The 56560-nt window shown below is 57.7% G+C and carries 55 protein-coding genes and 1 other RNA gene (2 of these 56 only partly in view); 17 read left to right on the top strand and 39 right to left on the bottom strand.

Annotated elements, in window-relative coordinates; translation table 11 throughout:
• Positions 1 to 731 carry the 5' portion of a site-specific tyrosine recombinase XerD gene (gene xerD, locus O1722_RS04395; protein ID WP_003863442.1) on the bottom strand. Its footprint begins 166 nt before the window's first position, so the window shows 731 of its 897 coding nt (coding positions 1-731); it begins with the start codon at positions 729 to 731; the stop codon falls past the left edge of the window.
• Between the two features lie 101 nt (positions 732 to 832).
• On the opposite strand from xerD, the gene fldB reads away from it, so the two are divergent.
• Positions 833 to 1354, top strand: a complete 522-nt coding sequence (gene fldB / locus O1722_RS04390; protein ID WP_015571793.1) for a flavodoxin FldB — start codon at positions 833 to 835, stop codon at positions 1352 to 1354.
• 1 nt (position 1355) lies between these two features.
• Here fldB and O1722_RS04385 read toward each other — a convergent pair whose 3' ends face one another.
• Both O1722_RS04385 and sdhE read right to left on the bottom strand, forming a co-directional pair.
• Positions 1356 to 1766 (bottom strand): protein YgfX, encoded by a 411-nt coding sequence (locus O1722_RS04385; protein WP_017382887.1) that lies wholly within the window; start codon positions 1764 to 1766, stop codon positions 1356 to 1358.
• Positions 1747 to 2013, bottom strand: coding sequence for an FAD assembly factor SdhE (sdhE, locus tag O1722_RS04380; protein WP_003863437.1), 267 nt, complete (start codon positions 2011 to 2013; stop codon positions 1747 to 1749). The genes O1722_RS04385 and sdhE overlap by 20 nt, the downstream gene beginning before the upstream one ends.
• Positions 2014 to 2307: 294 nt before the next feature.
• On the opposite strand from sdhE, the gene ygfZ reads away from it, so the two are divergent.
• Positions 2308 to 3288 (top strand): tRNA-modifying protein YgfZ, encoded by a 981-nt coding sequence (gene ygfZ / locus O1722_RS04375; RefSeq protein WP_017692714.1) that lies wholly within the window; start codon positions 2308 to 2310, stop codon positions 3286 to 3288.
• Positions 3289 to 3399: 111 nt separating this feature from the next.
• On the opposite strand, the gene trhA is transcribed toward ygfZ, so the two are convergent.
• A complete protein-coding gene (gene trhA / locus O1722_RS04370) occupies positions 3400 to 4059 on the bottom strand; it encodes a PAQR family membrane homeostasis protein TrhA (protein ID WP_003863433.1) in 660 nt (219 codons plus the stop codon).
• Between the two features lie 266 nt (positions 4060 to 4325).
• Here trhA and O1722_RS04365 point away from each other — a divergent pair, with 266 nt between their 5' ends.
• From O1722_RS04365 to O1722_RS04340, 6 genes are all read left to right on the top strand, one after another.
• Entirely contained in the window at positions 4326 to 5057 is a 732-nt protein-coding gene (locus O1722_RS04365) for a MurR/RpiR family transcriptional regulator (RefSeq protein ID WP_015571796.1), read from the top strand.
• Between the two features lie 116 nt (positions 5058 to 5173).
• Complete coding sequence (gene bglA / locus O1722_RS04360; RefSeq protein ID WP_017382891.1) at positions 5174 to 6607, top strand: 6-phospho-beta-glucosidase BglA; 1434 nt, start codon at positions 5174 to 5176, stop codon at positions 6605 to 6607.
• Between the two features lie 124 nt (positions 6608 to 6731).
• Complete coding sequence (locus tag O1722_RS04355; protein ID WP_003863427.1) at positions 6732 to 7091, top strand: hypothetical protein; 360 nt, start codon at positions 6732 to 6734, stop codon at positions 7089 to 7091.
• Between the two features lie 48 nt (positions 7092 to 7139).
• On the top strand, positions 7140 to 9149 hold the full coding sequence (locus tag O1722_RS04350; RefSeq protein WP_033487629.1) for a protein-disulfide reductase DsbD family protein: 2010 nt from the start codon (positions 7140 to 7142) through the stop codon (positions 9147 to 9149).
• Position 9150: 1 nt separating this feature from the next.
• Positions 9151 to 9753 carry a DsbA family protein gene (locus O1722_RS04345; RefSeq protein WP_032669266.1) on the top strand — a complete coding sequence of 201 codons (603 nt, stop codon included), beginning with the start codon at positions 9151 to 9153 and terminating at the stop codon, positions 9751 to 9753.
• Positions 9743 to 10243: a protein disulfide oxidoreductase gene (locus O1722_RS04340; RefSeq protein WP_017382895.1), complete on the top strand. Its 501-nt coding sequence runs from the start codon at positions 9743 to 9745 to the stop codon at positions 10241 to 10243. The genes O1722_RS04345 and O1722_RS04340 overlap by 11 nt, the downstream gene beginning before the upstream one ends.
• Positions 10244 to 10245: 2 nt before the next feature.
• Here O1722_RS04340 and O1722_RS04335 read toward each other — a convergent pair whose 3' ends face one another.
• The 8 genes from O1722_RS04335 to O1722_RS04300 form a co-directional block, all read right to left on the bottom strand.
• Positions 10246 to 10989 carry an SDR family oxidoreductase gene (locus O1722_RS04335; protein WP_015571798.1) on the bottom strand — a complete coding sequence of 248 codons (744 nt, stop codon included), beginning with the start codon at positions 10987 to 10989 and terminating at the stop codon, positions 10246 to 10248.
• 70 nt (positions 10990 to 11059) lie between these two features.
• Entirely contained in the window at positions 11060 to 13933 is a 2874-nt protein-coding gene (gene gcvP / locus O1722_RS04330; protein WP_033487630.1) for an aminomethyl-transferring glycine dehydrogenase, read from the bottom strand.
• Between the two features lie 124 nt (positions 13934 to 14057).
• Complete coding sequence (gcvH, locus tag O1722_RS04325; protein WP_006811885.1) at positions 14058 to 14447, bottom strand: glycine cleavage system protein GcvH; 390 nt, start codon at positions 14445 to 14447, stop codon at positions 14058 to 14060.
• 23 nt (positions 14448 to 14470) lie between these two features.
• Positions 14471 to 15565, bottom strand: coding sequence for a glycine cleavage system aminomethyltransferase GcvT (gcvT, locus tag O1722_RS04320; protein WP_003860107.1), 1095 nt, complete (start codon positions 15563 to 15565; stop codon positions 14471 to 14473).
• Between the two features lie 397 nt (positions 15566 to 15962).
• On the bottom strand, positions 15963 to 17165 hold the full coding sequence (gene ubiI / locus O1722_RS04315) for an FAD-dependent 2-octaprenylphenol hydroxylase (protein ID WP_033487631.1): 1203 nt from the start codon (positions 17163 to 17165) through the stop codon (positions 15963 to 15965).
• Between the two features lie 12 nt (positions 17166 to 17177).
• Positions 17178 to 18356, bottom strand: a complete 1179-nt coding sequence (gene ubiH / locus O1722_RS04310) for a 2-octaprenyl-6-methoxyphenyl hydroxylase (protein ID WP_033487632.1) — start codon at positions 18354 to 18356, stop codon at positions 17178 to 17180.
• Positions 18353 to 19666, bottom strand: coding sequence for a Xaa-Pro aminopeptidase (pepP, locus tag O1722_RS04305; protein WP_094058375.1), 1314 nt, complete (start codon positions 19664 to 19666; stop codon positions 18353 to 18355). The genes ubiH and pepP overlap by 4 nt, the downstream gene beginning before the upstream one ends.
• Before the next feature lie 31 nt (positions 19667 to 19697).
• Positions 19698 to 20276, bottom strand: coding sequence for a YecA/YgfB family protein (locus tag O1722_RS04300; protein WP_003860099.1), 579 nt, complete (start codon positions 20274 to 20276; stop codon positions 19698 to 19700).
• Positions 20277 to 20443: 167 nt separating this feature from the next.
• On the opposite strand from O1722_RS04300, the gene zapA reads away from it, so the two are divergent.
• From zapA to O1722_RS04285, 3 genes are all read left to right on the top strand, one after another.
• Positions 20444 to 20773 (top strand): cell division protein ZapA, encoded by a 330-nt coding sequence (zapA, locus tag O1722_RS04295; RefSeq protein WP_003860096.1) that lies wholly within the window; start codon positions 20444 to 20446, stop codon positions 20771 to 20773.
• Between the two features lie 41 nt (positions 20774 to 20814).
• Positions 20815 to 20998: non-coding RNA, 6S RNA (gene ssrS / locus O1722_RS04290), on the top strand.
• A 24-nt stretch (positions 20999 to 21022) separates the two neighbouring features.
• The gene (locus O1722_RS04285; RefSeq protein ID WP_033487635.1) at positions 21023 to 21619 is read left to right on the top strand and encodes a 5-formyltetrahydrofolate cyclo-ligase; all 597 of its coding nucleotides are present in this window, start codon (positions 21023 to 21025) and stop codon (positions 21617 to 21619) included.
• Between the two features lie 154 nt (positions 21620 to 21773).
• Here O1722_RS04285 and serA read toward each other — a convergent pair whose 3' ends face one another.
• Positions 21774 to 23006: a phosphoglycerate dehydrogenase gene (gene serA / locus O1722_RS04280; RefSeq protein ID WP_017382902.1), complete on the bottom strand. Its 1233-nt coding sequence runs from the start codon at positions 23004 to 23006 to the stop codon at positions 21774 to 21776.
• Between the two features lie 266 nt (positions 23007 to 23272).
• The gene (gene rpiA, locus O1722_RS04275; RefSeq protein WP_003860091.1) at positions 23273 to 23932 is read right to left on the bottom strand and encodes a ribose-5-phosphate isomerase RpiA; all 660 of its coding nucleotides are present in this window, start codon (positions 23930 to 23932) and stop codon (positions 23273 to 23275) included.
• Positions 23933 to 24059: 127 nt separating this feature from the next.
• Here rpiA and argP point away from each other — a divergent pair, with 127 nt between their 5' ends.
• Positions 24060 to 24953 (top strand): DNA-binding transcriptional regulator ArgP, encoded by an 894-nt coding sequence (argP, locus tag O1722_RS04270; protein ID WP_003860089.1) that lies wholly within the window; start codon positions 24060 to 24062, stop codon positions 24951 to 24953.
• A gap of 42 nt (positions 24954 to 24995) precedes the next feature.
• Here the strand turns inward: argP and O1722_RS04265 are convergent, their stop codons facing one another.
• From O1722_RS04265 to tkt, 7 genes are all read right to left on the bottom strand, one after another.
• Complete coding sequence (locus O1722_RS04265; protein ID WP_017382904.1) at positions 24996 to 25718, bottom strand: oxidative stress defense protein; 723 nt, start codon at positions 25716 to 25718, stop codon at positions 24996 to 24998.
• A gap of 92 nt (positions 25719 to 25810) precedes the next feature.
• Positions 25811 to 26446, bottom strand: a complete 636-nt coding sequence (argO, locus tag O1722_RS04260) for an arginine exporter ArgO (RefSeq protein WP_003860085.1) — start codon at positions 26444 to 26446, stop codon at positions 25811 to 25813.
• A 145-nt stretch (positions 26447 to 26591) separates the two neighbouring features.
• Positions 26592 to 27446, bottom strand: a complete 855-nt coding sequence (gene mscS, locus O1722_RS04255; RefSeq protein ID WP_032102946.1) for a small-conductance mechanosensitive channel MscS — start codon at positions 27444 to 27446, stop codon at positions 26592 to 26594.
• Between the two features lie 187 nt (positions 27447 to 27633).
• The gene (fbaA, locus tag O1722_RS04250) at positions 27634 to 28713 is read right to left on the bottom strand and encodes a class II fructose-bisphosphate aldolase (RefSeq protein ID WP_017692704.1); all 1080 of its coding nucleotides are present in this window, start codon (positions 28711 to 28713) and stop codon (positions 27634 to 27636) included.
• 92 nt (positions 28714 to 28805) lie between these two features.
• Positions 28806 to 29969, bottom strand: coding sequence for a phosphoglycerate kinase (gene pgk, locus O1722_RS04245; RefSeq protein WP_033487636.1), 1164 nt, complete (start codon positions 29967 to 29969; stop codon positions 28806 to 28808).
• Between the two features lie 49 nt (positions 29970 to 30018).
• On the bottom strand, positions 30019 to 31038 hold the full coding sequence (gene epd / locus O1722_RS04240) for an erythrose-4-phosphate dehydrogenase (protein ID WP_015571810.1): 1020 nt from the start codon (positions 31036 to 31038) through the stop codon (positions 30019 to 30021).
• Positions 31039 to 31394: 356 nt separating this feature from the next.
• Positions 31395 to 33386, bottom strand: coding sequence for a transketolase (gene tkt / locus O1722_RS04235; protein WP_017382908.1), 1992 nt, complete (start codon positions 33384 to 33386; stop codon positions 31395 to 31397).
• Between the two features lie 272 nt (positions 33387 to 33658).
• Here tkt and loiP point away from each other — a divergent pair, with 272 nt between their 5' ends.
• A complete protein-coding gene (loiP, locus tag O1722_RS04230; RefSeq protein WP_017382909.1) occupies positions 33659 to 34417 on the top strand; it encodes a metalloprotease LoiP in 759 nt (252 codons plus the stop codon).
• A 210-nt stretch (positions 34418 to 34627) separates the two neighbouring features.
• Positions 34628 to 35896, top strand: a complete 1269-nt coding sequence (locus O1722_RS04225) for an OprD family outer membrane porin (protein ID WP_017382910.1) — start codon at positions 34628 to 34630, stop codon at positions 35894 to 35896.
• A gap of 102 nt (positions 35897 to 35998) precedes the next feature.
• On the opposite strand, the gene O1722_RS04220 is transcribed toward O1722_RS04225, so the two are convergent.
• The 14 genes from O1722_RS04220 to O1722_RS04155 form a co-directional block, all read right to left on the bottom strand.
• Positions 35999 to 37639 carry a thiamine pyrophosphate-binding protein gene (locus O1722_RS04220; RefSeq protein ID WP_033487637.1) on the bottom strand — a complete coding sequence of 547 codons (1641 nt, stop codon included), beginning with the start codon at positions 37637 to 37639 and terminating at the stop codon, positions 35999 to 36001.
• 13 nt (positions 37640 to 37652) lie between these two features.
• Positions 37653 to 39122 carry an aldehyde dehydrogenase gene (locus O1722_RS04215; RefSeq protein WP_033487638.1) on the bottom strand — a complete coding sequence of 490 codons (1470 nt, stop codon included), beginning with the start codon at positions 39120 to 39122 and terminating at the stop codon, positions 37653 to 37655.
• A gap of 9 nt (positions 39123 to 39131) precedes the next feature.
• Positions 39132 to 39902 (bottom strand): aspartate dehydrogenase, encoded by a 771-nt coding sequence (locus O1722_RS04210; RefSeq protein WP_033487640.1) that lies wholly within the window; start codon positions 39900 to 39902, stop codon positions 39132 to 39134.
• Between the two features lie 9 nt (positions 39903 to 39911).
• Positions 39912 to 40706 (bottom strand): SDR family oxidoreductase, encoded by a 795-nt coding sequence (locus tag O1722_RS04205; protein ID WP_033487641.1) that lies wholly within the window; start codon positions 40704 to 40706, stop codon positions 39912 to 39914.
• Positions 40690 to 41460 carry an alpha/beta fold hydrolase gene (locus tag O1722_RS04200; protein WP_033487642.1) on the bottom strand — a complete coding sequence of 257 codons (771 nt, stop codon included), beginning with the start codon at positions 41458 to 41460 and terminating at the stop codon, positions 40690 to 40692. Before O1722_RS04200 ends, O1722_RS04205 begins: the two co-directional genes overlap by 17 nt.
• A 9-nt stretch (positions 41461 to 41469) precedes the next feature.
• On the bottom strand, positions 41470 to 42000 hold the full coding sequence (locus O1722_RS04195; protein WP_015571824.1) for a cupin domain-containing protein: 531 nt from the start codon (positions 41998 to 42000) through the stop codon (positions 41470 to 41472).
• Between the two features lie 10 nt (positions 42001 to 42010).
• Entirely contained in the window at positions 42011 to 43267 is a 1257-nt protein-coding gene (locus tag O1722_RS04190; protein ID WP_015571825.1) for an MFS transporter, read from the bottom strand.
• Positions 43268 to 43292: 25 nt separating this feature from the next.
• The gene (locus O1722_RS04185) at positions 43293 to 44480 is read right to left on the bottom strand and encodes an NAD(P)/FAD-dependent oxidoreductase (protein ID WP_033487643.1); all 1188 of its coding nucleotides are present in this window, start codon (positions 44478 to 44480) and stop codon (positions 43293 to 43295) included.
• Positions 44477 to 45403: a VOC family protein gene (locus O1722_RS04180; RefSeq protein WP_015571827.1), complete on the bottom strand. Its 927-nt coding sequence runs from the start codon at positions 45401 to 45403 to the stop codon at positions 44477 to 44479. The genes O1722_RS04185 and O1722_RS04180 overlap by 4 nt, the downstream gene beginning before the upstream one ends.
• Positions 45404 to 45481: 78 nt before the next feature.
• A complete protein-coding gene (locus tag O1722_RS04175) occupies positions 45482 to 46270 on the bottom strand; it encodes an IclR family transcriptional regulator (RefSeq protein ID WP_033487669.1) in 789 nt (262 codons plus the stop codon).
• 12 nt (positions 46271 to 46282) lie between these two features.
• Entirely contained in the window at positions 46283 to 47032 is a 750-nt protein-coding gene (locus O1722_RS04170) for an SDR family oxidoreductase (RefSeq protein WP_017382918.1), read from the bottom strand.
• On the bottom strand, positions 47032 to 48054 hold the full coding sequence (locus tag O1722_RS04165; protein ID WP_017692695.1) for an aromatic ring-hydroxylating oxygenase subunit alpha: 1023 nt from the start codon (positions 48052 to 48054) through the stop codon (positions 47032 to 47034). Before O1722_RS04165 ends, O1722_RS04170 begins: the two co-directional genes overlap by 1 nt.
• 10 nt (positions 48055 to 48064) lie before the next feature.
• Positions 48065 to 48373 (bottom strand): recombinase-like helix-turn-helix domain-containing protein, encoded by a 309-nt coding sequence (locus O1722_RS04160; protein WP_003860045.1) that lies wholly within the window; start codon positions 48371 to 48373, stop codon positions 48065 to 48067.
• Entirely contained in the window at positions 48370 to 48693 is a 324-nt protein-coding gene (locus O1722_RS04155; protein WP_003860044.1) for a Rieske (2Fe-2S) protein, read from the bottom strand. Before O1722_RS04155 ends, O1722_RS04160 begins: the two co-directional genes overlap by 4 nt.
• Before the next feature lie 415 nt (positions 48694 to 49108).
• Between O1722_RS04155 and O1722_RS04150 the strand changes: the two genes are divergently transcribed.
• The gene (locus O1722_RS04150; protein ID WP_026094259.1) at positions 49109 to 50320 is read left to right on the top strand and encodes an MFS transporter; all 1212 of its coding nucleotides are present in this window, start codon (positions 49109 to 49111) and stop codon (positions 50318 to 50320) included.
• A gap of 3 nt (positions 50321 to 50323) precedes the next feature.
• Here O1722_RS04150 and speB read toward each other — a convergent pair whose 3' ends face one another.
• The 4 genes from speB to O1722_RS04130 all read right to left on the bottom strand — a co-directional run bounded on the left by speB (position 50324) and on the right by O1722_RS04130 (position 53870).
• Entirely contained in the window at positions 50324 to 51244 is a 921-nt protein-coding gene (gene speB / locus O1722_RS04145; RefSeq protein WP_017692694.1) for an agmatinase, read from the bottom strand.
• 274 nt (positions 51245 to 51518) lie between these two features.
• On the bottom strand, positions 51519 to 53495 hold the full coding sequence (gene speA, locus O1722_RS04140; protein WP_033487644.1) for a biosynthetic arginine decarboxylase: 1977 nt from the start codon (positions 53493 to 53495) through the stop codon (positions 51519 to 51521).
• An 8-nt stretch (positions 53496 to 53503) separates the two neighbouring features.
• On the bottom strand, positions 53504 to 53635 hold the full coding sequence (gene yqgB, locus O1722_RS04135; protein ID WP_057979949.1) for an acid stress response protein YqgB: 132 nt from the start codon (positions 53633 to 53635) through the stop codon (positions 53504 to 53506).
• 94 nt (positions 53636 to 53729) lie between these two features.
• Positions 53730 to 53870 (bottom strand): hypothetical protein, encoded by a 141-nt coding sequence (locus O1722_RS04130; RefSeq protein ID WP_418235904.1) that lies wholly within the window; start codon positions 53868 to 53870, stop codon positions 53730 to 53732.
• Positions 53871 to 54295: 425 nt separating this feature from the next.
• Here O1722_RS04130 and metK point away from each other — a divergent pair, with 425 nt between their 5' ends.
• Positions 54296 to 55450 (top strand): methionine adenosyltransferase, encoded by a 1155-nt coding sequence (metK, locus tag O1722_RS04125; protein WP_003860037.1) that lies wholly within the window; start codon positions 54296 to 54298, stop codon positions 55448 to 55450.
• Positions 55451 to 55866: 416 nt separating this feature from the next.
• A protein-coding gene (galP, locus tag O1722_RS04120) for a galactose/proton symporter (protein ID WP_015571832.1) crosses the window boundary here: on the top strand, positions 55867 to 56560 show its 5' end (the start). The gene runs 704 nt beyond the window's last position; only the first 694 of its 1398 coding nucleotides appear in the window; it begins with the start codon at positions 55867 to 55869; its stop codon lies off the right edge, out of view.

Genomic DNA, 56560 nt, shown 5'->3' with positions numbered 1-56560 from the left:
TGCGGCGACAGCTTCTCACTGTCAATACCCGCCAGTGTGGCGTAATGTTTAATGCGATGCCAGAACGTTTGTCGCGTCATCTGCTGCGCGCGCTGGCTCGGGAACAATACATCTATGGAGACGCCGTTCAGCAGCCACGGACGCCCGTGTTCCAGATACGTCTCCAGCCAGTAGACCGCCTCTTCACCCAGCGGCACCAGCCGTTCTTTGTTCCCTTTACCGATAACGCGCACCACGCCCTGACGCAGGCTGATATCGCTCATCGTCAGGCCCACCAGCTCGGAAACGCGCAAGCCCGTGGCATACAATAGTTCAAGCATGGCTTTATCGCGTAACTCCAGCGGAAGGTCAACTGCGGGCGACTGTAATAATCTCTCAACTTGTGCTTCGCTGAGATCTTTTGGCAGCCGCTGAGGCAGTTTAGGCGATGCCAGCAGTGCGCTGGGGTCATCCGCGCGGATCTTCTCGCGGTACAGGTGCTGGAACAGGCGGCGCATGGCGCTCAGCAGACGTGCAGAGCTGGTGGCTTTGTACCCCCCTTCCATCCGCTCAGCCAGTAACCCTTGCAGGTCATCGCTTTGCGCGCTTTCAAGCGTCAGCCCACGATGTGCCAGCCACTCGACCAGCAGCGTGAGATCCCGACGATAGGCGCTGAGCGTATTTTCAGCGAGGTTTTTCTCCAGCCACAGCGCGTCGAGAAACTGTTCGATGAGTGCGAGATCCTTTTCCACATCAGCCCCTTTGGTTCTGCAATCTGGCCATTATGCCTGAATGCCATCGGTTTCTGGTACACTACGCGCAAAGTCATAGCAAGAATTGAGATAGTTACGCGATGAATATTGGTCTGTTCTATGGTTCCAGCACCTGCTACACCGAAATGGCGGCGGAGAAAATTCGTGACATCATTGGCCCGGAACTGGTGACGCTGCATAACCTGAAAGATGACGCGGTTGCCTTGATGGAGCAGTACGATGTGCTGATTCTGGGTATCCCTACCTGGGACTTTGGTGAGATTCAGGAAGACTGGGAAGCCATCTGGGATCAGCTCGATTCAGTCAATTTTGAAGGCAAAATCATTGCGATGTACGGCATGGGCGACCAGTTGGGCTACGGGGAGTGGTTCCTTGACGCACTCGGCATGCTGCACGACAAACTGGCGCCAAAGGGCGCGACCTTTATCGGCTACTGGCCTACGGAAGGCTATGAGTTCACCAGTCAAAAACCGATTATTGCCGACGGTCAGCTGTTTGTCGGGCTCGCGCTGGATGAAACCAACCAGTACGATCTTAGCGACGAGCGCCTCCAGAGCTGGTGCGAGCAGATTCTGGGTGAGATGGCCGAGCAGTTCAGCTGATTTACTCCTGCGTCGGCTGTTGCACGATCAACCGGCGCAGATCTCGCCACTCCGCGGGATCCATACTGTCTGCGGCCAGCCACAGGTGCTGGCGACGGTTATCCTCGACCCGACGCAGCCGTAGCATCATCCCGGTATTAAGCATCCACGGCGTCCCCATCATCTCCCACTCTTTTCCCTGCCAGCGCAGGCGAGAATCCATCAGCAGCTTAATTTCCCCCTGACGGGCGTTGATTCGACGCTGGCTGCGCACGCTGTCAAACACCACAAACGACAGCAATAGCAACCACAGAGGGGTATAGCTAAGCGGCCACGGCACCAATAACACCAGTGCCGCCACCAGCCCGTGGAGCAGTAAGGACATCCACTGTGAGCGCCACGAGACGCGAAGATCAGATTGCCACAGGACCACGTTCCTGATTCCGTGTTTGAATTAATTGCACCATCCGTTGCAACTCGGTGTCGGCGGGCTTGCCGTGATTCATCAGCCAGTTGAATAAATCCGGATCGTCAGACTCAAGCAGACGGACAAACAGGCGCTTATCGTCATCGCTTAAGCTGTCGTACTCATACTCGAAGAAAGGCATGATGGAGATATCAAGTTCACGCATGCCGCGACGGCACGCCCAGTGAATACGGGCCTTGTTGTTAATATCCATGTTCTGTTTCCTGCATTACGTTTGGCACAGTCGGTATCCCGTTTGGTATTCATTATTGCTCTCCGGGAACACCTGCTAGTGTAACGTGTTTTTGACCGTTTCTTTACTGGAATATTGCGAACCTCGAGCAGGCTCCCTGAATAATCCTTATAAAGACAGCGGATTACACTATTTTGCGTAGCGCCACGCATAACCGCGTAATGGCACGAATGGCCTGCTGAAAGCGCTTGCATTGAATACAGTCTCTTTTACCATTAGGTATTATCAAAGCGTTAAGCAATTCAGGACATCACTATGGCATTTACACCATTTTCTCCTCGCCAGCCCGCCGCCTCTGCGCGTCTGCCGCTGACGCTGATTACTCTTGATGACTGGGCACTGGCGACACTGACTGGTGCGGACAGTGAAAAATACCTGCAAGGCCAGGTCACGGCGGACGTGGCGCAGTTGACTGAGCACCAGCATCTGCTGGCCGCGCATTGCGATCCAAAAGGCAAAATGTGGAGCAACCTGCGTCTGTTCCGCCGTCAGGACGGATTCGCCTTTATTGAGCGCCGCAGCCTGCGTGACGCCCAGCTTAAAGAGCTGAAAAAATACGCGGTCTTTTCTAAAGTCACCATCGCCCCGGACGATGAACACGTTCTGCTGGGGGTCGCGGGTTTCCAGGCGCGTGCAGCGCTGAAAAACCTGTTTGCCGAGCTGCCGGATGCTAAAAAACAGCTGGTCAGCGAGGGAGCGACCTCCATTCTGTGGTTCGAACACCCGGCGGAGCGCTTCCTGCTGGTAACCGACGAAGCAACGGCGGAACGCGTCACTGACGCCCTGCGCGGTGAAGCACAGCTCAACAACAGCCAGCAGTGGCTGGCGCTGAACATCGAAGCGGGCCTGCCGGTGATTGACGCGGCAAACAGCGCGCAGTTTATCCCGCAGGCGACAAACATCCAGGCGCTGGGTGGTATCAGCTTTAAGAAGGGCTGCTACACTGGTCAGGAAATGGTGGCGCGTGCGAAATTCCGCGGCGCGAACAAACGCGCCCTGTGGACACTGGCTGGTCACGCCAGCCGTGTGCCGGAAGCGGGTGAAGATCTTGAGATGAAGATGGGCGAAAACTGGCGCCGTACCGGCACCGTGTTAGCCGCCGTCCAGCTCGATGATGGCCGCCTGCTGGTGCAGGTTGTCATGAATAATGATATGGAGCCCGACAGCGTGTTCCGCGTGCGGGATGATGCAAACACGCTCAGCATTGAGCCGCTACCGTATTCTCTGGAAGATTGATGCTGTATCGCCCGGTGGCGCTGCGTTTACCGGGCCTACGGTGTTGATATTCTCCCTCTCCCTGTGGGAGAGGGTCGGGGTGAGGGCATCAGACCGCACCTTACAAAAAAACTACACCTGCCCAACATACAGATAAATTGCCAGGAAGTGGCACACGCTGCCGCCCAGCACAAAGCCGTGCCAGATGGCATGGTTGTACGGAATACGCTTGCAGACGTAGAAAATCACGCCCAGCGAGTAGACTACCCCGCCCACCGCCAGAAGCGTCACGCCCCCCACCGCCAGCTTAATGGCTAACTGATACACCACAATCAGCGACAGCCAGCCCATTGTCAGATAGGTAACCAGCGACAACACTTTAAACCGGTGCGCAATGGTCAGCTTAAACAGGATCCCCAGCAGCGCCAGGCTCCAGATCACAATCATCAGGCCACGCGACAGCGGTGAGTTGAGCCCCACCAGCAAAAACGGCGTATAGGTACCCGCAATAAGAAGATAGATAGCGCAGTGGTCAAATTTCTTGAGCCATATCTTCGCCCGTTGATGCGGAATAGCGTGATACAGCGTTGAGGCCAGGAAAAGCAGGATCATACTCCCGCCATACAGACTGTAGCTGGTAATGGCCATCGCGCTGGCGTTGGTATCCACTGCCTGTACCAGCAATAACACTAAGCCGACAATCCCAAAAACCAGGCCAATGCCGTGGCTTATACTGTTGGCTACTTCCTCAGCCAGCGAATATCCCTGTGCGATTAATGGTCTGCTCACCATACTTAACTCCGGGAAAACAAAAGATGATTATTCATCGCCAGTCTATGCTAACTGAGAATGATTCCAGTGAACACCTGTTAGCTAAAATAAATCCACACTCAAGATTTATCCTTAAAAATCAGCATAATATAAAAACAATCCACCGCACAGGTGTAAATGATTTCATTAACATCTAAGTAATCAAGGAGATAAATCCGTCTCCCGCCCTTCGTCATCATGGTATGCTTCAGGAATAGTGTCCGACAGCGAGTTTAGCCATTGTGAGTATGTTCAGCCATTCCGCCATTGCCAGCCTCAACAATCTGGAAATGATGGTCTACAACTATGTCATTAAGAACCGCGATAAAGTGATGTACATGACCATCCGCGAGCTGGCGGATGCGGCGGGCGTTTCCACTACTACCATCCTGCGCTTCTGCCGCAAGCTTAACTGCGATGGCTACTCGGAATTTCGGGTGCGCTTTAAACTCTATCTGGAGCAGAACGAGCCGCAGCAGGCGAATTTTGGTGCCAGTGAAATTATCAGCTTCTTTAAAAGCGTAAATAACGAAGAGTTTGATGCGCTATTAGATAACGCGGTCGATATTATTTTATCATCTGAACGAATTATTTTTGTCGGTGCGGGCACCTCCGGATCGCTGGCAAAATATGGCGCACGTTTCTTTTCAAATATCGGGAAATTCAGTAACCATATCGACGATCCTTATTTCCCGGTCACTAACGACATGGCTAAAAATGCGCTGGCCATTGTACTCTCCGTCTCCGGCGAGACCGAGGAGATCCTGCGCTTCGCCAGCCAGTTCAGCCTGCACCACTGCAAGGTGCTCTCAGTCACCAGCCACGAACATTCACGTCTCGCAAAGCTGGCGGACTTTAACCTCTCCTGGCACGTACCGCAAACGCGCATTGGCGGCGTTTACGATATCACCACGCAAATTCCCGTCATCTATATTCTGGAATCATTAGGCCGGAAACTGGCGAAGAAATTAACAGAATAAAACATCCTGTTTTTTTGATGTGACAAATTACAATTTCCGCAAAATGTTATATCGTGACATTTAATTCCGCTTTGCTAGACTCGAAATCAATAAGTCCTGAATTGAGAATAGCAAAGATGAAAAAACTCACCTTACCGAAAGATTTTTTATGGGGCGGCGCGGTAGCGGCGCACCAGGTTGAAGGCGGCTGGAACAAAGGCGGCAAAGGGCCAAGCATCTGCGACGTGCTCACCGGCGGCGCACACGGCGTTCCGCGAGAAATCACGCAGGAAGTGATTGAAGGCAAATATTACCCCAACCACGAAGCCGTCGACTTCTACGGCCATTACAAAGAAGACATCAGGCTGTTTGCCGAGATGGGCTTCAAATGTTTCCGTACCTCCATCGCCTGGACGCGCATCTTCCCGAAAGGCGACGAAACTCAGCCAAACGAAGAGGGGCTGAAGTTTTACGACGACATGTTCGATGAACTGCTGAAGTACAACATCGAGCCGGTGATCACCCTCTCCCACTTTGAAATGCCGCTGCACCTCGTTCAGGAATATGGCGGATGGACCAACCGTAAAGTGGTAGATTTCTTTGTGCGCTTCTCGGAAGTGGTATTTGAGCGCTACAAAAATAAGGTCAAATACTGGATGACCTTCAACGAAATCAACAACCAGCGCAACTGGCGTGCGCCGCTGTTCGGCTACTGCTGCTCTGGTGTGGTCTATACCGAGCACGACAACCCGGAAGAGACCATGTACCAGGTGCTGCACCACCAGTTCGTGGCCAGCGCGCTGGCGGTGAAAGCCGCACGCCGCATTAACCCGGAAATGAAAGTCGGCTGCATGCTGGCGATGGTGGCGCTCTATCCATACTCCTGCAAGCCAGAAGATGTCATGTTCGCTCAGGAATCCATGCGCGAGCGCTACGTCTTTACCGACGTACAGCTGCGCGGCTATTACCCGTCTTACGTGCTGAACGAGTGGGAGCGCCGTGGCTTCTCCATCAAAATGGAAGCGGGCGACGAGCAGATCCTGCGTGAAGGCACCTGCGATTACTTAGGTTTCAGCTACTACATGACCAACGCGGTCAAAGCGGAAGGCGGTACCGGTGACGCCATTTCCGGCTTCGAGGGCAGCGTGCCGAACCCACACGTCAAGGCGTCCGACTGGGGCTGGCAGATTGATCCGGTAGGCCTGCGCTATTCGCTGTGTGAACTGTACGAACGTTATCAGAAGCCGCTGTTTATCGTGGAAAATGGTTTCGGCGCCTACGACACCGTGGAAGAGGACGGCAGCATCAACGATGACTATCGCATCGACTACCTGCGCGCCCACGTGGAAGAGATGATGAAGGCGGTGACCTGGGATGGCGTGGATCTGATGGGCTACACGCCGTGGGGCTGCATCGACTGCGTCTCCTTCACCACCGGCCAGTACAGTAAGCGCTACGGCTTTATCTACGTCAACAAGCACGACGACGGTACCGGTGACATGTCCCGCTCCCGTAAGAAGAGCTTTGAGTGGTATAAAACCGTCATTGCCAGCAACGGCGAAACGCTGTAATGGCTCGCCCTCTCTGCAAGCGGAGAGGGCAAACCGCTTATCTTCCAGACACTTCTTTACAGCTTTTGCGTTGCCAAAATATGTTCGCCCGATAATATAGGCGTCCTGAATATTTGAGGCGAACATGATCAAGCGACAACGCAACGCTATCCTGCTTGTAGCCCTGGCCTGCCTGGTGGTGCTGATATGCACCGCCCAGCGGATGGCCGGGATGCACGCGCTTGTCATGAACGTCACCGCCACGAGCCAGTCTGTCCAGCAGGGGCAGGAGAGTACCGACGCACCGGTAACCCCGTGTGAGCTTAGCGCCAAGTCGCTGATGTCGGTCCCGCCTGTTTTGTTTGAAGGCGCCCTGATTGCCGTCACCCTGCTGCTGGCGTTGCTGGCAGCCAGTCCACCGCGCCGCGAACGGCAGTGGCCTCCCCGCGTTATCTCCCCGCCCCGGTTAAGGGTGCATCTGCGATTATGCGTCTTCCGTGAATGAACCTTCGCCTGTTACTTCAGGTTAATTCATCATTTACGGAGAAAATTTATGTTTACTGTATTCAGGCGACTGCTGGTCTGCCTGCTTTGGCTATGGCTGCCCCTCAGCCAGGCTGCCGACAGCGGCTGGCTGCGCGCCGCCGATAATCAGCACGCCAGCGTCAGGTTGCGTGCGCAACCCGAAAGCACTGGCGAAACCCGCCTGCTGCTGGACGTCGCCCTGCAAAAAGGCTGGAAAACCTACTGGCGCTCGCCGGGTGAAGGCGGCGTCGCACCCGCGATTAAATGGCATCAGCCCGTCGAGGCGATCTGGCGCTGGCCTGTGCCGCAGCGTTTCGACGTCGCGGGCATCACCACGCAGGGCTACCACGGCGATGTCAGCTTTCCCATCACTCTGCGGGGCGACGTCCCGAAGATCCTGAGCGGCGTACTGACGCTCTCCACCTGTAGCAACGTCTGTATTCTTACCGACTACCCGTTTTCGCTGAACATGACCGCATCCGCAGGCGCCGGTTTTGATTACGATTTCAGTCGGGCCATGGGCACCCTTCCGCTCAGCGGCGGGTTGACCTCAACGCTTAACGCCACCTTTGCCCCCGGCAAGCTGACCGTAACGGCGCAGCGTGACACAGGCTGGCAGGCGCCGTCCCTGTTTATCAACGGTATGGATGATGTTGATTTCGGCAAACCGGCCCTCACCGTGCGCGGTGACTCGCTGGTCGCCACCGTGCCCGTGACGGACAGCTGGGGCGAGGCCGCGCCCAACCTCAGCGGCAAAACCCTGTCGCTGGTTCTGGCCGATAGCGGGCAGGCACAGGAGTCCAGCCTGAGCATTCAGCCGGGGAACGCCGCGCCGACGCTCTCGTTAGGCTGGGTGCTGCTGATGGCGCTGGCGGGCGGTCTGATCCTTAACGTCATGCCCTGCGTACTGCCCGTGCTGGCCATGAAGCTGGGCACGCTGATGCAAACCGAACGGCAGGCGCGGGGTCAGGTACGCCGACAGTTTCTTACGTCGGTAGCCGGGATCGTGATCTCGTTCCTCGCGCTGGCGCTGATGATGACGGTTTTACGTTTAGGCAATCAGGCACTCGGCTGGGGGATCCAGTTCCAGAACCCGTGGTTTATTGGCGCGATGGCGCTGGTGATGGTGCTTTTCAGCGCCAGCCTGCTGGGGTTGTTTGAAATCCGTCTACCTTCCGGCGCCAGCACCTTCCTCGCCACGCGCGGCGGCAACGGGCTTGCGGGTCATTTCTGGCAAGGCGCGTTTGCCACGCTGCTGGCGACACCCTGCACCGCGCCGTTCCTGGGTACGGCGGTCTCGGTCGCGCTGGCGGCACCGCTTCCCCTGCTGTGGGGGATCTTCCTGGCGATGGGTATCGGCATGAGCCTGCCGTGGCTGCTGGTGGCGGCCTGGCCGGGGCTGGCCCAGCGGTTGCCGCGTCCGGGACGCTGGATGAACGTCGTACGCGTAGTGCTGGGGATGATGATGCTCGGCTCATCGCTGTGGCTGCTGAGCCTGCTGACGGTGCACATTGGCAGCCTGCCCGTCATCACGCTGGGCGTGTTCCTGATCCTTACGCTGCTGCTGGTCACCGCCTGGCGCTACCGCTGGCAAACGGCACTGCGCGCCGGGGTATTAGCTGTAGTGGTGGCCGGGGCGGTCGCGTTTGTATCCGGTTCCGGCGGCGAGGGTTCCCGCCGCGATCGTATTCACTGGCAGCCGCTCAGCGAGCAGGCCATTGCCCGCGCGCTGGCGGAGAACAAACGGGTGTTCGTCGACGTGACCGCCGACTGGTGCGTGACCTGTAAAGCCAATAAATACAACGTGCTGCTGCGCGACGACGTGCAGGATGCGCTCTCCGCCCCGGACGTTGTCGCCCTGCGCGGCGACTGGAGCCGCCCCTCAGATACCATCAGCCAGTTCTTAACCACGCGCGGCAGCGCCGCCGTACCGTTTAACCAGATCTACGGACCGGGATTACCGCAGGGCCACGTGCTGCCTGCGTTGTTAAGCCGCGAAGCGGTGCTGAGCACCCTGTCCGATGCAAAAGGAAAATAACATGAGAGCCTTCGTTGCCTTACTTCTGCTGTCGTTATCAACGTTCGGTTTCGCCGCACCTTCTGATGACGCTTCCAGCGACCAGCTGGCAAAACTGCTGTTTAACGACCCCAACAGCCCGCGAACCGGCGCGACATCGCCGAAGCTGACCATCGTCTCCTTCACTGACTACAACTGCCCGTATTGCAAGCAGTTCGACCCAATGCTTGAGAAAATCGTGCAGGAAAATCCCGACGTGCAGCTCATCGTCAAACTGCTGCCGTTCAAGGGACAAAGCTCGGTAAATGCCGCGAAAGCGGCACTCTCAACGTGGCAGCAGGCGCCGGATAAATTCTGGGCGCTCCACCAGCGGCTGATGATGAAAAAGGGCTATCACGATGACGCCAGCATCGCCGCCGCGAAGGTAAAGACCGGAACGGACAGCATTAAAAAGGATGATAAAACCATGGACAGCCTAAAGATGAACCTCATCCTGGCGCAGGTGCTGAATATTCAGGGTACCCCGGCGACCATTATCGGCGACCAGATGGTGGCGGGCGCAATTCCGTATGACGACCTGGAGGGGCTGGTCAAAGAACAGCTGGCAAACGCCCGTGGCAAGTAAGCTTCCGCGCCTGCTGCGCGAGCTGGGCGTATGGCTGCTGATTGGCGTAGCCGTGAGCCTGGCGGTGGACTATTTCCGCCAGCCCGCGCTGCCGCAGAATTTCTCCGCGACGGCACTGCACACCCTTGACGGCCAGCCCGTCGATCTTATCGCCATGAGTAAGGAGCGACCGCTGCTGGTCTACGTCTGGGCGACATGGTGCGGCGTCTGCCGCTACACCACGCCGTCGGTGGCGGCGCTTGCCGCGGACGGGGGTAACGTGATGTCGGTTGCGCTGCGCTCGGGCGATAACGCGACGCTCGAAACCTGGATGAGGAAGAAGAAGGCGACGATGCCCACGGTCAACGACGCCAGCGGAGAACTGGCGCGTGAGTGGGACGTTAAGGTTACGCCAACGCTGGTGGTGATCTCTCACGGTGAAGTGAAGTCGATCACCACCGGCTGGACCAGCGGCTGGGGAATGCGCCTGCGGCTGTGGCTGGCGTCGTAGCGTTACTTCCCGCCAGCCAGCTCCAGGAAGCTACCGGTGACATAGGAGGCTTTGTCGCTCAGCAGCCAGACAATGGCCTGGGCGACCTCCTCCGGCTGACCGCCACGCTGCATCGGTAACATCGACTTCACCCGATCCACACGCCCCGGCTCGCCGCCGGAGGCGTGAATATCGGTATAAATCAGGCCTGGCCGCACGCCGTTAACGCGAATGCCCTGCGCCGCCACCTCCAGCGCGAGGCCGGTGGTCAGGGAATCCACCGCCCCTTTTGAGGCGGCATAATCCACATATTCCCCCGGCGCGCCCAGCCGTGATGCCGCCGAGGAGACATTCACAATCGCGCCGCCCTTGCCGCCGTGTTTATGCGACATGCGCTTAACCGCTTCACGGCAGCAGAGAAAATAGCCGGTGACGTTGGTAGCCAGCACGCGGTTAATACGTTCAGCGGAGAGGTTTTCGATGGTGGATTGTTCAAACAAAATCCCGGCGTTGTTCACCAGCGCGGCGAGCGGCTCACCTTCGCGATCGATGCTGTCGAACATCGCCATCACCTGCGCTTCATCGCTGATGTCCGCGCGTACGGCAAAGGCTTTACCGCCCGCGTCCACGATCTGATTAATGACGTCCGTCGCGGCTTTGATGTTGTGATGAAAATTCACCGCAACGGTGTAGCCTTCGCTTGCCAGCTGTAGCGCGGTGGCTTTACCAATACCCCGGCTGGCGCCGGTGACCAGTGCAATTGCCATTCTTTTCTCCCAATAAAAAAGCCGGGTGGCGGCTTCGCCTTACCCGGCCTACGTTACTACAGGAACAACGTTACTGGTATTCGCTCATCGGCACGCAGGAGCAGAACAGGTTACGGTCGCCGTAAACATCATCAAGACGTTTCACGGTTGGCCAGTATTTGTTTGCCACACCTGCCGGGAAGACAGCCAGCTCGCGGGTATAACCGTGGTTCCACTCTGCCACCAGTTCGTTCTGTGTATGCGGCGCGTTCACCAGCGGGTTATCTTCCAGCGTCCACTCCCCGCCTTTCACGCGGTCGATTTCGCTGCGGATCGCCAGCATCGCGTCGATAAAGCGATCCAGCTCCACCTTGCTTTCAGATTCGGTCGGCTCAACCATCAGCGTACCCGCTACCGGGAACGACATGGTTGGCGCGTGGAAGCCGTAGTCGATCAGACGCTTGGCAATATCCAGCTCGCTGATGCCCGTTTCTTCTTTCAGAGGACGAATATCGAGGATGCATTCGTGCGCCACGCGACCGTCGCGACCGGTATAGAGCACCGGATAGGCGTCCTTCAGACGCGTTGCGATGTAGTTGGCGTTGAGGATCGCCACCTGGCTGGCCTGCTTCAGCCCTTCCGCGCCCATCATGCGGATGTACATCCAGCTGATTGGCAGGATAGAGGCGCTGCCGAACGGTGCCGCGGAGACCGCGCCCTGACGGGTCAGCATGCCTTCAATCTGCACCACGCTGTGGCCCGGCACAAACGGTGCCAGGTGCGCTTTCACGCCGATTGGGCCCATCCCCGGGCCGCCACCGCCGTGCGGAATGCAGAACGTTTTATGCAGGTTCAGGTGCGACACATCCGCGCCAATAAAGCCCGGAGAGGTGATGCCCACCTGGGCGTTCATGTTTGCGCCGTCGAGGTAAACCTGGCCGCCGAACTGATGCACCACTTCACACACTTCACGGATAGTTTCTTCGTACACGCCGTGGGTGGATGGGTAGGTCACCATGATGCAGGAGAGTTTGTCGCCCGCCTGCTCGGCTTTGGCGCGCAGGTCGGCCAGATCGATGTTGCCGTTTTTGTCGCACGCCACAACCACCACTTCCATTCCTGCCATCTGGGCAGAAGCCGGGTTGGTACCGTGGGCAGAGCTTGGGATCAGGCAGATATCACGGTGGCCTTCATTGCGGCTTTCGTGATAGTGACGGATCGCCAGCAGACCAGCGTATTCACCCTGCGCACCGGAGTTCGGCTGCATGCAGAGCGCGTCGTACCCGGTCAGCTTCACCAGCCAGTCGGAGAGCTGGTTGATCATCATGTGATAACCTTCCGCCTGCTCAGCCGGGCAGAACGGGTGCAGCTCAGAGAATTCAGGCCAGGTAATTGGGATCATCTCAGCCGCGGCGTTCAGCTTCATGGTGCAGGAGCCCAGCGGGATCATCGCCTGGTTCAGCGCCAGATCTTTACGTTCCAGAGAGTGCATGTAACGCATCATCTCAGTTTCGCTGTGATAGCGGTTGAACACCGGGTGAGTCAGGATCGCGTCGTCGCGCAGCATGCTTTCCTGAATGGAGCGGCTGTCGAGCGCAACCTCTTTGTCGAGCGTATCAACGTCCAGACCGTGTGCGTCACCCAGCAATACGTTGAACAGGGTCAGGATATCGTCACGGGTGGTGCTTTCGTCCAGCGTAATGCCGACCGCATTGTGAATGTCGCTGCGCAGGTTGATTTGCGCTGCCTCGGCGCGCGCCAGCACGGCCGCTTTGTCTGCCACCTCGACGCACAGGGTATCGAAATAGTGTTCATGACGCAGTCTGAGACCTTTCTGTTGCAGACCGCAGGCCAGGATATCGGCCAGACGGTGGATGCGGCTGGCAATGCGCTTCAGGCCTGCCGGACCGTGGAACACCGCGTACAGGCTGGCAATGTTAGCCAGCAGTACCTGCGAGGTACAGATATTGGAGTTCGCTTTCTCGCGGCGGATATGCTGCTCGCGGGTCTGCATCGCCATGCGCAGCGCGGTGTTACCGGCGGCATCTTTCGATACGCCGATAATACGGCCTGGCATGGAACGTTTAAATTCATCTTTCGCGCCAAAGAACGCCGCGTGCGGGCCGCCGTAGCCCATCGGCACGCCGAAACGCTGGGCTGAGCCGAAGACAATATCCGCGCCCTGTTTACCTGGCGCCGTCAGCAGCACCAGTGCCATAAAATCAGCGGCGACGCTAATAATAACCCTACGGGATTTTAGCTCGGCGATCAGTGCGCCGTAGTCGTGTACTTCGCCGGTGGTGCCCACCTGCTGCAACAGCACGCCGAAGACGTCCTGGTGATCCAGCACTTTTTCAGCGTCGTCGACAATCACCTCAAAGCCGAAGGTTTCCGCACGGGTGCGCACCACGTCCAGCGTCTGGGGATGCACGTCCGCCGCGACGAAGAAGCGGTTGGCGTTTTTCAGCTTGCTCACGCGCTTCGCCATCGCCATCGCTTCGGCGGCGGCGGTGGCTTCGTCCAGCAGCGAGGCAGAGGCGATATCCATACCGGTCAGATCCAGCGTCACCTGCTGGAAGTTCAGCAGCGCTTCCAGACGGCCCTGGGAGACTTCTGGCTGATACGGGGTATAAGCGGTATACCAGCCCGGGTTTTCCAGCATATTACGCAGGATCACCGGCGGTAACTGCACGTTGGTGTAGCCCATGCCGATATAAGACTTATAGCGCTTGTTAAGGCCGGCGATGGCCTTCAGCTCCGCCAGCGAGGCGAACTCCGTCGTGGACTCGCCTACCTGCGGCGGCGTAGCAAGCTGGATGTCTTTTGGCACGATCTGGCCGATCAGTGCGTTTAATGAATCCGCGCCAACTGTCTTCAGCATCTCCTGCTGTTGCTGAGCATCCGGCCCAATGTGACGTTCAATGAAGGCGCCACGGTTTTCAAGCTGGCTTAAAGTCTGTGTCATGAGCGATGGTTCCTGAAACGTGCAGTGAATTTAAGTTCCCTCTCCCTTTGGGAGAGGGTTAGGGTGAGGGGAAGATTGGCACCCTCACCCCTGCCCTCTCCCAAAGGGAGAGGGGAATTACTGATTACTCGTCTTCTAACAGTGCTTCGTACGCGGTCGCATCCAGCAGCGCGGCAACCTGCGCTTCGTCGCTGGCTTTGATCTTGAAGATCCAGCCGCCTTCATACGGTTCGCTGTTGACCAGCTCCGGGGAGTCGCTCAGCGCGTCGTTCACGGCAACAATTTCACCGCTCACCGGGGCGTAGATGTCAGAGGCCGCTTTAACGGATTCCGCCACCGCACAGTCGTCGCCTGCGCTCACGGTTGCGCCCACTTCCGGCAGGTCAACAAACACCATGTCGCCCAGCAGCTCCTGCGCGTGCTCGGTGATCCCAACGGTGTAAGTGCCGTCCGCCTCTTTGCGCAGCCACTCGTGTTCTTTGCTGTATTTCAGTTCTGCTGGCACATTGCTCATTGAAGTTCTCCTGATAAAAATAGTTAGGCGACCGGCTTACCGGCGCGAACAAAAATCGGTTTGGTCACGTTGACCGGCATTTCGCGGTTGCGGATCTGCACCACCGCCGTTTCGCCAATCCCCGCCGGCACGCGTGCCAGGGCAATACTGTAGCCGAGCGTCGGGGAGAACGTTCCGCTGGTGATCACGCCTTCGCGATGATTGCCATCGGCATCGGTGAAACGCACCGGCAGCTCGCCGCGCAGCACGCCTTTTTCTTTCATCACCAGGCCAACCAGCTGTTCAGTGCCCTTCTCGCGCTGCATCTCCAGCGCTTCACGGCCAATAAAATCACGGTCGGCCGGTTCCCATGCGATGGTCCAGCCCATGTTGGCGGCCAGCGGAGAGACGCCTTCGTCCATCTCCTGACCGTAGAGGTTCATCCCCGCTTCCAGACGCAGCGTATCGCGCGCGCCCAGGCCCGCAGGCTTCACGCCCGCCTCCACCAGCGCACGCCAGAAATCAGCGGCCTTCTCGTTCGGCATGGCAATTTCGTAGCCCGCTTCACCGGTGTAGCCGGTGGTGGCGATAAACAGATCCCCCGCCTGCACGCCGAAGAACGGCTTCATGCCTTCGGTGGCTTTGCGCTGCTCGTCGCTGAACAGAGACGCGGCTTTTGCCTGGGCGTTTGGCCCCTGCACCGCAATCAGCGACAGATCGTCACGGACGGTGATGTCAATGGCGTAAGGTTCAGCGTGTTGGGAAATCCAGGAGAGGTCTTTTTCGCGGGTGGCGGAGTTTACAACGAGGCGGAAGAAATCTTCGGTGAAGTAGTAGACGATGAGGTCGTCAATCACGCCGCCAGAGGCATTGAGCATGCCGGTATAGAGCGCTTTGCCCGGCGTTTTCAGTTTGGCGACGTCGTTTGCCAGCAGATAACGCAAAAACTCCCGGGTGCGGCTACCGCGCAGGTCGACAATCGTCATATGAGACACGTCGAACATACCGGCATCGGTGCGCACCGCGTGGTGCTCATCAATCTGCGAGCCGTAGTGCAGCGGCATCATCCAGCCGTGGAAGTCCACCATGCGAGCACCGCACAACACGTGCTGTTCGTACAAAGGAGTCTGTTGAGCCATCTTTTCCTCGTTGAAAAATTCACCGTGAAACCCGGTGTCGGCCTCGCGATCGGGGGCCGACGCAAACGTTCTCTTTTACCTGAACTTACCACCGAAACCGGCGGTTAACCATAAGGTAAAACGGGTCATCACATTAGCTTATGACCAAAAATCGCTGAAAAGCCTACAGAGTTATTCACTGGGAAAATGCGATTAAACCCGCATAAAATTAACAATGATCTAACAGAATTTAGCAGATGGTGATATTTCGTGCGGAAAAACGGGCCGAATTTCCGTAACATAAAAATAGTAAGATTAGATTTTCTAATGCGAAAAATGACGTGAAATTAGATTATTTCAAACGAGGAAATTTCCCCGGCGCGGAGGCCGGGAAAATAAAGTGTGACGGGGATCGAGATTAACGTAACCAGTCGGGAAGATCGTTGAGGCCCATTGCCTGACGAAGAAGCTGCGGTTTTACGCCGGGAAGAGTGTCGGCCAGCTTGAGGCCAATATCGCGCAGCAGTTTTTTCGCCGGATTCGCTCCGGCAAACAGCTCGCGGAAACCCTGCATCCCCGCCAGCATCATCGCCGCACTGTGTTTGCGGCTGCGCTCGTAGCGACGCAGATACAGATGCTGACCAATATCTTTACCTTCCCGATGCAGGCGACGCAGCTCTTCAACCAGCTCAGCCGCGTCCATAAAGCCGAGGTTCACCCCCTGCCCGGCCAGCGGATGAATGGTATGCGCCGCATCCCCCACCAGCGCCAGACGGTGCGCGGCAAACTGACGCGCGTAGCGACCGGTTAACGGAAACGTCTGGCGTTCGCTTTCAAGCATGCACAGGCCCAGACGGTTATCAAACGCCACGCATAGCGCCTGACTGAAGGCATCCGGCGTCGCCTCCTGCATCTGCTGCGCTTTCTCCGGCTCTAAAGACCAGACGATGGAGCAGAGATGCGGATCGGCAAGCGGCAGGAAGGCCAGAATGCCGTCATTATGGAAAATCTGGCGCGCCACGCCGCCGTGCGGCTCTTCGGTGCGGATTGTGGCCACCAACGCGTGATGGCGGTAATCCCAGAAGGTCAGCGGAATATCCGCTTTGTTACGCAGCCAGGAATTGGCGCCGTCGGCACCCACCACCAGACGCGCGGTCAGCATGTCGCCACTTTCAAGAGTGATAAACGCGTCGTTTTCGCCCCACGCCACCTGCTGAAGTTTCGCCGGTGCGATCAGCGTGACGTCGCTGCACTGCTGCGCTTTCTGCCACAGCGCGTGGTGGATCACCGCGTTTTCAACGATGTGTCCAAGGTGGCTGTAGCCCATGCTTTCATCGTCAAACGCGATACGGCCGAAGCTGTCTTTATCCCACACTTCCATGCCATGGTAACAGCTGGCACGCAGCGCCACGATTTCAGACCAGACGCCAAGGTGCGTCAGTAGCTTTTCGCTGGCGGCATTGATCGCCGAGACGCGCAGCTCCGGCGGTGCATCCTGCGCCACAGGCTGCGGCGCTTTTTGCTCAAGCACGGCCACGCGCAGGCCGCTGCCCTGTAAACCACAGGCCAGCGCCAGTCCTACCATTCCGCCACCCACAATGGCGACATCAACATTTTGCACGGTCAATACTCCTTAACGCGCGACCCAACCCAGGGTCCGCTGCGCCAGCACGTCACGTGCCGGAATGAACAGTTCCATCGCCATCAGCCCAAGGTTGCGACCCGCAACCAGCGGTGCCCAGCGATTGGCAAACAGGTGGACTAAACCGTCGGTGACGCCAATGGTCGCCGCTTTGTCCGCCTGGCGTCGTTTCTGGTAATGGCTTAGCACCGAGTATGCGCCACAATCCTGTTGTTCGCTCCACGTCCGGGCCAGTAGCTCTGCCAGGCTTATCACGTCACGGAGGCCAAGGTTGAAGCCTTGCCCGGCGATGGGGTGCAGCGTCTGCGCGGCGTTGCCGAGCAGGGCGACGCGATGGGAGACAGTCTGCGATGCGGTCGTCAGCGCGAGCGGATAGGCCACGCGTTTTCCGGCATGGGTGATGCGCCTAAGCCGCCAGCCGAAGGCTTTTTGCAGCTCGGAACAAAAACGTTCGTCGGACCAGGAGAGAACCTCATCGGCCCGATCCTGCGCATGGCACCATACCAGCGAGCAGCGCCCGTTCGACATCGGCAGCATGGCCAGCGGGCCGTGCTCCGTGAAGCGCTCAAATGCCCTGCCGTTATGCGCGCCAGCCGTAGAGACGTTAGCGATGACCGCCGCCTGCCCATAGGGTTCAGAGCGCCATTCGACGCCGCACTGCGTGGCGATCGCGGAGCGTGAACCATCTGCCGCCACCAGCAGTTGCCCCTCCAGCGTGGTGCCGTTGTCCAGCGTCACGCTGACGGCCTCGTCACGACGGCTAAAGCTGGCGACGCGCGCCGGACAGTGCAGCGTGACGCCAGGCGCGTCCTGTAACAGACGGAACAGCCGCAGCCCTACATCATGCAGCTCGACAACCTGCCCCAGCGCCTCGATCCGGTAATCGTGGGCATCCAGCGTCACAAATCCGGCATGCCCGCGATCGCTGACGTGAACGGTGCCGATCGCCGTTGCGCAATCCGCTATCGCCTGCCAGATCCCAATACGCGCAAGCTGCTGACAGGTCCCCTGCGCCAGCGCGATAGCGCGGGCGTCGAAACCGGGATGATCGGCAGCCTGCGGCGCGACCGCCTCAACGAGATGCACCGGAAGCTGGCCCTGGGTTAACTGCGAAATAGCCAGCGCCAGAGTAGCGCCGGTCATGCCTCCGCCAACAATGATTACGCTCATCCGCGTGCCGCCGCCATCAGCGCCTCGATGTCGTCGGCTTTTTTCACCACGGTCGCGGTCAGGTTTTCGTTACCGGTTTCGGTGATGACGATATCATCTTCAATACGAATGCCGATCCCGCGGTAGTGTTCCGGCACGTCGGCATCCGGCGCGATGTACAGCCCCGGCTCAACGGTCAGCACCATGCCAGGCTCCAGCACGCGCGAACGTTCCGGACCGTATGCCCCGACGTCATGCACATCCAGCCCCAGCCAGTGGCTCAGGCCGTGCATAAAGTACGGACGATGGGCGTTTTCGGTTATAAGGGTGTCCACATCGCCTTTCAGAATGCCGAGCTTCACCAGCCCGGTAATCATGATGCGCACCACCTCGCCCGTAACCTCCTGGATGGAGGTGCCAGGGCGGAACAGCGTCAGCGCGGTCTCCAGAGACTCAAGCACGATGTCATAGATTTCACGCTGCGCGGTGGTGAATTTACCGTTCACCGGGAAGGTACGGGTGATGTCGCCCGCGTAACCCTGATATTCACAGCCAGCGTCAATCAGCACCAGATCGCCGTCGCGCAGTTCACTTTCGTTTTCGGTGTAGTGCAGAATGCAGCCATTTTCCCCGCCGCCTACGATGGTGTTATAGGACGGGAAGCGCGCGCCGTGACGGTTAAATTCATGGTGAATTTCCCCTTCAAGCTGGTACTCGAACATACCGGGACGGCACTTTTCCATGGCGCGGGTATGCGCCAGGGCGCTGATTTCGCCCGCGCGGCGCATCACGTTCAGCTCTTCTTCAGACTTGAACAGGCGCATCTCATGCACCATCGGTCGCCAGTCCGTCAGGGTGACAGGTGCAGACAAATTCTGACGTGAGCCTTTACGCAGCTTATCCAGCGCGGTGAAAACAATGTCATCCGCATACGCGTATTCGCCCTGCGCGTGATAGAGCACGTCCAGACCGTTCAGCAGTTGGTAGAGCTGCTGGTTGATTTCGCTGTAGGCCAGCGCGCGGTCCACGCCCAGTTTTTCTGGCGCCGCCTCCTGCCCTAAGCGGCGGCCAAACCAGATTTCCGCGGTCAGATCGCGCACGCGGTTAAAAATCACGCTGTGGTTGTGGGTGTCATTGCTTTTAATCAGCACCAGTACCGCTTCCGGCTCGTTAAACCCGGTGAAGTACCAGAAATCACTGCTCTGGCGATAGGGGTATTCGCTGTCGGCGCTGCGCGTCACTTCCGGCGCGGCGAAAATCAGGGCAGCGCTTCCCGGCTGCATTTTTGCCAGCAGCGCCTGACGACGGCGAGAATACTCTTGACTGGAGATAACCATGACACCCTCCTGTGCGTTATTTTTCTTAGTGTAATGTTGGCTTGCGAACTTCCGGCGCGGTCGGCTGCGAGCGCGTAAAGTTGTCGTGGCACAGCAGAGACGCCACGCGCACGTACTCGATAATCTCTTCGAGAGACATCTCCAGCTCTTCCTGGTCTTCGTCTTCATCGTAGCCGAGTTGGGCGATGTTACGCAGATCGTCGATCGCTTCACCCGCTTCGCCGGTCACTTTATCCAGTTTAGGCTGGGTTACGCCCAGGCCAAGAAGATAGTGGTTTACCCAACCCGCGAGCGCATCAGCGCGATCGAAGACGCTGACATCGTCGCCTTCAGGCAGATAAAGCTGAAAAAGAAAGCCATCGTCTTCCAGGGAATCGCTGGTTGCGGCGTGCATTTTACGCAGCGCTTCCGCCAGTTCGTGGCCAAACGCCAGCCCTTCGTTGGTGAGGTCGTGGATCAGCGGCTGCCATGAGCTGTCGCTGTTTCCGCCGCACAGTATGCCGCTGATCAGACCGTGCATTTCGGCAGGGGTCAGACCGACTCCCTGCTGGTTCAGTAACTGGTTTAAATCCTTGTAACCAGGCATTTCGTTCTGTATAGACATACGCATTCGTCATCAAAGGGAGGATATTCATGATATGCTACCACTTTGGACCCTGGTGATACCAGAAAAGGGCTTGTATCTTCACATCAGGGTAGCTATAGTGTCGCCCCTTCGCAGCCCCCGGGGCAGTAAGCGAAGGCAGCGCAGTCAATCAGCAGGAAGGTGGCATGTCTGCACAACCCGTCGATCTCCAGATTTTTGGCCGTTCACTGCGAGTGAATTGTCCGCCTGAACAAAGGGATGCCTTGAATCAGGCTGCGGACGATTTGAATCAGCGGTTGCAAGATCTAAAAGAACGCACTAGAGTCACAAATACTGAGCAGCTGGTTTTCATCGCCGCGTTGAACATCAGCTATGAACTGACTCAGGAAAAAGCGAAGACCCGCGATTACGCGGCAAGCATGGAGCAGCGCATTAAAATGCTCCAGCAGACCATAGAACAGGCATTGCTTGATCAAGGTCGCAGTCCCGAAAGACCGGGACCAAAGTTTGAATAACACTTCTCAGTTGACTATGGTAGAGTAACTGTGAAGACAAAATTTCTCTGAGATGTTCGCAAGCGGGCCAGTCCCCTGAGCCGATATTTCATACCACAAGAATGTGGCGCTCCATGGTTGGTGAGCATGCTCGGTTCGTCCGAGAAGCCTTAAAACTATGACGACACATTCACCTTGAACCAAGGGTTCAAGGGTTACAGCCTGCGGCGGCATCTCGGAGATTCCCTCTCTTTTCTTCTACCGACTACCATGACTCAATTCCCTGAAGTTTCTGCTTCACGCCAGGACATCCGTCAGCTTATTCGCCAGCGTCGTCGCGCCCTAAGCGCCGAGCAACAGGCACAGTTTGCTCAGCAGGCCGCCGCCCGCATGATGGCCTATCCGCCTGTGGTGATGGCAAACACCGTCGCCCTGTTTCTCTCGTTTGATGGTGAGCTGGATACCCAACCGCTTATCGACCAGCTCTGGCGCGCCGGGAAAAAAGTTTACCTGCCGGTTCTGCATCCCTTTAGCCCGGGCAATCTGCTGTTTCTGCACTACCATCCGCACAGCGAGCTGGTGGTGAATCGTCTGAAAATCACCGAACCCAAACTCGACGTGCGCGACGTGCTCCCGCTTTCCGGGCTGGATGTGCTGATTACGCCGCTGGTGGCGTTTGACGAGCAGGGCCAGCGATTGGGCATGGGCGGGGGATTCTATGACAGGACGCTACAAAACTGGCAGCAGTACGGATTGCAGCCGGTGGGGTATGCGCATGATTGCCAGGGCGTGGAGGCATTACCCGTAGAGAAATGGGATGTGCCGTTGCCGGCGGTGGTGACGCCCAGTAAAACCTGGACCTGGTAGAACAAAGCCGGGTGGCGGCTATGCCTTACCCGGCCTACATAAATCCTCGAACATTGCAGGTCGGGTAAGCGTAAGCGCCACCCGACACACAGACCGCACGACAACTGTAGGTCGGGTAAGGCGCAGCCGCCACCCGACGCCACAGACCGCACCATCAGTACAACAGGCGCGCGCGAATCGTCCCCGGAATGGCCTTCATGCTCTGCAATGCTTTCTCGGCGATGTCTTCATCCGCTTCGATATCAATCACCACATAACCCATCTGCGAGTTAGTTTGCAGATACTGCGCGGCAATGTTAACACCCTGCTCGGCAAAGATCTGGTTGATGGCGGTCAGCACGCCAGGACGGTTTTCGTGGATGTGCAGCAGACGACGCCCACCGTGCAGCGGCAGAGACACCTCCGGGAAGTTCACCGCAGAGAGCGTTGAACCGTTGTCGGAATATTTGCTCAGCTTACCCGCCACTTCCAGGCCGATATTCTCCTGAGCTTCCTGAGTAGAACCGCCGATGTGCGGCGTCAGGATCACGTTGTCGAACTCGCACAGCGGAGAGGTGAACGGATCGCTGTTGGTGGCCGGTTCCGTCGGGAATACGTCAATCGCCGCACCCGCCAGATGCTTACGCTTCAGCGCGTCGCACAGTGCAGGAATATCGACCACCGTGCCGCGCGCGGCGTTGATCAGCAGAGAGCCCGGCTTCATCAGCGCCAGCTCTTCCGCCCCCATCATGTTTTTGGTGGACGCATTTTCCGGCACGTGCAGGCTGACCACGTCGCTCATATTCAGCAGATCAGAGAGATGCTGCACCTGCGTCGCGTTACCCAGCGGCAGCTTGCTTTCGATATCGTAGAAAAACACGTGCATGCCGAGGGATTCCGCCAGAATACCGAGCTGCGTACCGATGTGGCCGTAACCGATAATCCCGAGCTTTTTACCACGCGCTTCGAAAGAGCCCGCAGCCAGCTTATTCCACACGCCGCGGTGCGCTTTAGCGTTAGCTTCCGGAATGCCGCGAAGGAGCAGCAGCAGCTCGCCAATCACCAGCTCCGCCACGGAACGGGTGTTAGAGAACGGCGCGTTAAAGACCGGGATACCGCGTTTGGCGGCGGCATTCAGATCAACCTGGTTGGTGCCGATGCAGAAACAGCCAATCGCCACCAGCTTTTCCGCCGCAGCAATAACGTCTTCAGTCAGTTGGGTACGGGATCGCAGGCCAATGAAATGGGCATCACGGATGGACGCTTTCAGCTCTTCAGTGTCCAGCGCGCCTTTGTGAAATTCGATGTTGGTGTAGCCTGCTGCGCGAAGGCTATCGAGCGCTTTCTGGTGCACGCCTTCAACCAACAGGAATTTAATCTTGTCTTTCTCCAGTGATACCTTTGCCATTTACCCGACCCTGTTTTTATCTGAACTGATGTTGTGCTGGATATAAATCCCGTGCAGCCAACATATCAAAAAAAACTATTGCAGCAATATGAACGTTTGCGTCGGCACTCTGAAGAAAAGTCATACAGAGCAAAATGGCAGAGGAAAATGCTGCGGAAAATTACGAACGTGGCAGGATCGGCAAAAGAGGCGGAAAAACGTGACACAAGTCACCGAATTTAGCTTTTCAAAAATTTTTTAGCGGGGGGAGCGCTCCCCCCGTCAGATCATTTTACGATGGTTTTTACACCGTCAGCCGTGCCGATCAGCGCCACGTCCGCGCCACGGTTGGCAAATAACCCTACGGTAACGACGCCTGGAATGCCGTTGATCGCATTTTCCAGCGCAATGGCATCGAGGATCTCAAGGCCGTGAACGTCGAGGATCACGTTGCCGTTGTCGGTCACCACACCCTGACGGTATTCCGGACGACCACCCAGCTTCACCAGTTGACGTGCCACGGCGCTGCGCGCCATCGGGATCACTTCGACCGGCAGCGGGAAATTCCCCAGAATGTCGACCTGCTTGGAGGCGTCCGCGATGCAGATGAACTTATCCGCAACGGAGGCAATGATCTTCTCGCGGGTCAGCGCCGCGCCACCGCCTTTGATCATCTGCATATGGCCGTTGATTTCATCCGCGCCATCAACGTAAATGCCCAGACGGTCCACTTCGTTGAGGTCGAAAACGGTGATGCCGAGGCTTTTCAGCTTTTCCGTGGAAGCATCGGAGCTGGAAACCGCGCCCTCGATCTGCCCCTTCATCGTGCCCAGCGCATCGATAAAGTGCGCCGCCGTCGACCCCGTACCAACACCGACAATGGTACCCGGCTGTACGTACTGGAGAGCGGCCCATCCTACTGCTTTTTTCAGTTCATCCTGCGTCATGATCGTTTTGCCTGTGGTGTGAAAACTCAGGGCGCATTATAGAACACGTCGAATGGATTTCGTCTGCCACGAAGGGAAAATTGTGTCATAGTGCAGATTAAGCAAAATTAAGGAGTCAGCCAGAGCAATGAAACGTCCGGACTACAGAACACTACAGGCACTTGATGCAGTTATTCGTGAACGCGGTTTTGAGCGCGCGGCGCAAAAGCTGTGCATCACCCAGTCCGCCGTATCACAGCGTATCAAACAGCTTGAAAACATGTTCGGGCAGCCGCTGCTGGTGCGTACCGTACCGCCGCGTCCGACGGAGCAAGGACAAAAGCTCCTCGCCCTGCTGCGGCAGGTTGAACTGCTGGAAGATGAGTGGCTGGGCGATGAACAGACCGGCTCCACGCCGCTGCTGCTGTCGCTGGCGGTGAACGCCGACAGTCTGGCAACCTGGCTGCTGCCGGCCCTTGCGCCGGTGCTGGCCGACTCCCCTATCCGCCTGAATCTCCAGGTTGAAGACGAGACCCGCACTCAGGAACGCCTGCGCCGTGGCGAAGTGGTTGGGGCGGTCAGTATTCAGCCTCAGGCGCTGCCAAGCTGTCTGGTGGATCAGCTGGGCGCGCTGGATTACCTGTTTGTCGGTTCAAAAGCCTTTGCCGAGCGTTACTTCCCGAACGGTGTGACCCGCGCCGCGCTGCTGAAAGCGCCTGCCGTCGCTTTCGACCATCTGGACGATATGCATCAGGCCTTCCTGCAACAAAACTTCGATCTGCCGCCGGGCAGCGTGCCGTGTCATATCGTTAACTCGTCCGAAGCCTTCGTACAGCTCGCGCGTCAGGGAACCACCTGCTGCATGATCCCGCATTTGCAGATTGAGAAAGAGTTGAAAAGCGGTGAGCTGATTGATTTAACCCCGGGGCTGTATCAGCGCCGGATGCTGTACTGGCACCGTTTTGCGCCGGAAAGCCGCATGATGCGCAACGTCACTGACGCGCTGCTGGCGTTTGGGCACAAGGTGTTAAGACAGGATTGAAAAACTAGCCGGGTGGCGGCTTCGCCTTACCCGGCCTACGGGTTACTGAGCGGGCTTTTCAGTCGGCTCCAGCTGGAACACCACATCAACCTGATCGTCGAACTGAATGGTTGGCTGCTCGTAGGTTTCCTGAGCAGAAACCGGCGCGGCGTCCGCCTTCATCATCCGAACCATCGGGCTTGGCTGGTAGTTTGAAACGTGGTAGCGCACGCTGTAAACCGGACCGAGCTTGGTCTTGAAGCCGGATGCCAGCTGCTGCGCCTGATGAATGGCATCATCAATCGCCGCTTTACGCGCTTCGTCTTTATATTTCTCCGGTTGCGCAACGCCCAGCGAGACGGAACGAATTTCGTTCAGCCCAGCCTTCAGCGCACCATCCAGCAATCCGTTGAGCTTATCTAGCTGGCGTACAGTCACTTCCACAGTACGCACGGCGCGATAGCCTTTCAGGATGCTTTTGCCGTTCTGGTAGTCGTAATCCGGTTGGGTACGCAGGTTCGCAGAGCTGATGTCTTTTTTCGCGACACCGTTCTGTTCCAGGAAAGAGAGGTATTGCGCAACACGATCGTCTGCCTGTTTCTTGGCGGAAGCAGCATCTTTCGCCGCCACGTTCACTTCAATTGCCAGGGTTGCAACATCCGGTACCGCATCCACGCTTGCCGTGCCTGAAGTGACAATGTGCGGGCCGTTTGGCAGTTCATTCGCCTGCACCGACACCGCACCTAAACTTACTAATGCCGCCAGGGCCATCACCTTAAACTTCACTGTCATTCCTCCATGTTGCGAAGAGTGCCCCATCAACAGGGCTCATGCCAGCAAGCTTAGCGGGTCTTGTTCAGATGTCCATAAGACAACGCTTAGTTGAACAATCCCTGTACGTGATGAATGCCCTCTTTCGCCAGCTGGAAGGCAATAAACCACATCACCAGCCCCACCAGGGTATTGATAATGCGCTGCGCTTTAGCGGTGCGCAGACGTGGCGCCAGCCATGCCGCCAGGATCGCAAGACCAAAGAACCAGAGGAAGGAGGCGCTGACCGTACCGAGCGCAAACCAGCGCTTGGGCTCAACGTCCAGCTGTCCACCCAGGCTGCCGAGCACCACAAAGGTATCAAGGTAGACGTGCGGGTTAAGCCACGTCACGGCGAGCATGGTGACGATAATCTTCCAGCGCCCCTGCTTCATCACTTCGGCGCTCGCCAGCTCAAGATTGCTGCTCATGGCCGTTTTCAGGGCGCCAAACCCGTACCACAGCAGAAACGCTACGCCGCCCCAGGTAACCAGCGCCAGCAGCCACGGCGACTGCATCAGCAAGGCGCTGCCGCCAAAAATCCCGGCGCAAATCAGTAGCAAATCGCTCACCGCGCACAGCAGGGCAATCATCAGATGATACTGGCGGCGAATGCCCTGGTTCATCACAAACGCATTTTGTGGACCAAGGGGAAGGATCATGGCCGCGCCTAACGCAAGCCCCTGAAAATAATAAGATAACATGACGTAATTCTCGCAGAGTTGTCCTGGAGGCAGACTATACTGCGGGAACGACATTAGAGGAAATTGATAATATTAATTGGGGATTAGCCGGGCTAATAAAAGAAAAGCCCGGTGTCGCTGACGCTTACCGGGCCTACGAGAGACGTTACTCTGCTTCTTTGATTTTTTTGACGTTTACGTCCATCTGCGGGTACGGGAAGCTGATGCCGTTGGCATCGAAATCACGCTTAATGCGCTCCAGCACGTCCCAGTAAACGTTTTGCAGATCGCCGCTTTTACTCCAGATGCGCACCACAAAATTAATGGATGACGCGCCCAACTCGTTCAGGCGAACGGTCATTTCGCGATCTTTAAGAATGCGATCATCTGATTCGATGATATCGGTAATCAGCTTTTTCACCAGCTCAGTATCTGAATCATAGCCAACCCCGATAATGAGTTCATTACGGCGAACCGGCTCACGAGAGAAGTTAGTAATGTTGCCATCAATAACTTTCTTGTTTGGCACAATGACGATTTTGCCGTCTGCCGAACGCAGCGTGGTAGAAAAAATCTGCACGTTCAGCACGGTGCCCGCAGTGCCACCGAGATCAACATACTCTCCGGCACGGAAAGGACGGAACGTCACTAACAGTACGCCAGCTGCAAGGTTAGCCAGCGAGCCCTGAAGAGCGAGACCTACGGCCAGACCAGCGGCACCAAGTACAGCAATGACCGAAGCGGTCTGTACACCGACCCGCCCCATTGCCGCAATGAGGGTAAACGCAATAATCCCGTAACGCACCAGCGCAGATAGGAAATCAGCAACGGTTGCATCGATATGACGGGATAGCATTACGCGATTAACGCCCCGGGAAACCGTGCGGGCAACGATCATCCCCACAATAATAATGGCGATTGCCGCCGCAATATTCACAGCGTAACTAATCAGGAGCGCCTGGTTGCGCACCAGCCAGGAGCCAGCGTTATTGATGCTATCTACAACACCGAGATCTTCCATTTATCTTTCCTTATGCTCATAAAAACCACAAAATCTATCCCACACGGAGACAGGCAGGTCAGTAAAGGGTAAACAAAAAGCCATGATATTGCCAAACAGATCACAAAAACAGAGGCATCAGGCTATTGAAAAGGCATAAAAAAAGGCCCGCATATGCGGACCTTCTTGACGCTATGAACAGCTCAAATTACAGAACGTCAACCGCGTTCAGTTCTTTGAATGCCTGCTCCAGACGAGTAATCATAGAAGTCTGGGCAGCGCGCAGCCATACGCGTGGATCGTAGTATTTCTTGTTCGGCTGGTCTTCGCCTTTCGGGTTGCCCAGCTGACCTTGCAGGTAAGCTTCGTTGGTTTTGTAGTATTGCAGGATACCGTCCCAGGTTGCCCATTGGGTGTCGGTATCGATGTTCATTTTCACTACGCCATAGCTTACGGAGTCTTTGATTTCCTGAGCAGAAGAACCGGAACCGCCGTGGAAGACGAAGTTCAGGCTGTTGTGCGGCAGGTTGTGTTTCTTAGACACGTATTCCTGAGAATCACGCAGGATGGTCGGAGTCAGAACCACGTTACCTGGTTTGTATACGCCGTGTACGTTACCGAAGGACGCTGCGATGGTGAAGCGTGGGCTGATTTTGCTCAGCTCGGTGTAAGCGTAATCAACGTCTTCTGGCTGAGTGTACAGAGCAGAAGCGTCCATGTGGCTGTTGTCCACACCGTCTTCTTCACCGCCGGTGCAACCCAGTTCGATTTCCAGGGTCATGCCCATTTTGGACATACGCGCCAGGTACTTAGAGCAGATCTCGATGTTTTCTTCCAGAGACTCTTCGGACAGGTCGATCATGTGAGAAGAGAACAGTGGCTTACCGGTTGCTGCGAAGTGTTTTTCACCTGCGTCCAGCAGACCGTCGATCCATGGCAGCAGTTTTTTCGCGCAGTGGTCAGTGTGCAGGATAACCGGAACACCGTAGTGCTCAGCCATCTGGTGAACGTGATGTGCGCCAGAGATAGCACCCAGGATAGCAGCGCCCTGAGGAACGTCAGTTTTCACGCCTTTACCTGCGATGAACGCAGCGCCGCCGTTAGAGAACTGAACGATAACCGGTGCTTTAACTTTTGCAGCGGTTTCCAGTACGGCGTTGATGGAGTCGGTACCTACGCAGTTAACTGCTGGCAGTGCGAAGTTGTTTTCTTTAGCTACCTGGAACACTTTCTGTACGTCATCACCAGTGATAACGCCAGGTTTTACGAAATCAAAAATTTTAGACATGTTGCTTAGTCCTGTATCTTCGGCCGTTAGAAAAGGTGCGAGCTCTGATAAGCGCGCTGAAAATTGGGCAGGTTTCCCTGCCCCTGAATGGCTTACTTCTTAGCGCGCTCTTCGAGCATTGCTACTGCTGGCAGGACTTTACCTTCCACGAATTCGAGGAATGCGCCGCCACCAGTGGAGATGTAGGAGATATTGTCAGCGATACCGAACAGATCGATAGCTGCCAGGGTGTCACCACCGCCTGCGATAGAGAACGCTTCGCTGTCTGCGATAGCGTTAGCCACGATCTCAGTCCCTTTGCGGAAGTTCGGGAATTCGAACACGCCGACAGGACCGTTCCACAGGATAGTTTTTGCGTTTTTCAGGATTTCAGCCAGTTTCTGTGCAGAAACGTCGCCCAGGTCCAGAATCTGCTCTTCATCTTTGATGTCGTTAACAGATTTCAGGGTTGCGGTAGCGGTTTCGGAGAACTCGGTAGCTACACGAACGTCAGTTGGAACCGGGATATCACAGGTGCTCAGCAGACGTTTGGCTTCGTCAACCAGATCCGCTTCGTACAGGGATTTACCCACGTTGTGGCCTTGCGCAGCAACGAAGGTATTCGCGATACCACCACCAACGATCAGCTGGTCAGCGATTTTGGACAGGGAATCCAGTACGGTCAGTTTGGTAGACACTTTAGAACCACCAACGATAGCGACCATTGGACGAGCAGGTTCTTTCAGAGCTTTACCCAGCGCTTCCAGTTCGTCAGCCAGCAGCGGACCTGCACAGGCGACGTCTGCGAATTTACCGATACCGTGGGTAGATGCCTGCGCACGGTGAGCCGTACCGAATGCATCCATCACGAATACGTCGCACAGCGCAGCGTATTTTTTGGACAGGGTTTCGTCGTCTTTCTTTTCGCCTTTGTTGAAGCGAACGTTTTCCAGAACAACCAGCTCACCTTCGGCAACTTCCACGCCGTCCAGGTAATCTTTCACCAGGCGAACCGGGCTGGACAGTTTGTCTTTCAGGTAATTAACAACCGGCAGCAGAGAGAACTCTTCGTTGTACTCGCCTTCAGTTGGACGGCCCAGGTGGGAGGTGACCATCACTTTAGCGCCCTGCTTCAGAGCCAGTTCAATGGTTGGCAGAGATGCACGGATACGCGCGTCGCTGGTCACTTTGCCATCTTTAACCGGTACGTTCAGATCGGCACGGATGAAAACGCGTTTACCTGCCAGATCCAGATCGGTCATCTTAATTACAGACATGGTGAATCCTCTCGTTGATTCTTAAAGTTTTGCAAGCGCAAGGTGCGCTCTACCTGAAACCTTTTGCGGCCATGGCTAACGTGGTGTCGAGCATTCGGTTAGCAAAGCCCCATTCGTTATCACACCAGACCAGCGTCTTGATAAGGTGCGCACCACTGACTCGCGTCTGCGTGCCATCCACGATGGCGCTGTGCGGGTCGTGGTTAAAATCTACTGAGACCAACGGTAATTCCGTATAGTCAACTATACCATGAAATGCTCCCTGTGCCGCTTTTTGCAGCAACAGGTTGACTTCACAGGCTTTTACCGGTTTTTTCACCGTCACGCTAAGATCGATTGCGGTGACGTTTATCGTCGGCACGCGCACGGCAATCGCTTCGAAACGGTCGTTAAACTGCGGGAAAATACGGGTGATCCCGGCAGCCAGTTTCGTATCCACCGGAATGATGGACTGGCTCGCCGCGCGAGTGCGCCGTAAATCCGGATGGTAGGCGTCGATGACCTGCTGATCGTGCATGGCGGAGTGAATCGTGGTCACGGTGCCGGATTCAATGCCATACGCATCGTCTAACAGTTTAATGACCGGAATAATGCAGTTGGTGGTGCAGGAGGCGTTGGAGACAATGCGGTGTTCAGCTTGCAGCTCGTGCTGGTTGACGCCAAACACGACGGTGGCGTCGAGGTCGTTACTGCCGGGATGGGAGAACAGCACTTTTTTCGCGCCAGCATTCAGATGCGCTTCGCCATGTTCACGGTTACCGTACACGCCGGTACAGTCCAGCACCACATCCACACCCAGTTCGCGCCAGGGCAGCCCTTCAATACTGTTCTCATGCAGCACGCGGATGGCATCGTCACCGACGAACAGCTGTTCCCTTTCCTGGCGAACGTCCCAGGCAAAGCGACCGTGGCTGGTATCATATTTCAACAAATGCGCCATGCCCGCAGCATCCGCCAGTTCATTGATTGCCACCACGGTGATTTCCGCACGACGCCCGGATTCATATAAAGCACGAACCACGTTGCGTCCGATGCGACCGAAGCCATTAATCGCTACGCGTACGGTCATAGATCTCCTGCAAAGCTATCCCTGAGTTTGAGGTGGCTGAAAGAGTAATCCAGCGACGCCCGAAGGGGAATCCTTGCTGTCACAAACTGCGATTGATTGGTCAATTGTCGAACATTTAATCGACTGAAACGCTTCAGCAAGAATAAGCGAATCGGGGAATAAAAGGAATCTCTGTCCAGATGAATAAGCGAGCTATATGACTTGCATCACATTTTCGGTGGAATAATTTACAGAGCAGTTACATGTCTGAGGAATCGTGCATACAAAAAAGCCGGGTGGCGCTAACGCTTACCCGGCCTACATTTTATGCCATTTGTAGGCCCGGTAAGCGTTAGCGCCACCGGGCAAAACGGCAATTACAGCAGTTCTTTCGCCTTAGCGACAACGTTCTCAACGGTGAAGCCGAACTCTTCAAACAGCTGTTCAGCTGGCGCAGACTCACCAAACGTGGTCATACCGACGATAGCGCCGTTCAGACCTACGTATTTGAACCAGTAGTCAGCGATACCCGCTTCCACTGCCACGCGAGCGGAGACCGCTTTAGGCAGTACGGATTCGCGGTACGCGGCATCCTGCTTGTCGAACGCATCGGTAGACGGCATGGAGACCACACGCGCTTTCACGCCTTCGGCAGTCAGTTTTTCCCATGCGGCAACGGCCAGTTCAACTTCAGAACCGGTCGCGATGAAGATCAGCTCAGGCTGGCCTGCGCAATCTTTCAGCACGTAACCACCGCGCGCGATGTTTGCCAGCTGCTCTGGGGTACGCTCCTGCTGCGCCAGGTTCTGACGGGAGAGGATCAGTGCGGTCGGGCCATCATGACGCTCAACGCCGTATTTCCACGCCACCGCAGATTCAACCTGGTCACATGGACGCCATGTGCTCATGTTCGGGGTCACGCGCAGAGAAGCCACCTGCTCTACTGGCTGGTGGGTAGGACCGTCTTCGCCCAGACCGATGGAGTCGTGGGTGTAGACCATCACCTGACGCTGTTTCATCAGCGCAGCCATACGCACGGCGTTACGTGCATATTCCACAAACATCAGGAAGGTAGAGGTGTATGGCAGGAAGCCACCGTGCAGAGCGATACCGTTGGCAATCGCGGTCATCCCGAATTCACGTACACCGTAATGGATGTAGTTACCGGCAGTATCTTCGTTGATTGGCTTAGATCCGGACCACAGGGTCAGGTTTGATGGCGCCAGGTCAGCGGAGCCGCCGAGGAATTCTGGAAGCAGAGGGCCAAACGCTTCGATCGCATTCTGAGATGCTTTACGGCTGGCGATCTTGGCTGGGTTCGCCTGCAACTTCGCGATGAATTCGTTCGCTTTCGCGTCGAAGTCAGACGGCATGTCGCCTTTCATACGACGGGTGAATTCAGCCGCTTCCTGAGGGAAGGCTTTCGCGTATGCCGCGAACTTCTCGTTCCAGGCCGCTTCTTTCGCCTGGCCCACTTCTTTCGCATCCCACTGAGCGTAGATTTCAGACGGGATTTCGAAGGCAGGGTGTTTCCAGCCAAGTGCTTCACGGGTCAGTGCAATTTCCGCGTCGCCCAGCGGTGCGCCGTGGGAGTCATGAGTGCCCGCTTTGTTCGGAGAACCGAAGCCGATGATGGTTTTGCACATCAGCAGGGACGGTTTGTCGGTCACGGCGCGCGCTTCTTCTACGGCACGTTTAATCGAGTCAGCATCGTGGCCATCAACGCCGCGCACAACGTGCCAGCCGTAGGCTTCGAAACGTGCGGCGGTGTCGTCAGTGAACCAGCCTTCAACATGACCGTCGATGGAGATGCCGTTGTCGTCGTAGAACGCAACCAGTTTACCCAGCTTCAGGGTGCCTGCCAGGGAGCACACTTCGTGAGAAATGCCCTCCATCATGCAGCCGTCGCCCAGGAAGGCGTAGGTGAAGTGGTCAACGATGTCGTGGCCAGGACGGTTAAACTGCGCCGCCAGGGTCTTCTCTGCAATCGCCATCCCTACGGCGTTAGCGATGCCCTGACCCAGCGGACCGGTAGTGGTTTCAACGCCAGCGGTGTAGCCCACTTCCGGGTGACCTGGAGTTTTGGAGTGCAGCTGACGGAAGTTTTTCAGCTCTTCGATTGGCAGATCGTAGCCAGTGAGGTGCAGCAGGCTGTAGATCAGCATAGAGCCGTGGCCGTTAGACAGCACGAAACGGTCGCGGTCTGCCCATGCCGGGTTCTGCGGGTTGTGGTTAAGGAAATCACGCCACAGGACTTCGGCGATGTCAGCCATGCCCATAGGGGCGCCCGGGTGGCCGGATTTGGCTTTCTGTACTGCGTCCATGCTCAGCGCACGAATAGCATTAGCAAGCTCTTTACGTGAGGACATTTTAACTCCAGATCGGACTGTTAAAGGCCATGCCCTTGACGACAGCGCGTTTTGGGCTACGCCGGAAAAAAGTGCCAACAATGTAACCCAAGCCGCAGGGCATGTACATGGACCATTCTTTTGCAGCTTAAGAAATCTCTGGATCATGCTCGCATGTTGCGCAATCTGCTCGCCCGCCTCTGTCGATATTCCTTATACTTAGCCCGACACCGGCTTCGTTGACGGTGCATTTTTCGGAATTAATTCAGATTAACGAGTACGGAAGCAACATCATGAAAATGCGTGCAATCGGGCTGGCTGTGGGAACAACGCTCCTGCTAAGCGGCTGTCAGAATATGGATTCTAACGGCCTGATGACCTCAGGCGCAGAAGCTTTTCAGGCCTACTCATTGAGCGATGCGCAGGTGAAAGCGCTGAGCGACGAGGCCTGTAAGGATATGGATGGAAAAGCTACGCTTGCCCCGGCAAACAGCACCTACACGCAGCGTCTGAACAAGATTGCTTCCGCGCTGGGCGACAACATTAACGGTCAGCCGGTGAACTACAAGGTGTATATGGCGAAAGACGTCAACGCCTTTGCGATGGCGAACGGCTGTATCCGCGTTTACAGCGGCCTGATGGACATGATGACCGACAACGAAGTGGAAGCGGTGATCGGCCATGAAATGGGTCACGTTGCACTGGGTCACGTGAAGAAAGGGATGCAGGTTGCGCTGGGCACCAATGCCGTGCGCGCAGCGGCGGCCTCTGCGGGCGGCATCGTCGGCAGCCTGTCCCAGTCGCAGCTGGGCGACGTGGGCGAAAAACTGGTGAACTCGCAGTTCTCCCAGCGTCAGGAGTCGGAAGCGGATGACTACTCTTACGATCTGTTGCGCAAACGCGGCATCAATCCATCGGGTTTAGCTACCAGCTTCGAAAAACTGGCGAAACTGGAGGAGGGCCGTCAAAGCTCCATGTTTGACGATCACCCGGCTTCGGAAGAGCGTGCGCAGCATATTCGCGACCGTATGGCGGCAGACGGAATTAAATAATTTCAGAAGGAGGCAGTTTTGCCTCCTTTTTATTTCGCATGAATTGTTAACTTAAAAGCACGTATCGATAACACCCCTGAAAGGCCCGCCAAATCTGCCCTGTCACACTGAAATGTCTGGTCACATAATTATTGCAAAGGTAACTTTTTCCGGTAATTATCTTTTCCGCAGTTATTCAAATTAATATATCCAGACAGAGACGTTCCCTCCGTGAAAAAAGAATTATCATTAATTGCTTTAAGTTTATTTGCCGCATTACCTGCCGCCGCAAGCCAGCAATCCGACAGCAAGGGTTTTATTGACGACAGCCATCTGGATCTGTTTTTACGCAATGCGTATATCAGCCGCGACTACCATCAGGGCCAGCAGGACAAAGCCGAATGGGGTCAGGGGATCATCGCCACGTTTGCATCCGGCTATACCGAAGGGCTGGTGGGCTTCGGCGTGGACGGTATCGCGCAGTATGGCGTGCGTCTGGACGGTGGCCGCGGCAAGAGCGGCGCGGGCGGCATCGACTTCTTTAAGCAGGAAGACGACGGCCGGGCAAAATCCGATCTGGCAAAGTTTGGCGCGACGGCCAAAATGCGCATCTCCAATACCGTGCTGAGCTACGGGAACCAGCGTCCTGAACTGCCAATCATTACATCCGACAGCTCCCGCCTGCTGTTTGAAAGCTACACCGGCACCCTGCTGACCTCGAAAGAGATCGACGGTCTGGAAGTCAACGCCGGTTACTTCACCGACGAGCAGCGTAAAAGCGATGACCGCCACGACAGCGGACTGAAGAGCCTCTCCTTCGGCGGTGCGAGCTATCAGTTTAACGACCAGTTCAGCGGCGCGCTGTACGCCTCTCATAACGAAGAGGTGATGAACAAGCAGTACCTGGGCATGAACTTCAAACAGCCGTTCAGTACCGGGCAGCAGCTGGTGCTCGACTTCAACGGCTATAACTCCCGTCTCGACCAGCATTACGCGGACAGCCTCAACACGGGCCGCAGCAACACCATCTGGAGCCTGGCAGCGAGCTATATCTGGGACATTCACACGTTCAAAGTGGCGTACCAGCAGAGCAGCGGCAGTACCGGCTACAACTACGGCGGCTATCGCGACAAAGGCGGCGTGGGTGACGGCGGTAACACCATCTGGCTGGCGAACTCCTACTGGTCTGATTTCAACGGCGAAGATGAACGTTCCTGGCAGGCATCCTACGGTCTGGACTTTGGCGGCCTTGGTTTACCGGGCCTGAGCTGGACCACCGCCTACGTGCGCGGCGATAACATCAAAACCTCTGAAACCAGCAATGGCAAAGAGCACGAGTGGTTTAACCAGATCCAGTACCAGGTGCAGGATGGCCCGGCGAAAGATCTGAAGCTGAAGCTGCGCTACTCCGTACTGCGCGTCTCCAGCAACGCCAGCGAGTACAACGTGGGCGGGGACGAGATCCGCGCTTACGTGGAATACCCGTTTAACGTGTTCTGATTTACCCCCTCACCCTAACCCTCTCCCAAAGGGAGAGGGAACGCTGTCACCCTCTCCCTTTGGGAGAGGGCTGGGGTGAGGGCTTCAGACCGCACTGCACTGCTAGTAAAGCGTCTTCTGCGGCGGCCCCGCAAACTTAAGGGCGCCAATCTGCCCCATCCGCACTTCCACTACCGACGGCCCCGGCATCGCCAGCGCCTCCGTCATCACCGCATCAAAATCCTCTGCCCGCTCAACGCTCCACGCCTGAAGGCCAATCGCCTGCGCCAGCAGGGTAAAGTCCGGCGTATGCAGCGCGTTATAATACTGACGCCCGCCGAAATACTTATCCTGAATACCGCGCATCACCCCGTAGCCGCCGTCGTTCATGACCAGCAGCGTCACGTTAGCTTTCTCCTGCGCCAGCGTCGCCAGCTCGCCTAAATTGAGGCTCAGGCCGCCGTCGCCCACCAGCCCCACCACCTTGCGCTGCGGGTTGGCAATCGCGGTGCCGATGGCCATCGGCAGCCCCATACCAATCGCCCCGGCGAGGGAGTGAATGTTCATCATCGGACCGTTAGCCCTGAACAGGCGGCTACCCCACAGGCTGCCGGACACGGTGATATCGCGCACCAGCAGGCCGTCTGTCGGCAGGGCTTTTGCTATGGCGTCGTTAAGCTTCGCATAGGCGCCGCACTGCTCGCGCAGCCCCTGTTCAGCTTGCCCGACCGCCTGCTGCACCTGCATATCCCACTGGGGACTGCCCCACTCGCGGCCCTGTACTTTTGCAGCCAGCGCGCCAAGCACCGCTGAACAATCGGCTATCAACGTGCTATCCATCAGGTAGTTACGGCTCGCTGCCGCCGGGTCGATATCGATCTGCACCCGCGGGGAAGGCAGCTCAAGCGTCCAGGAACGGGTTTCGTTGCTGCGCAGGCGAGAACCGGCCACCAGCGTAAAATCGCACTGCGCGATCAGCGCCTCCACCGACGGCGAGTTGTGAAACGCCCGCAGGCTGGCGCGGTGGCTGTCAGGCAGCACGCCGCGCGCATGGGTGCTGGAAATCACGGTGATGCCCGCATCCGCCAGCGTTTTAACCGCGTCTGCGCTGCCCAGCGCCCCGCCCCCCAGCCACAGCAGCGGCTGTTTCGCCTGTTGGAGCTGCGCCCACAGCGCGTCAACCATTCCGGTATCCACGGCTGGAACCGATGCCGGTTTAACCGGTTTAGTCACCAGCGACAGCGGAATTTTGGCGCCCTGAATATCAATCGGGATTTCCACCGAGACCGGTCCGCACGGCGGGGTCTGCGCGTCCTGGATAGCTTTATGCAGAATCGCTATCGCCTGATTCGCATTGCTGATGCGGTACGCCCGTTTTGAGCTGGCCTTCAGGAAGGTCAGCTGGTCACGGGTTTCATGGATAAACCCGGTGTCGGCGTCCAGCCAGGCTTTCTCAACCTGCCCGGTTAAATGCAGCAGCGGCGTGCAGGCATTCATGGCTTCCACCAGCGCGCCTACCGCATTACCCGCCCCCGCGCCGGTGCTGGTCAGCGCCACGCCGAGGCCGGAAAAGCGCCCGTGGGCATCGGCCATGGTGACGGAACCGGCTTCACCGCGCGCGGGCACAAAGCGGATATTGCCCCGCTGCCCAACCGCATCCGCGATCGGCAGGTTGTGAATAGAGATGACGCCGTAGATGGCCTCAACCTGATACTGCTCCAGCGTTCTGGCGATGGCGTCGCCGACGGTTATCATTTCACTCATTGCTCACCCTTTCTCAGTCGCACCAGTGGTTGACGCTGTTACCCGTCGCCAGATAAATGCTCTTTTGTTGCATCCAGGCCTTCAGCCCCTGGATACCCTTCTCGCGGCCCAGACCGCTCTCTTTAAAGCCCCCGAACGGGGTCGAAATCGCAAAAACCTTGTAGGTGTTGATCCACACCGTGCCAGCCTCCAGCTGCTCGCTGAGACGCAGGGCGCGCCCGGTATCGCGCGTCCAGATCCCCGCCGCCAGGCCGTAAACCGAGTCGTTCGCCTCGCGGATAAGCGTGGCTTCATCGCCAAACGGCATCGCCACCAGCACCGGGCCGAAGATCTCTTCCTGACAGGCGCGGGCGCTGTTGCTCAGCCCTTCGATAATCGTGGGCAGGAAAAAGCTGCCGTTTGCCAGAGCGGGATCGGCGGGTATCTCACCGCCGCACAGCACGCGGCCCCCTTCGCGCTTCGCCAGTTCGACGTACTCGATCACGCTCTGGCGATGTTTTTCGCCGATCAGCGGTCCGACATGCACGCCGTCGGTAAACGGGTGTCCGACGCGCAGCCCGCGAGTTAATTCCAGCAGCCTCGCCATCAGCGGGGAGTAAATGCTCTCGTGGATAAACAGCCGCGACCCGGCGATACACGCCTGCCCCGCCGAGCTGAAAATGCCATAGCAGATCCCGCGCGCGGCCTGTTCGATATCAGCATCCTCCAGCACAATGGTCGGCGATTTGCCGCCCAGCTCCAGCGAGGCCGGGATCAGTTTTTCCGCCGCCACGTGCGCCAGATGACGGCCCGTGGTGGTACCGCCGGTAAAGGAAATTTTGCGCACGCGAGGATGACGCGCCAGCGCATCGCCAATCACCGAGCCTTTGCCCGGCAGCACGCTCAGCAGCCCGGCGGGCAGCCCGGCCTGTTCAAAAATCCGCGCCAGCTCCAGCGCCATCAGCGGCGTGGCTTCGGCGGGCTTGAGGATCACCGCGTTCCCGGCGGCAATCGCCGGTGCGACCTTCTGCATTTCGCTGGCAATCGGCGAGTTCCACGGCGTGATGGCCGCCACCACGCCGAGCGGCTCATAGCGGCTCAGCGTCAGCAGATCCGGCTGGCGCGGCGTGGGCAGTTCCCCTTCCAGCAGCTCGCAGGCGGCGGCAAAGTAGCGCGCCGTTCCCGCCGCGCTCATCACCAGCCCGCGCGCTTCCGCCAGCGGCTTGCCGTTATCACGGCTCTGCATCTGCGCCAGCGCGTCGACGCGGGATTCAATGAGATCGGCAACCTTATACAGGATCTTCGCGCGCATATGCGGCAGGCTGTTACGCCAGGCGGGATCGCGCCAGGCGCGCTCTCCGGCGTCTACCGCCTCCTCCAGGTCATCCAGACTGGCGGCGTTCAGCGTGGCGTTGATAGACCCGTCTGCCGGGAAGTGGCTCTGCATCGGGTTGCCGCCGCCGTGTCGCCACTGGCCGCCGATAAAAATCTTCAGATCGTCCATCGTCTCTCCTCAGCTCAGGGCCAGCTCGCGGCAGGCGCGCACCGCGCTCAGTGCCGCCAGGGTGGAGGTTTTAGGATTAGAAGCCAGCGGCAGTCCGCTCAGCTCCAGATGAAACTCGCCGAACAATCCTTCCACGTGGAGCGTGTGGGTATTGCGTTTCGTTGCCGGGTCAACCATCAGCTGCACGCGGGTGTCGTCCATCCCGACGCCGCCGAGCGCCACGGTCGCCGCCACGTTGGCGTTCGCCGGGAACAGCCGCGCCGCCTCGCGGGCGCTGCCTTCAAAAAAGACCTTTTCCTCTGTCACCGCATTCAGATCGATAAGCTGCTCGGCATAGCTGCCGCGCCAGCTGGCCGGGCTTTTGCGCGACTGATAGGTAACGCGCTCAAGGCCGCCCTCTTTCGCCGCCGCCAGCCCGTCGATACCGGCCACCGCACCGGAAAGCAGGGTGAGTTTTCCGCCCGCAGCGAGCAGACGCTGCTCCAGCGCGCTGTCCGCCAGCGCGCCGGTGGAAATGACGGCCAGATGCCAGCCGCGACGCAGGATCTCTTCCCCGTACTGGGCCACCGCCTGCTGGCTGGCGCATTCCAGCACCAGATCCGGCGTTTGTGCGCACGCCATCGGCGACGTCAGCGCCTCAACCGCATAGCCAAACTGGTCGTGAATGGCGGCATGGTGAGACGCGCGCGCCACGATCCAGCCGATAGCCACGCCGGCGGGCAGGCGCTCAATCACCGCCTGCGCCATGGCGCCAAAACCAATCAACATTACCTTTTTCATGATGTGTCCTTACAGATGGCGGCAGAAGCCGCCGGAAACGTCCAGCGCCGCGCCGGTGGTAAACGAGGCCAGCGGCGAAGCGAGGAACAGCAGCGCCTGCGCGGGCTCCTGCGGCTTGCCGAGGCGCGCCATCGGAATGCCGCGCTTGCGCGCGATATCCGCCGTCCACTCCGGCCAGCTCTGGCTTTTGTCCGCCCGGTTTTCAAAGCGGCGCTGCCACTGGCCGGATTCCACCATGCCGAGCAGAATGGAATTGACGCGAATACCTTTGCCCACCAGCTCTTTCGACAGCGTCAGCGTCATGTTCAGCAGCGCGGCACGAGCGGCAGAGGTGGCGATCATGTGCTCCTCCGGCTGTAGCGCCAGCAGGGAGTTCACGCAGGTAACAGAGGCAATGTCGGACTGCTCCAGCAGAGGCTGAAACGCCTGCACCGGGTTAATCACCCCGAACAGTTTGAGTTCGGCTTCGTGCAGCCACGCCTCGCGCGGGGTGTCATGGAAGTGCGCCACGTAGCCCTGCCCGGCGTTGTTGATCAGCATATCCGCCGCGCTAAAACGCGCCTGTACCGCATCCGCAAAGGCCTGAACTTCGTCGGCGTTCAGCACGTCGCAGCGGTAAGCAAAAATCTCCCCGTGAGGAAATTCGTTTTGCAGCGTCGCATGGGCGCTGGCGAGCCGGTCCGGGTCACGGCCGCAGAAGGCGACTTTCGCCCCTTCACCCAGCAGCAGGCGCAGCGTTTCAAAGCCAATGCCGGAAGAACCGCCGGTAACGACCGCTACGCGCCCGTCAATTTGTGCATTCATCGCGCACCTCTTCGTTAATGCGTAAAAGCTGTTGGTTGAAAAACGCGTCGTTATCGAGATAGCTGGCGTGCCCGGCCTGCGGAATGGCGATAAACGGCATGCCGTAGCGCAGCGCCAGACCCTGAACCAGTTCCGGCTGGGTGATGGCATCCTGCTCGCCGCACCAGACTTCAAACGTGCCGGAGTAGCGTTTAAGCCAGCCGTGGATATCGTCATGCGCCAGCATCCACGCGGCGGCAAGGTAGCCTTCCGGGCGCAGCGCCCGCATGCCCGCCGCGACGGTGGCGATATCTTCCGCGCGCGCGCCGGGGCGCAGCAGCTTCGCGGCGCGGGTCTGGGCGAGGATGTCGCCCCCCAGCGCCATCTGCTGCTCGCGGTTGCGCCAGACCTGCTCCCGCTGCTCCGGCGCGGCATTGCCGTACCCCTGCGCGGCGTCGGCCAGCACCAGATGAATGACGCGATCCGGGAACTTTGCCGCAAAGGCGCTGGCCACCAGCGCCCCCAGGGAATGGCCGATCAGCACTGCCTGCCAGACACCGGCGCGATCCAGCATCGCCGCCAGCGCGTCGGCGTAATCCCCCGCGTCTGCCCGCGCTACGGCCAGCATCGGGCTTTCGCCGTAACCGGGCATGTCCCACGCCAGCACGCGAAAACCGTTCAGCGCCATTTGCTTGTGCCAGGAAGCGGCGCCGGAGCTGATCCCGTGCAGCAGCATCAGCGGAATACCGCTTCCCTGTTCACGAAAACCCGTCATCATGCCCCCTTAGTTCCGCTTCACTTTGGAAAGCGGATGGTCGGACGGATAGGTCGGGATTTCCGGCTTGTTGGTCCCCAGCATGACGCACATCAGCGCTTCTTCTTCGCCGTGGTTAAACAGGCCGCGATAGATGCCCGGCGGAACGGAGATCAGGTCACGCTCACGCAGCACGGTTTCTGTGTAGTTGTCGCCGTCCTGGATCATCAGCGTGATCTGCCCCTTGAGCATGAAGAACACCTCTTCCACGTCGTCGTGCAGGTGCAGCGGTCCTTCGCACTTCGACGGCAGCACCATGGTGGAGAAGGTAAAATGGTCCGCCTGCACGGTGTTGGTGTCGTTCGCGACGCCCGTTGCGCCGGTGCCGATGTAGCGCATCTGCGCCCGGCGGTATTTCGGGTCAAAATCGGCCTGGAACTTCAGCGCGTTCCAGTCGTATTTACGGCCTTCGAAGCGCGCGATGCGCGACTCGACCCACTCTTCCATCGTCAGATGGTCAGGTTTGATGCCTGTTGTGTTGGTTACGGTTGAATCAGTCATGACACTCTCCTCAGTAACGTCTCAGCAGCGGCAGTAACAGGACGCAGCCCACCGCCGCCATCACCGCCAGAAAAATCAGCCCGGAATCCATGCTGTGGGTGAAGGCGATAAGCGCGCCCATCACCGCCGGCGACAGCGCGCCCGCAAAGTTTCCCAGCCCGTTGAAGATACCGCCCGCCGTGGCGCTCACCCGGGGATGGGTGGCCTTCGCCAGCAGGGCGAAAATGTTGGGTGCGCCGGTGCCCCACATAAAGGTGCTGAAGCTCATCGCCGCGATGACGGCCAGCGGGGTATCAAGGTGCATCACCGCCGCCAGCCCGACGGCCGCCCCCGCCATGGAGATAAAGCATGCCGCCGCGCGCTTATCGACCCTGTCCGAGAGCCACGCGCCAATCACTTCCCCTGCCAGCATGGCGATGAACGGCATCGACGACAGCCAGCCCGCGTGCTCCAGATGAATGCCTTTGCCTTTGATCAGGTAGCCCGGCAGCCAGCCGTTGATGCCCCACAGATAGGTCAGGAAAGCGATGTTAAAGATGCAGATGATCCAGAAGTGCGGGCTGACGAACAGCTCACGCCGCGCCGCGCGCCGCTCGTCCCGGGACGCCTGCGAGGTGCCGGGTTTTGCCTCCAGGCGGATCCCGCGCAGACCAATGCGCACAAAGATAAGCACCGGCACGGTAAGCATGGCCATCACAAAGAAAGTGCTCTGCCAGCCAAAGGTGTTCAGCAGCCAGAGGGAAAGCGGGAAACCAATCGCCGCGCCCACCGGGGTCCCCAGCAGCCACAGCATGGTGGCGCGCGCCTGCAAATGCTGGGGGAAGTTGTGACGTACGATGGCGAAGGCCAGCGGGAACAGCGGTCCTTCCGCCACGCCCAGCAGAATACGCAGGACGATCATCAGCGTGTAGTTATGGGTAAAGCCCATCGCCACCATCAGCACGCACCACACCGCCATCATCCCGGTGAGCAGGCGCAGCGGCGCGATTTTGTCGCCTAAACCGCTTAAAAACACCGATGAGAAGCCATAGCTCAGCAGGAAAGCGCTCATCAAAATGCCGAGACGCGTGGTGTCAAAATCAATGCCCATCGCCTGCTGGAAATGGGTATCCGAAAAGAGCGCCGCGATGCTGATTTTGTCGAAAAACGCCAGCAGCACGCAGGCCAGCAGCGACAGCGGGATGGCCCAGCGCACCGCTTTTTCGGGCGTGCGGGTCCCCTCACCGCTCGCCTCAACCGGTGCGGTGTTAGTCTCTAGTGTGGTCATCTCTCCCCCTACGGGTGCGGGTTAGCTATCGCAGTGACATCAGTGAAAAGGTCGGGTCGGCGAGCGGCACGTCGGACAGATCCCGCCCCGCCGCCATCCAGCGCTTCGCCAGCTTGACGGTACGCGCATCGTCGAACGCCACCAGCTGCGTCAGCCTCCCGTTGTCGTCCAGCGAGAAGTACAGCGTCTCTTCACGCACGACCGTTCTGCTGCCCGGCTGCGGAATGCCGAGGATCTGGATGTTGTGCTGGTATTGATCCGACCACAGCCACGGCGCGTCGTCATAGCCCGGCGCATCGGGGTTGAGCATCGCTTTCGCCGTCGCCACCGCCTGATTCTGGGCGAAGGCCCAGGACTGGATGCACAGCCCGTAGTGATGGTGCTGGGCGACATCTCCTGCGGCAAAGATGAACGGATCCGACGTGCGTCCCTGGGCATCCACCACGATCCCGCGCCCGGTTTTCAGCCCCGCATCGCGCGCCAGCTCCAGATTGAGATCGACGCCGATCCCAACCACGACCGCATCAAAGGTTTCACGCTGGCCGTCGCAGTGGATGACCGGCAGGCCGCCGTCGTCCTCCAGCTCCAGCGCACCGCAGCCGGTACGGATCTCCACCCCCTGCTCGCGGTGGATGGCCTCCAGGCGCTGCGACACCTCGCCGCTCACCGAGCGCATGCAGAGCGCGGGCTGCTGCTCGAACAGGGTGACCGCCACGCCGCTTTTCCGCGCCGAGGCAGCAATCTCCAGTCCGATCCAGCCGCCGCCGACGATCGCCAGTTTTTTACTTTCCGCCAGACGACTTTTCAGGCGCTGCGCGTCCTGCCAGTGACGCAGGGTATAGACCTGCGGATGGCTGGCCCACGCCTGCGAAGGCAGGCGCGCCCGACCGCCGGTAGCGATTAAAAGGATGTTGTAACTAAGCCGCTCGCCGTTGCTAAGAACGACTTTTTTCTCATCGCGATCGACAGATTCAGCGCGCAGCGGCCGGTACCAGGCCAGGTTCAGCGCCTGCTGCACCTCGTCGCTAAACAGCCTTGGGAGCGCCGCGTCCGGCTCCAGCAAAGACGCTTTCGACAGCGGCGGGCGCTCGTAGAAATCCCACTCTTCTTCCGCTACCACGCAAATCTCGCCGTCGAAACCCTCATCGCGCAGGGTTTTCGCCGCCCAGCCGCCCGCCTGGCCGCCGCCGATAATGACAATGCGCGACGTCATACCGCCTCCGGCTTTTTCTGCTGACGGCGCGTGTCGTGGTCAATCCCGCCTTCCACCGCCCACTCGGTAAAGGAGACCAGCGAATGCTCCAGCTCACGCGGCTGCCAGTTTTCCGTCAGATAATCATCGTTGGTGTAATACTCAAACGCCCCGCCGGTCGGGCTGTTGACGTACCAGAAGTACGCCGACGACACCGGATGACGGCCCGGCCCGATAAAGGTGCTCCAGTCATGTTTATTCATCGCGATACCGCCGCCGATCACCTCGTGGATGTCGCGCACGGTGAAGGCCACGTGGTTGAGGCCGCGCTTGCGGTTCGGCAGTTGCAGCAGGAACAGGTTGTGATGGCCGCCGCGCACGCCGCAGCGCAGGAACACGGCGCGGTTGATATAGCGGTCCGAGACCTGGAAGCCGAGCACCTCGCGGTAGAATTTCTCCACTGCCGCCAGCTCTTCCACGAAGAACACCACATGCCCCACGTTGATCGGCTGGGCGCGATCGTAAACCGGGCTGGGGGTGTCGATACGGCGGGCATCGCCCCACTGGTTAATCGGCTCGACGTTCAGCTCCACGTCAGTTTGCTGGGTCACCTGCACGCGCAGCGTCATGCCGTTCGGGTCCAGGCACTCCAGCGCGTCGCCCACTTCACGAAAACCTGGCTGTTGCGCCAGCTTCGGGCGCAGCGCGTCCAGATCTGACTGGCTGGCAACCGCCCAGGTCATGCGGCGCAGGGTGTTACCCGCTTCAAACGCGGGCGGCAGGTCGGGGCTGTCGATCGGGTTAAGCTCCACGCGCGCGCCGCTCAGGGTGGTGAAACGCTGGCCGCTGGCATCGCCCGTCAGGCCAAAATCACGCATAAATTTGGCGCAGTGCGTCAGGTCTTCCACACCAAATTCCAGCTTTTCAATTCCGGTTACACTCATCGTTCGTTGCCTCATCTGGCCCAGATTGGGCGTAAAACATGCCCGACGCAGTCAAGCGCCTGACGTTAACTCACTGATTTAACTGGCCTGTGACAAATACCCTAAGAAGCCAGAAATTTTATCCGCCGCGAGGCGAACCTCGTTTTGCAGGCGCTCGCGGTCGCTCTGCGGGATCTCCTCCGACGGCACCAAAATGCTGACCACCGCCGCCACGCGGCCACTTCGGTCATACACCGGGTAGACGATGGAAGAGATGCCGTGGCGGAAGAAGGATTCGCCGATGACATACCCGCGGGCTTTGTCCTGCTGCACCATCTGCCACAGGGCTTCGCGGTCGTGATGCTGCCCCGGCGTGTTGCCCGGCAGACGCTCATGCGGGAACAGCTGTTCGAAATCAGCGCTGGAAATATCGGTCAACAGCATGCGGCCCAGCGAGGTGCAGTGCACCGGCAGACGGGTACCAATACTGACCTGGTTGATGCGCGACCCGGCGGCGCTGACGCGGGCGATGTAGATAATGTCGCGCCCGTCGCGGATCGCCAGATGGCTGCTGCACTGGCTCACGTCGCGCAGTTGCTCGATCACCGGCTGGCCGACCTGCGCCACGTCCAGCGAGGCGATGTACTCAAAGCCCAGGCGCAGCACGTTCATGCCCAGCGAGAAGGTATTGGTGCGCGCGTTGCGCTCCAGAAAGCCCATGAACTCCAGCGTCTGTACCACGCGGTAGGCGGTGGCCTTCGGCATATCCACCAGCCGGTGCAGCTCGGCAAAGGTCAGTTCGCGATGCTGCTCGCCAAAGGCCAACAGCAGCTGTAAACCGCGCTCCAGCCCCGGCACCAGATACTTCACTTCCCGATCGTTTGCCATCATCGCCCTACCTCAATTAAAGACAAAACCGCCGTTGACCGGGATCAGCTGTCCGGTGATGAATCGCGACAGATCGCTTAACAGCCAGACCACGCTGCCGGTGACATCTTCCGGCTGCTGCGCGCCGGTTAACGCGCGTCCGTTTTCGTAGAGCTGATGCCGTTCGGCGGGGACATATTCGGTTGCCTCGACGCGGGTTAATCCCGGGGCGATGGCGTTGATTCGAATGCGCTTTTCGCCAAGCTCGCGCGCCATTGAGCGGGTCATGGCAATCACCGCGCCCTTGCTGGCGACGTAGGCCATCAGGCGCGGCGCGCCCCACAGCGCGGTGTCGGACGCTACGTTCACAATGCCTGCCCCTTCGCGCAGCAGCGGCACGGCGGCGCGCGTCACCAGCCAGGTGCCTTTGACGTTGACGCTCATCACCCGATCCCAGAGATCCGGATCGTAATCAAGCATGTTTTTGCCGCCCACGCCCGTCGCCATCGCCGCGTTGTTCACCAGGCCGTCAATCTGCCCTTGCTCGCCAATGGCGCTGAACACCTGGTCGATAGAGTGCTGATCGGCCAGATCGATAACGTGCGATTCGATCGCATAGCCCTGCTCGCGCAGCCGGTGGGCACTCTCGGCCAGCTCGCCTTTGAGGATGTCGCACATCACCACCGCCGCGCCCTGCTCCGCGCAGGCCTGGGCAAAGTGGTAGCCCAGCCCGCGCGCGGCGCCGGTCACCACGATGCGCTTGCCGCTCAGCAGCCCATTCATCAGGCGGCTCCCTGCTGTGCTTCACGCATCGCCAGCTGCTCTTTGGCGGCCTTTTGCATCATGCGGCGCAGGCGCGAGAGGCCAACGTCATGCTGATACAGGTATTCATGATCGCGCGCGTTTGGCGCCAGGCTCTCCAGCACCACGCGGTCCTGCTCCAGCACTTCCCAGTGCAGTTTTTCCAGACGGTTGCGGTACATGAAGCGCCACATATCGCGCTGCCAGCCCTGCACGCGGCGGATGCGCCAGAAGAAGACGCGGCAGTTGTCGTTATCTTCCGGCACCACCATGCCGACGATAAAGAAGTGGCCGCCCGGTCCGAAGCGCTTCTTGTAAGGAATAGAGAGGCGCATCCAGCAGGTGCCGCTGTTGCCGAGCTCAACCCAGTCGAAGTTGACGCCGCTCTGCCCTTTTTTCTCGAAAATAAAGCCGGTTTTGGTCGGCTGGAGCACCATGTCGGCCTTGCGATCCCCTTCCGCCATCGAGTGCGACGAGGAGTGCAGATAGGTGCCGTGCATCGGGTCCATCACGTTTTCCAGCGCGTACTGGTAATTACATTTCCACGCGGCGGTGCAGAGGAAGTTGCTGAAGTTTTCCGTGTCGGCGAGTTCATCCGGGAAGGTCAGTTCGTCCGGCTGCTGGTCCGCGGTGACGCCAAACCACAGGAAGATGGCGCCGTGCGCCTCCTGCACGTTATAGCTGCGCACGCACTGCTGGCCGACCAGCGGACATTTATCCACGGCGGGCACGTCTTTCACCTCGCCGTTGCCCGCCACCTCTACGCCGTGATACCAGCAGGCAATGCGGTCCCCGAGGTTCCAGCCCATCGACAGGCGCGCGCCGCGGTGCGGGCAGCGGTCCTCCAGCGCCTGCACCTGGCCATCTTTATTGCGCCAGACCACAATCTGCTCGCCCAGGCGGGTGATGCCCACTGGCGCAGACTGCACTTCCCAGCTCGCCAGTACCGGATACCAGAGGCCGCGCAGACCTTTATCCAGATAATGTTGTACGGTCGTCGTCATCACGTTGCCCTCAGTAGCCGTTAACCTGTAAGAATGCCTGGAAACTGGCGTCGCTCCACGGCTCGCCCTGCTGATCGTGCATACGCACCGCGTTCAGCCCGCTTACCAGCTCCGGCAGGGTTTCAACGCCCTGCTCGAAGAGATCTTCCAGCGTCGCAATCAGCTTCACTTCCCAGCTTTCCGGCTCGCGGCTGCGGGTCTGCCAGATCAGGTTCTGGTACTCGCCCGGCTTGTGAATGGCGCCATTACCGCCCTCTGCCGGCGGGGTAAACTGGCGGCTTTCCGGCAGCGCCGGGTTGTAGTTCAGCGTGTCGCTCATGCCACGGTCTCCTCAACGAAGGTAATCTGAATCTGGTTTTCAAAGACCCGAACCGGGTATCGGTTGAGGTTGCGTCCTCCGGGGCCGTGCAGACACTGGCCGGTTTTGACGTCGAACACCGCCTCATGCAGCGGGCATTCCACCTTGCCGTCTTCCACGAAGCCCTGACTCAGCAGGGCATAGGCGTGCGGGCATACGTCCTCCAGCGCGTAATATTCACCGTCGATCAGGTAAACGCCGATCTCTTTACCGTCGACGTTGCCGCTAAAAGGGAAATCTTCCTGTACTTGCTCTGCGTCACATACGCCTATCCAGCTCATCACGATCCTCCAGGCTTTTGTTTTATATATGAAACTCTGTTTCTTATTTAATACGGTCAATATAAAAGCGATGAATGTTTCGTCAAGCGACAATGTGACGAATTTGTTAATCGATCGGCAATTAATTAACTAAGTGTGCAAGGGATCACGAAAAAATGCAGCGATATGAAATTTTCATTATTGCAGCGTGAGAAATAGGTTTTTTTAATGGTCTCTTATTTTCAATAAAACAGATTGACTTCTTTTCTTTTTACTCTCTAAAAATAAATGAACGTTACCTCTATCGCGTTTCACCCGTGAAACTTATTTTTTATTTATCTTTATTAAACAAAGAGTTTCACAGGCGAACCATTTTAGCTCCGTGACAATCACATTGATGAAAAATATAAGTTACAAAAAACGTAAGGCGGACATGATGACGGCAAGATGGCAAGGCACGATTGCGCTTTTATTACTCATTATTATTTCCTACGTCGATCGGGTAAATATCTCGGTAATGATTTTAAACCCGGAATTTGCCGAACATTTTCAGTTAAATGAAAACAGAATGTTACAGGGCCTGCTCATGACCTGCTTTCTTCTGGGTTATGGGTTTTCCGCTTTATTATTAACGCCAGTTATTGAAAGCAAACTTCATTATCGGCAAGGATTATTAAGCAGCATTGCGATTTGGGCCGCGGTCTGCGCGGCTTCACCTTTGCTCGGCTCGCTGACGGGAATGCTCATCGCCCGCGTGATTCTGGGGATCGCGGAGGGACCGCTTTTTTCACTGAAAACGCGCTTTATCAGCGATAACTTTAGCGCGCAAGAGATCGGCAAACCCAACGCCGTGACCGCGCTGGGCGTCTCGCTCGGGCTGGCCGTGGGCTTTCCGCTGGTGACCTGGCTGATGTCGCATCTGGGCTGGGCCGGGTCGTTTTACGCGCTGGCGGTGATGAATCTGGTGTTGGGCGGCGGGCTCATCTGGCGTTTTCTGCCCGCGCCACACAGCCCGGTGAAGATGAAAAAACCGGGGTTTGTTCACACCTTCACGCTGGCCTGGCAGACGCCGCTGCTGGGCTGGATCCTGCTGGTTGAAATCGCCACGCTGAGCTATCTGTGGGGCAGCAGCGCGTGGCTGCCCGCATGGCTGCGTGACGAGCACCACTTCTCGCTGCACGCGACGGGCATGCTTGCGGCGGTCCCCTTCCTGCTGAGCCTGGGGTCAAAGTTTCTGGGCGGCGTGCTGCTCGACAAAATGCGGCCGGAACAGGCGCCGGTACTGTTTGTGGTGGGCGGTACGTTGACGGCACTCTCCGTGATCGCACTGATGCTCAGCCATCAACCCGCATGGCTGGCGCTCTTTATGCTGTCTGCCAACGTGTTCTGGGGGCTTCAGGGAGCGGCTATTCCGGCGGTGATCCAGCATCACGCAGCGCGGGAAGCGGTGGGCAGCGCTTACGGCATTATCAATGGGATCGGCAATATCTGCGCGGCGTTTATTCCGCTGCTGATGGGGATGGTGATGAGATCGGTGGGGTCGGTCAGTTCAGGCTTTTCGGTGCTGGTCGTCTCGCAGGTTGTCACCCTGCTTGCCGGGGGAATGTTGCTGCTGCGCATGCGGCGCGCAGCAGCAATCAGCGCGTAAGGCTTATTCGCCTTTTTTCGCCGCCTGGATGTAGAGCATTTCCAGCGCCAGGGTCGCCGCGGCCAGCGCGGTGATCTCGGACTGGTCATAGGCCGGAGCCACTTCCACCACGTCCATCCCGACGATGTTCAGATCCTTCAGGCCGCGCACCAGCTTGATGGCGCGGTCTGATGACAGGCCGCCGATCACCGGCGTACCGGTACCCGGTGCGAATGCCGGATCCAGGCAGTCGATGTCGAAGGTCAGATAGACAGGCATGTCGCCGACGATCTGCTTAACCTGAGCCAGAATATCGTCCACGCCGCGATCGTTCACCTGGCCCGCGTCGAGTACGGTGAAGCCGTTGTCTTTGTCGAACTCGGTGCGGATGCCGATCTGCACGGAGTGGTTTGGATCGATCAGGCCTTCTTTCGGCGCGGTATAGAACATGGTGCCGTGGTCGAATTCACAGCCGTTCGCGTAGGTGTCGGTGTGCGCATCGAAGTGCACCAGCGCCATTTTGCCGAAGTGCTTCGCGTGGGCGCGCAGCAGCGGCAGGGTCACGAAGTGGTCACCGCCAAAGGAGAGCATGCGTTTACCGGCCGCCAGCAGCTTCTCAGCGTGCGCCTGCAATTTTTCGCTCATTTCACGCGCGTCACCGAAGGCGTACACCAGATCGCCGCAGTCCACCACGTTCAGGCGCTCGCGCATGTCGAAGTTCCACGGGAAGCGGTTGTGCTCCCAGGCCAGGTTAGTGGAAACCTGACGGATCGCCGCCGGGCCATGACGCCCACCCGCACGACCGGACGTTGCCATGTCGAACGGTACGCCGGTGATCACCCAGTCCGCATCGCTGTCGTACGGCTGGAAGTTCATCGGAAGGCGTAAAAAACCAAACGCGTTAGATACCAGAGAGTTATCGTACTGATGACCTAAAGTGCTCATGTCCTGACCTCTTATAAAGTCGATACATTAAAAACAGATGAAAAAAAATCCCCTCCGCGTCGTTAAACCCGACGAGGAAGGGATTGATTCGTAAATCGCATATTGGGGCGAATTATCGCCGTTAATTCATACGGGTTCAAGTGAGTATAGCATTCTGCCGGATGGCGGCTTCGCCTTCTCCGGCCTACATTCGTAGGCCCGGTAAGCGCAGCGCCACCGGGCATCGGCGGCACAGCGGCCTGATGCCCTCTCCCACAGGGAGAGGGAGGTTTTCTTACTCGTCTTCCAGATACGTATACCCGTACAGACCCGCTTCAAACTCTTCCAGGAACTGCTGCTGCAAGGCATCGTCCAGACCGGTGTTTTTCACCTGATCGCGGAACTGGGTGAGCAGTTTTTTCGGATCCAGCTGAACGTATTCGAGCATGTCCGCCACGGTGTCCCCTTCGTCGGACAGCTCAACCTCCACGCTGCCGTCAGGGAAGACAAACACGTCAACCGCTTCGGTATCACCGAACAGGTTATGCATGTTGCCGAGGATCTCCTGATACGCCCCCACCATAAAGAAGCCCAGCATTGGCGGGTTCTCCGGATCGTACTCCGGCATTGGCATCGTCGTTGCGATACCGTCGCCATCGACGTAGTGGTCAATTGCGCCATCGGAGTCACAGGTGATGTCCAGCAGCACGGCGCGGCGTTCCGGGGCGTGGTTCAGCCCTTCCAGCGGCAGAACCGGGAACAGCTGGTCGATACCCCAGGCATCCGGCATCGACTGGAACAGGGAGAAGTTGACGTACATTTTGTCCGCCATACGCTCCTGCAACTCGTCGATAATCGGACGGTGCGCGCGGTTGCTCGGGTCGAGCTGTTTCTGCACTTCGTGGCACATATTCAGATAGAGCTGCTCGGCCCACGCGCGCTCTTGCAGGCTGAAGGTGCCTGACGAGTAGCCGACGTGAATATCGTGCAGGTCCATCTGGCTGTCGTGCAGCCATTCGCGCAGGGAACGACGCGTGCCCGGCTCGTGCATCTCCTGCCAGGTTTCCCACATGCTTTGCAGGGAACGTGGGGCATCGTCTGCCGGAGGCGTGGCTTCGGTGATTTCGCTACGCTCAACGCCAATGATGTTAGAGACCAGTACCGTATGGTGCGCGGTGACCGCGCGGCCGGATTCGGTGATCACCGTCGGGTGCGGCAGGCCGTGCTCTTCGCAGGCATCGCCAATCGCCCAGATGATGTTGTTGGCATATTCGTTCAGGCCATAGTTTACCGAGCAGTCAGACTGCGAGCGGGTCCCTTCGTAGTCCACGCCCAGGCCGCCGCCCACGTCAAAGCACTGAATATTCACGCCGAGCTTATGCAGCTCAACGTAGAAACGCGCGGATTCACGCACACCAGTGGCGATGTCGCGAATATTGGCCATCTGCGAGCCGAGGTGGAAGTGCAGCAGCTGAATGCTGTCCAGACGACCGCGCTCGCGCAGAATTTCCACCAGCTGAAGCACCTGGTTCGCCGCGAGGCCGAACTTGGATTTTTCACCGCCGGAAGACTGCCATTTACCGGAACCCTGCGACGCCAGTCGCGCACGCACGCCAAGGCGTGGGATCACGTTCAGACGCTCGGCCTCTTCCAGCACGATCGCGATTTCGGTCATCTTCTCGATCACCAGATAGACCTTGTGGCCCATCTTCTCGCCAATCAGCGCCAGACGAATGTATTCGCGGTCTTTATAGCCGTTACAGACGATCACCGACCGGGTCATGCCCGCATGCGCCAGAACCGCCATCAGCTCCGCTTTAGAGCCTGCTTCCAGGCCCAGCGGCTCGCCGGAGTGGATCAGGGACTCAATCACGCGACGGTGCTGGTTAACCTTGATCGGGTAAACGAGGAAATAGTCGCCGTTATAACCATACGATTCCCGCGCGCGTTTGAACGCGGCGTTAATAGAACGCAGGCGATGTTGCAGGATCTGCGGGAAGCAGAACAGTGCAGGCAAGCGCTGACCCTGCGCTTCACGGGTTTTCACCAGTTTAGCGAGATCCACGCGCGCTTCCGGGACGTCCGGATCCGGGCAGACACTGATGTGGCCCAGCTCGTTAACGTCGTAGTAGTTATTGCCCCACCAGGCAATATTGTAAGTGCGCAGCATCTTGCTGGCTTCCTGGGAGCTCATCGCAACCTCCTGCATAGAACGTAGTACACCCTGTTCGCCTGCTGACGAAGGCGAAACCGAAGACATGTCGTCAGACATAGCGAACCTCAACTCTTTGTATTAAGTGTAAAACAGTTGACTACTATCGCAGCGTTATACGGCGATAACAACCCATTAACGGCTCCATTTCCCAGCAGAGTATGCTGAAATCCAGACCGTGCGACCGGTTTCTTATTCATATCATTGTAAAACACGTATCCGAACTCTGTATGACAAGGTTCGGCGAAACCACGAGAAAACTCCTGTATTAACAAGAGCGCCCTTGTTCAGTTTTCACAAAGCGTGACCGGCTCTGGAATCCTGAGAAGCACCGAGATGGGTATAACATCGGCAGGTGTTTAGACCAGAAGTGCGGGTGGGAATCAAATGCGCGCCAGAACGGCTGCGCTGAATGAGCGGAAAACGATGGTTCATTATCTGGTATCACCTCCACGGCCGCCTCTGCTGAAACGGACCACAAGCCAAAGCTAAAAGTTCACTGCTTAACCCGGCTGGAAGTGGCGACACGATGTGTTCATCGAGCGCTTATTTTATATGAGCCGCGCGCCGCGTTTTATACCGAGAAGGTCGCTAAAAAGCAAAACAAAAATGCGCAGGTTGCCAGCGTCGTCAGGAAAAATTTCCAGCCGTGTTTTCAACGCAGTGAGAGGTGAGTCAAAAAAAACTGGAAATCGGGTGAAGAAGTGACCTAAAATAGACGTCCAGATGTTAATCCATCCATACCGATTAACACTCAGACTGCCAGTGTCAAAATCCTGTAGGCCTTGGTAGAATTATCTCCTATGGCTATTCCACACAGCAGCTTGAGCTAACCAAATTCCTCTTAGGTGAAATAAAACATGGCAAAACACCTGTTTACGTCCGAGTCCGTATCAGAAGGACATCCTGATAAAATTGCTGACCAAATCTCCGATGCGGTGCTGGATGCGATCCTCGCGCAGGATCCAAAGGCGCGCGTAGCGTGTGAAACCTATGTCAAAACCGGCATGGTTCTGGTTGGCGGTGAGATCACCACCAGCGCATGGGTTGATATCGAAGAGATCACCCGTAACACGGTGCGTGAGATTGGCTATGTACATTCTGATATGGGCTTTGATGCCAACTCCTGCGCCGTACTGAGCGCGATTGGCAAACAGTCTCCGGACATCAACCAGGGCGTTGACCGTGCCGATCCGCTGGAACAGGGCGCGGGCGACCAGGGCCTGATGTTCGGCTACGCAACCAACGAAACCGACGTGCTGATGCCAGCGCCGGTGACCTACGCCCACCGTCTGGTGCAGCGTCAGGCTGAAGTACGTAAAAACGGCACCCTGCCGTGGCTGCGTCCGGATGCGAAAAGCCAGGTGACCTTCCAGTATGACGACGGGAAAATCGTCGGTATTGATGCCGTGGTTCTTTCCACGCAGCATGCTGAAGAGATTGACCAGAAATCCCTGCAAGAAGCGGTGATGGAAGAGATCATCAAGCCGGTTCTGCCAACTGAATGGCTGAGCTCTGCGACCAAATTCTTCATCAACCCAACCGGACGCTTTGTTATCGGCGGCCCAATGGGTGACTGCGGTCTGACCGGTCGTAAAATCATCGTAGATACCTACGGCGGCATGGCACGTCACGGCGGCGGCGCATTCTCCGGTAAAGATCCATCTAAAGTTGACCGTTCTGCGGCGTACGCTGCACGTTATGTGGCGAAAAACATCGTTGCTGCCGGTCTGGCTGACCGCTGTGAGATCCAGGTTTCCTACGCTATCGGCGTGGCTGAGCCAACCTCCATCATGGTGGAAACCTTCGGTACTGAAAAAGTGCCTTCTGAACAGCTGACCCTGCTGGTGCGTGAGTTCTTCGACCTGCGTCCATACGGTCTGATTCAGATGCTGGATCTGCTGCACCCAATCTACCAGGAAACCGCAGCGTACGGTCACTTTGGCCGCGAACATTTCCCATGGGAAAAAACCGACAAAGCCGCCCTGCTGCGTGATGCTGCCGGTCTGAAATAATCGACTGCCAGTAGCTTAAACAGGCCAGCCTTTGTGCTGGCCTTTTTTATGTCGGGTGGCGGCTATGCCTTACCCGACCTACGGGTAGTGAGTTTTTGTAGGCCGGGTAAGGCGCAGCCGCCACCCGGCAATGTTTGGAACCGTTTACACCTCACTCTCTATACCCCGCTTTCAGAATATTCTCTTTGCATGATCGCATTTCTTCTGCTGTTACATTCCCTTTCAGTTAAGTCTGAAATTTGTGCAAACGCGATGCACATCAATTAATTTACCTCTATATTTTCAAAGCTTTAATTATTTTTACGGTTACAAGCCAGTGTAACCGATTACACCGTTGTGATTTGACTCACATATTTTTATGAGCCGCTCACCTACTCTTAATATCGTAAAAACTGATAACCCAACTGGAGGGCATAATGCCTGACAATAATAAACAGGGGCGTACGTCCAATAAGGCAATGACGTTCTTCGTCTGCTTCCTCGCCGCTCTGGCAGGATTACTCTTTGGCCTGGATATTGGCGTAATTGCCGGTGCATTACCTTTCATCACCGATGAGTTCCAGATTAGCGCACACACTCAGGAATGGGTGGTTAGCTCCATGATGTTCGGTGCCGCCGTCGGCGCGGTCGGCAGCGGCTGGCTCTCCTTTAAGCTCGGGCGTAAAAAGAGCCTGATGATCGGCGCGATCCTGTTCGTTGCCGGCTCACTGTTCTCTGCGGCTGCGCCTAACGTTGAAGTGCTGATCATCTCCCGCGTGCTGCTCGGTCTGGCAGTGGGCGTGGCGTCTTATACTGCCCCGCTGTACCTGTCTGAAATCGCTCCGGAAAAAATCCGCGGCAGCATGATTTCCATGTATCAGCTGATGATCACCATCGGTATTCTGGGGGCTTATCTCTCGGATACCGCATTCAGCTACAGCGGTGCATGGCGCTGGATGCTGGGCGTCATCATCATTCCTGCCATCCTGCTGCTGATTGGCGTTTTCTTCCTGCCAGACAGCCCGCGCTGGTTCGCCGCCAAACGCCGCTTCCATGATGCCGAACGCGTGCTCTTACGCCTGCGTGATACCAGCGCCGAAGCCAAAAACGAGCTGGAAGAGATCCGCGAAA

Source organism: Enterobacter cloacae complex sp. HYC003_NIDB, from assembly GCF_056673375.1.
Note: the sequence above shows the minus strand (reverse complement) of the source record. Positions and strands in the feature narration are given on the sequence as shown.

Excerpts from the sequence above, each read along its gene's own strand:
- O1722_RS04285 (WP_033487635.1), top strand. The coding sequence starts at position 21,023 with ATGACTCAATTCCCTGAAGTTTCTGCTTCACGCCAGGACATCCGTCAG.
- rpiA (WP_003860091.1), bottom strand. The coding sequence starts at position 23,932 with ATGACGCAGGATGAACTGAAAAAAGCAGTAGGATGGGCCGCTCTCCAG.
- O1722_RS04195 (WP_015571824.1), bottom strand. The coding sequence starts at position 42,000 with ATGACTGATTCAACCGTAACCAACACAACAGGCATCAAACCTGACCAT.
- argO (WP_003860085.1), bottom strand. The coding sequence starts at position 26,446 with ATGTTATCTTATTATTTTCAGGGGCTTGCGTTAGGCGCGGCCATGATC.
- bglA (WP_017382891.1), top strand. The coding sequence starts at position 5,174 with ATGAAAAAACTCACCTTACCGAAAGATTTTTTATGGGGCGGCGCGGTA.
- gcvP (WP_033487630.1), bottom strand. The coding sequence starts at position 13,933 with ATGACACAGACTTTAAGCCAGCTTGAAAACCGTGGCGCCTTCATTGAA.
- trhA (WP_003863433.1), bottom strand. The coding sequence starts at position 4,059 with ATGGTGAGCAGACCATTAATCGCACAGGGATATTCGCTGGCTGAGGAA.
- mscS (WP_032102946.1), bottom strand. The coding sequence starts at position 27,446 with ATGGAAGATCTCGGTGTTGTAGATAGCATCAATAACGCTGGCTCCTGG.
- speA (WP_033487644.1), bottom strand. The coding sequence starts at position 53,495 with ATGTCTGACGACATGTCTTCGGTTTCGCCTTCGTCAGCAGGCGAACAG.
- O1722_RS04335 (WP_015571798.1), bottom strand. The coding sequence starts at position 10,989 with ATGGCAATTGCACTGGTCACCGGCGCCAGCCGGGGTATTGGTAAAGCC.
- tkt (WP_017382908.1), bottom strand. The coding sequence starts at position 33,386 with ATGTCCTCACGTAAAGAGCTTGCTAATGCTATTCGTGCGCTGAGCATG.
- speB (WP_017692694.1), bottom strand. The coding sequence starts at position 51,244 with ATGAGCACTTTAGGTCATCAGTACGATAACTCTCTGGTATCTAACGCG.
- O1722_RS04205 (WP_033487641.1), bottom strand. The coding sequence starts at position 40,706 with ATGAATGCACAAATTGACGGGCGCGTAGCGGTCGTTACCGGCGGTTCT.
- fldB (WP_015571793.1), top strand. The coding sequence starts at position 833 with ATGAATATTGGTCTGTTCTATGGTTCCAGCACCTGCTACACCGAAATG.
- O1722_RS04355 (WP_003863427.1), top strand. The coding sequence starts at position 6,732 with ATGATCAAGCGACAACGCAACGCTATCCTGCTTGTAGCCCTGGCCTGC.
- yqgB (WP_057979949.1), bottom strand. The coding sequence starts at position 53,635 with ATGAATAAGAAACCGGTCGCACGGTCTGGATTTCAGCATACTCTGCTG.
- ygfZ (WP_017692714.1), top strand. The coding sequence starts at position 2,308 with ATGGCATTTACACCATTTTCTCCTCGCCAGCCCGCCGCCTCTGCGCGT.
- O1722_RS04345 (WP_032669266.1), top strand. The coding sequence starts at position 9,151 with ATGAGAGCCTTCGTTGCCTTACTTCTGCTGTCGTTATCAACGTTCGGT.
- zapA (WP_003860096.1), top strand. The coding sequence starts at position 20,444 with ATGTCTGCACAACCCGTCGATCTCCAGATTTTTGGCCGTTCACTGCGA.
- O1722_RS04170 (WP_017382918.1), bottom strand. The coding sequence starts at position 47,032 with ATGAATGGGCTGCTGAGCGGCAAGCGCATCGTGGTGACCGGCGCCGCG.
- O1722_RS04155 (WP_003860044.1), bottom strand. The coding sequence starts at position 48,693 with ATGAGCTGGATAGGCGTATGTGACGCAGAGCAAGTACAGGAAGATTTC.
- O1722_RS04200 (WP_033487642.1), bottom strand. The coding sequence starts at position 41,460 with ATGACGGGTTTTCGTGAACAGGGAAGCGGTATTCCGCTGATGCTGCTG.
- gcvT (WP_003860107.1), bottom strand. The coding sequence starts at position 15,565 with ATGGCTCAACAGACTCCTTTGTACGAACAGCACGTGTTGTGCGGTGCT.
- fbaA (WP_017692704.1), bottom strand. The coding sequence starts at position 28,713 with ATGTCTAAAATTTTTGATTTCGTAAAACCTGGCGTTATCACTGGTGAT.
- sdhE (WP_003863437.1), bottom strand. The coding sequence starts at position 2,013 with ATGGATATTAACAACAAGGCCCGTATTCACTGGGCGTGCCGTCGCGGC.
- ubiH (WP_033487632.1), bottom strand. The coding sequence starts at position 18,356 with ATGAGCGTAATCATTGTTGGCGGAGGCATGACCGGCGCTACTCTGGCG.
- O1722_RS04130 (WP_418235904.1), bottom strand. The coding sequence starts at position 53,870 with ATGAACCATCGTTTTCCGCTCATTCAGCGCAGCCGTTCTGGCGCGCAT.
- O1722_RS04190 (WP_015571825.1), bottom strand. The coding sequence starts at position 43,267 with ATGACCACACTAGAGACTAACACCGCACCGGTTGAGGCGAGCGGTGAG.
- O1722_RS04300 (WP_003860099.1), bottom strand. The coding sequence starts at position 20,276 with ATGTCTATACAGAACGAAATGCCTGGTTACAAGGATTTAAACCAGTTA.
- O1722_RS04210 (WP_033487640.1), bottom strand. The coding sequence starts at position 39,902 with ATGAAAAAGGTAATGTTGATTGGTTTTGGCGCCATGGCGCAGGCGGTG.
- O1722_RS04220 (WP_033487637.1), bottom strand. The coding sequence starts at position 37,639 with ATGAGTGAAATGATAACCGTCGGCGACGCCATCGCCAGAACGCTGGAG.
- pgk (WP_033487636.1), bottom strand. The coding sequence starts at position 29,969 with ATGTCTGTAATTAAGATGACCGATCTGGATCTGGCAGGTAAACGCGTT.
- loiP (WP_017382909.1), top strand. The coding sequence starts at position 33,659 with ATGAAAATGCGTGCAATCGGGCTGGCTGTGGGAACAACGCTCCTGCTA.
- gcvH (WP_006811885.1), bottom strand. The coding sequence starts at position 14,447 with ATGAGCAATGTGCCAGCAGAACTGAAATACAGCAAAGAACACGAGTGG.
- O1722_RS04350 (WP_033487629.1), top strand. The coding sequence starts at position 7,140 with ATGTTTACTGTATTCAGGCGACTGCTGGTCTGCCTGCTTTGGCTATGG.
- O1722_RS04150 (WP_026094259.1), top strand. The coding sequence starts at position 49,109 with ATGACGGCAAGATGGCAAGGCACGATTGCGCTTTTATTACTCATTATT.
- O1722_RS04180 (WP_015571827.1), bottom strand. The coding sequence starts at position 45,403 with ATGAGTGTAACCGGAATTGAAAAGCTGGAATTTGGTGTGGAAGACCTG.
- O1722_RS04160 (WP_003860045.1), bottom strand. The coding sequence starts at position 48,373 with ATGAGCGACACGCTGAACTACAACCCGGCGCTGCCGGAAAGCCGCCAG.
- argP (WP_003860089.1), top strand. The coding sequence starts at position 24,060 with ATGAAACGTCCGGACTACAGAACACTACAGGCACTTGATGCAGTTATT.
- O1722_RS04215 (WP_033487638.1), bottom strand. The coding sequence starts at position 39,122 with ATGGACGATCTGAAGATTTTTATCGGCGGCCAGTGGCGACACGGCGGC.
- O1722_RS04175 (WP_033487669.1), bottom strand. The coding sequence starts at position 46,270 with ATGGCAAACGATCGGGAAGTGAAGTATCTGGTGCCGGGGCTGGAGCGC.
- O1722_RS04185 (WP_033487643.1), bottom strand. The coding sequence starts at position 44,480 with ATGACGTCGCGCATTGTCATTATCGGCGGCGGCCAGGCGGGCGGCTGG.
- O1722_RS04165 (WP_017692695.1), bottom strand. The coding sequence starts at position 48,054 with ATGACGACGACCGTACAACATTATCTGGATAAAGGTCTGCGCGGCCTC.
- O1722_RS04365 (WP_015571796.1), top strand. The coding sequence starts at position 4,326 with ATGTTCAGCCATTCCGCCATTGCCAGCCTCAACAATCTGGAAATGATG.
- serA (WP_017382902.1), bottom strand. The coding sequence starts at position 23,006 with ATGGCAAAGGTATCACTGGAGAAAGACAAGATTAAATTCCTGTTGGTT.
- epd (WP_015571810.1), bottom strand. The coding sequence starts at position 31,038 with ATGACCGTACGCGTAGCGATTAATGGCTTCGGTCGCATCGGACGCAAC.
- metK (WP_003860037.1), top strand. The coding sequence starts at position 54,296 with ATGGCAAAACACCTGTTTACGTCCGAGTCCGTATCAGAAGGACATCCT.